The organism is Balneolales bacterium ANBcel1 (assembly GCA_029688905.1).
Taxonomy (GTDB): Bacteria; Bacteroidota; Rhodothermia; order Balneolales; family Natronogracilivirgulaceae; genus SLLW01.
This window is the reverse complement of record JARULB010000004.1, coordinates 346,029-394,383: the sequence shown is the minus strand read 5'-3', so window position 1 is coordinate 394,383 and position 48,355 is coordinate 346,029. Positions and strand designations below refer to the sequence as shown.

At 54.3% G+C, this 48,355-nt stretch carries 38 protein-coding genes (1 of these 38 running past the window's edge); 10 read left to right on the top strand and 28 right to left on the bottom strand.

The window, feature by feature from the left end; translation table 11 throughout:
* Window positions 1–363: 363 nt before the first annotated feature.
* Complete coding sequence (locus QA596_07820; GenBank protein ID MDG5767367.1) at window positions 364–1,725, top strand: acyl-CoA dehydrogenase; 1,362 nt, start codon at window positions 364–366, stop codon at window positions 1,723–1,725.
* 12 nt (window positions 1,726–1,737) lie between these two features.
* On the opposite strand, the gene QA596_07815 is transcribed toward QA596_07820, so the two are convergent.
* Window positions 1,738–2,184, bottom strand: a complete 447-nt coding sequence (locus tag QA596_07815) for an OsmC family protein (protein ID MDG5767366.1) — start codon at window positions 2,182–2,184, stop codon at window positions 1,738–1,740.
* Window positions 2,185–2,280: 96 nt separating this feature from the next.
* On the opposite strand from QA596_07815, the gene QA596_07810 reads away from it, so the two are divergent.
* On the top strand, window positions 2,281–2,973 hold the full coding sequence (locus tag QA596_07810) for a Sir2 family NAD-dependent protein deacetylase (GenBank protein MDG5767365.1): 693 nt from the start codon (window positions 2,281–2,283) through the stop codon (window positions 2,971–2,973).
* Between the two features lie 95 nt (window positions 2,974–3,068).
* A complete protein-coding gene (locus QA596_07805) occupies window positions 3,069–3,950 on the top strand; it encodes an SGNH/GDSL hydrolase family protein (GenBank protein MDG5767364.1) in 882 nt (293 codons plus the stop codon).
* A gap of 95 nt (window positions 3,951–4,045) precedes the next feature.
* On the opposite strand, the gene QA596_07800 is transcribed toward QA596_07805, so the two are convergent.
* The 5 genes from QA596_07800 to QA596_07780 form a co-directional block, all read right to left on the bottom strand.
* Window positions 4,046–4,753, bottom strand: a complete 708-nt coding sequence (locus QA596_07800) for a hypothetical protein (protein MDG5767363.1) — start codon at window positions 4,751–4,753, stop codon at window positions 4,046–4,048.
* Between the two features lie 65 nt (window positions 4,754–4,818).
* A complete protein-coding gene (locus QA596_07795) occupies window positions 4,819–5,514 on the bottom strand; it encodes an SDR family NAD(P)-dependent oxidoreductase (GenBank protein ID MDG5767362.1) in 696 nt (231 codons plus the stop codon).
* Between the two features lie 23 nt (window positions 5,515–5,537).
* Window positions 5,538–6,809 (bottom strand): peptidoglycan DD-metalloendopeptidase family protein, encoded by a 1,272-nt coding sequence (locus tag QA596_07790; protein ID MDG5767361.1) that lies wholly within the window; start codon window positions 6,807–6,809, stop codon window positions 5,538–5,540.
* Window positions 6,810–7,006: 197 nt separating this feature from the next.
* A complete protein-coding gene (locus QA596_07785; GenBank protein MDG5767360.1) occupies window positions 7,007–7,558 on the bottom strand; it encodes a cob(I)yrinic acid a,c-diamide adenosyltransferase in 552 nt (183 codons plus the stop codon).
* 111 nt (window positions 7,559–7,669) lie between these two features.
* Window positions 7,670–8,308, bottom strand: a complete 639-nt coding sequence (locus QA596_07780) for a YigZ family protein (protein MDG5767359.1) — start codon at window positions 8,306–8,308, stop codon at window positions 7,670–7,672.
* Window positions 8,309–8,384: 76 nt separating this feature from the next.
* Here QA596_07780 and QA596_07775 point away from each other — a divergent pair, with 76 nt between their 5' ends.
* The 5 genes from QA596_07775 (at window position 8,385) to QA596_07755 (ending at window position 16,203) form a co-directional block, all read left to right on the top strand.
* Complete coding sequence (locus QA596_07775; protein MDG5767358.1) at window positions 8,385–8,720, top strand: DUF971 domain-containing protein; 336 nt, start codon at window positions 8,385–8,387, stop codon at window positions 8,718–8,720.
* Between the two features lie 54 nt (window positions 8,721–8,774).
* Complete coding sequence (locus tag QA596_07770; protein ID MDG5767357.1) at window positions 8,775–9,395, top strand: TetR/AcrR family transcriptional regulator; 621 nt, start codon at window positions 8,775–8,777, stop codon at window positions 9,393–9,395.
* Window positions 9,396–9,589: 194 nt separating this feature from the next.
* The gene (locus tag QA596_07765) at window positions 9,590–11,200 is read left to right on the top strand and encodes a TolC family protein (protein ID MDG5767356.1); all 1,611 of its coding nucleotides are present in this window, start codon (window positions 9,590–9,592) and stop codon (window positions 11,198–11,200) included.
* A complete protein-coding gene (locus QA596_07760; GenBank protein MDG5767355.1) occupies window positions 11,197–12,312 on the top strand; it encodes an efflux RND transporter periplasmic adaptor subunit in 1,116 nt (371 codons plus the stop codon). Before QA596_07765 ends, QA596_07760 begins: the two co-directional genes overlap by 4 nt.
* A 78-nt stretch (window positions 12,313–12,390) precedes the next feature.
* Complete coding sequence (locus QA596_07755; protein ID MDG5767354.1) at window positions 12,391–16,203, top strand: efflux RND transporter permease subunit; 3,813 nt, start codon at window positions 12,391–12,393, stop codon at window positions 16,201–16,203.
* Between the two features lie 176 nt (window positions 16,204–16,379).
* Here the strand turns inward: QA596_07755 and QA596_07750 are convergent, their stop codons facing one another.
* The 5 genes from QA596_07750 to QA596_07730 form a co-directional block, all read right to left on the bottom strand.
* Window positions 16,380–16,805 carry a PaaI family thioesterase gene (locus tag QA596_07750; GenBank protein MDG5767353.1) on the bottom strand — a complete coding sequence of 142 codons (426 nt, stop codon included), beginning with the start codon at window positions 16,803–16,805 and terminating at the stop codon, window positions 16,380–16,382.
* Window positions 16,806–16,979: 174 nt separating this feature from the next.
* A complete protein-coding gene (locus tag QA596_07745; protein ID MDG5767352.1) occupies window positions 16,980–17,915 on the bottom strand; it encodes a PhzF family phenazine biosynthesis protein in 936 nt (311 codons plus the stop codon).
* 53 nt (window positions 17,916–17,968) lie between these two features.
* On the bottom strand, window positions 17,969–18,754 hold the full coding sequence (locus tag QA596_07740; protein ID MDG5767351.1) for an FKBP-type peptidyl-prolyl cis-trans isomerase: 786 nt from the start codon (window positions 18,752–18,754) through the stop codon (window positions 17,969–17,971).
* A 304-nt stretch (window positions 18,755–19,058) separates the two neighbouring features.
* Window positions 19,059–19,916 carry a hypothetical protein gene (locus QA596_07735; protein MDG5767350.1) on the bottom strand — a complete coding sequence of 286 codons (858 nt, stop codon included), beginning with the start codon at window positions 19,914–19,916 and terminating at the stop codon, window positions 19,059–19,061.
* Between the two features lie 93 nt (window positions 19,917–20,009).
* Window positions 20,010–20,201: a PspC domain-containing protein gene (locus tag QA596_07730; protein ID MDG5767349.1), complete on the bottom strand. Its 192-nt coding sequence runs from the start codon at window positions 20,199–20,201 to the stop codon at window positions 20,010–20,012.
* A gap of 202 nt (window positions 20,202–20,403) precedes the next feature.
* On the opposite strand from QA596_07730, the gene QA596_07725 reads away from it, so the two are divergent.
* On the top strand, window positions 20,404–21,888 hold the full coding sequence (locus QA596_07725; protein ID MDG5767348.1) for a hypothetical protein: 1,485 nt from the start codon (window positions 20,404–20,406) through the stop codon (window positions 21,886–21,888).
* Between the two features lie 104 nt (window positions 21,889–21,992).
* Here the strand turns inward: QA596_07725 and QA596_07720 are convergent, their stop codons facing one another.
* The 15 genes from QA596_07720 to QA596_07650 form a co-directional block, all read right to left on the bottom strand.
* The gene (locus tag QA596_07720; GenBank protein ID MDG5767347.1) at window positions 21,993–22,820 is read right to left on the bottom strand and encodes a purine-nucleoside phosphorylase; all 828 of its coding nucleotides are present in this window, start codon (window positions 22,818–22,820) and stop codon (window positions 21,993–21,995) included.
* Window positions 22,777–23,583: an MBL fold metallo-hydrolase gene (locus QA596_07715; GenBank protein MDG5767346.1), complete on the bottom strand. Its 807-nt coding sequence runs from the start codon at window positions 23,581–23,583 to the stop codon at window positions 22,777–22,779. The genes QA596_07720 and QA596_07715 overlap by 44 nt, the downstream gene beginning before the upstream one ends.
* On the bottom strand, window positions 23,580–24,575 hold the full coding sequence (locus QA596_07710) for a PhoH family protein (GenBank protein MDG5767345.1): 996 nt from the start codon (window positions 24,573–24,575) through the stop codon (window positions 23,580–23,582). The genes QA596_07715 and QA596_07710 overlap by 4 nt, the downstream gene beginning before the upstream one ends.
* Window positions 24,576–24,657: 82 nt before the next feature.
* The gene (gene rpe / locus QA596_07705; GenBank protein MDG5767344.1) at window positions 24,658–25,350 is read right to left on the bottom strand and encodes a ribulose-phosphate 3-epimerase; all 693 of its coding nucleotides are present in this window, start codon (window positions 25,348–25,350) and stop codon (window positions 24,658–24,660) included.
* A gap of 92 nt (window positions 25,351–25,442) precedes the next feature.
* Window positions 25,443–26,294, bottom strand: a complete 852-nt coding sequence (locus QA596_07700; GenBank protein ID MDG5767343.1) for a PASTA domain-containing protein — start codon at window positions 26,292–26,294, stop codon at window positions 25,443–25,445.
* Window positions 26,295–26,311: 17 nt separating this feature from the next.
* Window positions 26,312–27,316 (bottom strand): DUF5683 domain-containing protein, encoded by a 1,005-nt coding sequence (locus QA596_07695; GenBank protein ID MDG5767342.1) that lies wholly within the window; start codon window positions 27,314–27,316, stop codon window positions 26,312–26,314.
* Window positions 27,317–27,523: 207 nt separating this feature from the next.
* Entirely contained in the window at window positions 27,524–31,429 is a 3,906-nt protein-coding gene (locus QA596_07690) for a hypothetical protein (protein MDG5767341.1), read from the bottom strand.
* Complete coding sequence (locus QA596_07685; protein MDG5767340.1) at window positions 31,429–34,857, bottom strand: T9SS type A sorting domain-containing protein; 3,429 nt, start codon at window positions 34,855–34,857, stop codon at window positions 31,429–31,431. Before QA596_07685 ends, QA596_07690 begins: the two co-directional genes overlap by 1 nt.
* 35 nt (window positions 34,858–34,892) lie before the next feature.
* On the bottom strand, window positions 34,893–36,002 hold the full coding sequence (gene porV, locus QA596_07680) for a type IX secretion system outer membrane channel protein PorV (protein ID MDG5767339.1): 1,110 nt from the start codon (window positions 36,000–36,002) through the stop codon (window positions 34,893–34,895).
* A gap of 45 nt (window positions 36,003–36,047) precedes the next feature.
* Window positions 36,048–40,088, bottom strand: a complete 4,041-nt coding sequence (gene porU, locus QA596_07675) for a type IX secretion system sortase PorU (GenBank protein MDG5767338.1) — start codon at window positions 40,086–40,088, stop codon at window positions 36,048–36,050.
* Between the two features lie 302 nt (window positions 40,089–40,390).
* Entirely contained in the window at window positions 40,391–41,569 is a 1,179-nt protein-coding gene (locus tag QA596_07670) for a thiolase family protein (GenBank protein MDG5767337.1), read from the bottom strand.
* A 45-nt stretch (window positions 41,570–41,614) separates the two neighbouring features.
* Complete coding sequence (locus QA596_07665; protein ID MDG5767336.1) at window positions 41,615–42,133, bottom strand: hypothetical protein; 519 nt, start codon at window positions 42,131–42,133, stop codon at window positions 41,615–41,617.
* A 72-nt stretch (window positions 42,134–42,205) separates the two neighbouring features.
* Window positions 42,206–43,357, bottom strand: coding sequence for a cystathionine gamma-synthase (locus QA596_07660; GenBank protein ID MDG5767335.1), 1,152 nt, complete (start codon window positions 43,355–43,357; stop codon window positions 42,206–42,208).
* Between the two features lie 154 nt (window positions 43,358–43,511).
* A complete protein-coding gene (locus QA596_07655) occupies window positions 43,512–44,840 on the bottom strand; it encodes a tetratricopeptide repeat protein (protein MDG5767334.1) in 1,329 nt (442 codons plus the stop codon).
* Between the two features lie 4 nt (window positions 44,841–44,844).
* The gene (locus tag QA596_07650) at window positions 44,845–45,039 is read right to left on the bottom strand and encodes a hypothetical protein (GenBank protein ID MDG5767333.1); all 195 of its coding nucleotides are present in this window, start codon (window positions 45,037–45,039) and stop codon (window positions 44,845–44,847) included.
* A 202-nt stretch (window positions 45,040–45,241) separates the two neighbouring features.
* On the opposite strand from QA596_07650, the gene QA596_07645 reads away from it, so the two are divergent.
* On the top strand, window positions 45,242–45,622 hold the full coding sequence (locus QA596_07645) for a RidA family protein (protein MDG5767332.1): 381 nt from the start codon (window positions 45,242–45,244) through the stop codon (window positions 45,620–45,622).
* A 63-nt stretch (window positions 45,623–45,685) separates the two neighbouring features.
* Here QA596_07645 and QA596_07640 read toward each other — a convergent pair whose 3' ends face one another.
* Window positions 45,686–47,689: a M23 family metallopeptidase gene (locus QA596_07640; protein ID MDG5767331.1), complete on the bottom strand. Its 2,004-nt coding sequence runs from the start codon at window positions 47,687–47,689 to the stop codon at window positions 45,686–45,688.
* A 27-nt stretch (window positions 47,690–47,716) separates the two neighbouring features.
* Window positions 47,717–48,355: the 3' portion of a fumarylacetoacetate hydrolase family protein gene (locus QA596_07635; GenBank protein MDG5767330.1), read on the bottom strand. 36 nt of this gene lie beyond the right edge of the window; the window shows 639 of its 675 coding nt (coding positions 37–675); the start codon falls outside the window, past its right edge; it ends in the stop codon at window positions 47,717–47,719.

Below are 48,355 nucleotides of genomic sequence, written 5' to 3'. Positions count from 1 at the left end.
CACTCACACCCACGACCTGGCCCCTCACCCCCCGCAATCCAACTTCCTTATTTATCACTCGTTGCGTACTAACAAATGTTTGGTGAACCAATCGGTTGAATCTGCTGTTTACACCTAAGACTTGTGCCATAATTGCGCATCTGTAATGCTTGTAATACTATCAAAAGCGTATCGCTGAAAGAAGAACCAAAGAAACTGCCAAAATTGGAAATAACTGAGAGTCCCCGTTCTGTAGGCAACCATAACTTCAACGACTTCCTCAACAGGTACAGATTGTCCCTTAAGAATATATTCAGGGATCCTCATAACCACCAGGCAGTTAGCCTTAACCGGACGGTTTCCCCGAAAATTGTCAGTGAAGTTATGCGCCAGTTTCCACTTCAGGTATTTCTCTCTGAAGAGCATGGAGGTATGGGCGCAAATACCGGTGAGTGTCTGGCCATGCTCGAAGCATCATCCTATGAATCTCTGCCACTGTCCCTGATGATGGGAATCAATGGTGCGTTGTTTATTCAACCGGTGACTCGATATGCCGATAAATCGGAAGCTCGCAATATTTTCAAGAGATTTGCAGCTGAACAGGCCATGGGCGGACTGATGATTACCGAACCTGACTATGGCTCCGATGCCCTGCATATGCAAAGTCGATTCACCGGCACAGAATCCGGATATCATGTCAAGGGGCTTAAACACTGGGCGGGCCTTACCGGCTGGGCAGATTACTGGATCCTTACGGCACGCGAACAGAAAAAAGACGGATCGCTGGCAAGAGATATCGATTTCTTTATTCATGACTCCAGAAACAGCGGTGTTGAAGTGGAAGAGTATTTCAACAATCTCGGTCTCTACATGCTTCCCTATGGCCGCAACCGAATTGATGCATACATCCCGGAATCTCACCGTCTGATCAAACCCTCAACCGGGATCAAGCTTCTGCTCGACATGCTGCACCGCAGTCGGTTGCAGTTTCCCGGGATGGCTTCGGGTTTTTTGAAAAGGATTTTGGATGATGCAATGGTACACGTAACAAGCAGGCATGTGGGAGGACGAGCACTTTTTCAATATGATCAGGTGCGGGAGCGGATTCAGCGCATGCAGGCCTGGGTAACGTCGTGTTCGGCCATGTGCGCTTTTACTAGCGTTCAGGCTCCCATTGACAGGGATCTGTCTGCTATGGATGTGGCAGCCAATGCGATAAAATCTGTTGTTACCGACATGATGCAGGAGGCCTCCCAGTCTTTTCTGCAGTTGTCCGGTGCCGTCGGATACAGGTTGGACCATATGGCGGGAAGAGCTGTTGTTGACAGCCGACCTTTCCAGATTTTTGAAGGGTCCAATGATATTCTCTATCAACAGATAACCGAATCTATCGTAAAACGGATGAAAAAAGAAAAGGCAGCGTCCCTATATGCCTTTCTTGAGGAGTATGAGCTTACGGCCAAAGCTTCCGGATATCTTCGTTCGGTTACGGATTTTGCACTGTCACCGGCTCTGAGTCAGCGTAAACAGGTTGCACTCGGCAAAATGCTGGGCCTCACAGTTGTATTGAATTTGGTCATTGAACTGGGTGAAAAAGGGTTTCAATCACAACTGATTCAGAACACCATAGGTACCCTGACTTCCGATATTAACAAGATACTGAACTATGTGCATGAATCGGCAGATATTAACCCGGTCGATCTGAAGGATGATGCCACCGATTGGTTCGGCATTCTAACACGTTAATCCGGTTATCGGTCAGCCGGCATGAAGTGTTTCATGCGTTATCCAGGAGCTTTGCTTGAGCATCTTGTGAACGGGACATTTCCCGGCGATAGCATCCAGCTTTTCGATTTGCTCATCATTCAGCGGTCCGTGTACCCGGACTATCGCGTGGATAAAACGAACTTTCCCCTTGTCAATCATTTGCGGATGCTGTTCAAATCGCAGATCACCTTCTTTAACCGACTGCTTGGACGCTTCAATCTGAACATCAATGTCACCCAAAGGGATATTCTTTTTTTCAGCATACATTCGCAATGTCATCGAAATGCAACCAGCAAGTGCAGAATAAACGGCCTGGACGGGTGTGGGTCCCTGATTAGTTCCGCCCAGTGAGACCGGCTCGTCCAGTATTTGTATGTGATCATCTATTGTGATGCTGGCTAAATACTTTGGCTCTGACTTTAATTGAGATTTTATCATTGATTCAAATGTTTTTATAATTTAACGGAATGCCTTTGCAGGCGGAAACCGCTTCAAATATTATCATATATACATTTAAATATATCTATTTTCCCAATGAAAAAAAAGGTAGTTGTGCTGACAGGAGCGGGGATGAGTGCCGAAAGCGGAATCGCAACTTTTCGTGATTCCGGTGGATTGTGGGAGGGAGTGGATGTGATGGAGGTTGCTTCGGTGGAAGGCTGGTACCGGAATCCTGAGAAAGTGCTGCAGTTTTACAACGAACGCAGAAAACAGCTCAAAATGGCGGAACCAAACGCTGGTCATCGGGCACTCAGGGAGCTGGAAAAGAATTACGAAGTGGTCATTATCACACAGAATGTAGACGATCTGCACGAAAGGGCGGGTTCGAGTAACATTATCCATCTTCACGGGGAACTTACCAGGGCACGGCCGGTGGGTGCCGATCATCCTGTCAGGGACATAGGCTATTCCGAAATACACCTTGGTGATACCGATGAACAGGGGCGCCAGCTTCGCCCCAATATTGTTTGGTTCGGAGAGATGGTGCCCATGATGGATGTCGCCGCAGCCGAAGTGGTTGACTGTGATTTCTTCCTGGTAATTGGTACTTCTCTGGCGGTGTATCCGGCCGCCGGACTTGTAGACCTGGTGCCAGAAGGTCGGCCGGTATACGTTATTGACCGTAAAAAACCCGAATTCCGCTTTGCCGACGGAGTAACATACATAGCCAAAAGCGCGGTATCCGGTACACCAGAGTTGGTCAGTAAGCTACTGGATTTGGAATGAGAAATAAAATACAGGCCACGTCCCCTTGCGCAGCCCTGTGCAATGCGTTCGTGAGCTACTGGATTTGGAATGAGACTTTAACGAAAAGGTAAATAATGAAACAGGAAGAAAGAGAAGCATTACTGGAGTACCTGGTACAATTTTCAAACATCGAAAAAAGATTTCCCCTCTTTCAGGGAGTCCAGGATCCTGAAGCCGTGTCGGATTTCATTGGCCTTGAATTCGGACAGTTCAAACGGATTCGGGAAAATTTCGACAAAATGATCAGAGAGGCTGCCGGAGAGATTTTGAAAGATGAGGAGATGCTGGACCTGATTCCAAAACTTCCGTTCAAATCGGGAGAAACCATCGCGGTAATCGGTGACAGCATTACAGACGATCGGCAGGGATGGTTCCGGATACTATCAGAAGTGCTGGATTTGTCAACTCCCAAAGCGTCATTCCGATATATAGACGCCAGCCTGGCGGATGCAATTTCCGCGGATGCACTGCGCCGCATGGAACGGGATGTGCTCGGCCATGAACCAGACTGGGTTATCATTGCGCTTGGCAGTCAGGATGCCCAAAGGCTTCACCTCACCACCGGGCGCACCCTCGTGAGCATTGCCGAGTTCTGGGAAAATTTGAATGCGATTGAATCTGCGGTCCTTCAAAACTGTCCCAATCCCCCGGTTTGGATTACCCCGCCACCGGTTATCTCCGAGATGATGCAAACAATGCCTCTGCATGACGGTATTCTGAAAGAAGAGGACTTGCGGGAGTTCCGGGAAGTTATCGCAGGAAAAACAGGTTACATCGTCGACCCCGCAGGAAAGCGGATGGGTTCACCGCCTCAGGCCTGGAACTATCTGAGCGATGGTTTTCATCCCTCTCTGACCGGCCATATTGCAACCGTAAAGAGCATCATAAAAACCTGCACGCTTTCGGAAAGTGAACGAAACAATTCCGCAGACGGGGACAGCGATATGGATTCGTGAGCCACCCGGCCTTGGCTTGGGATCAGCTTAAGCCGATCGATCATCCTGCGTTTTTCCAACCAACCTCCCGAGGCCGCATCTGTATCCGCAAACAATTACAGCGAAACCCGGATGCGTGTCAGTTCGATTCCGAAGCCGGTCCGGTATGAGACCCCTCCATAACTGTCGAGGGAAAGCGTGTGCAGCAGCGTTGGCTGCAAAAAGCCGGCACGGTAGGTGCTGTTATCCGACTCCAAAGTTATGAGGCCGGTACTTCCGGCGCTTTGACCGGGCCGGAACTGGGTATATGAGTCGTAGAAACTGTCAAAACTGCCGGGTGTGCTGAGGACAAAGGCATCTACCAGTCCGAAGGCAAAGCCAAACCACGCTCCTGTACCTGCGCCGTACTGTACGCCTTTAATGATTTCGGAGTTGGTCATAAGAGTAATGGCGGTACCAACGATCACTCCGGTAGCGGCTCCGTAAAAAGTATCCATCAGAATGATGGTTCCGGAGGTGTTGCCGGCAGCCAGAAGCCCGTCCACGTAGTACTGCGAACCGGTGGATTGAGAAAGGTCGTAAAGCCCCACACCCAGTCCGAAAATGGTGCCCATACCCAGGCCGAATCGTAACGGATAATAGTCGATGTCGCTTTTATTTTGGAGAGCCATGGTGGCTCCGCCGAGAGCGGTACCGGTAAGGGATCCGGTCAGGGTGTTGATGGAGACGATCCGCAGGTTTTGTGCTTCAGCAACAGGGTGCGTGGCGACGTGGAATAAAAAAAACACCGCCATCAGAAGAGCACTCTTTTTAACTGTTTGCATGGCAATCAGAATAATCGTTCGGGAGGGTTTGGAGGAAGATAACAGAAATGTGCGAATTTGAGAAATCATGGATCACCCAGTGCCGCCGGTATGACTCTGCCATTTAAGAACCGGTGTCCTTTCAAGGCAAAGTCGCCAATATACTCGCCTATGTCATCCGGTTTGACAGGAGCTTTTACGCCCGGAAATGCCGTTTCGAACATGCCGGTCTGGACACCACCAAGACAGAGACAATTTACCGAGATGTTATGCTCCTTTAATTCTGTCGCCATACTTTCTGTCCATATGCTCAGCGCTCCTTTCGCAGTGCTGTAGGCGGCCAGGCCGGGAAATTTGGAACTTCCCTGAAATCCACCCATACTTCCGATGGTGACAATGTGAGCGTTTTTACCGAAAAAGGGCAGCAATGCGCGAAGTAACCGCACTGCCGACATGACATTCAGGTTCCACATGGTATTCCAGTCGCTGTCGGTCAATTCCAGAAATGGCTTTTTAATCAGCCCGCCGGCATTGTGCACCATTGCTGTTAATTCCATGTTTTGCCCCCTGACAAAATCTGTCAGCTTCTGAATGGATCCACTGTCAGTAAGATCTGTCGGGACAACATCGATACGGCGCGAATTGCTTTTTTTGAGTGCCGCCAACGGCTCTTCCGATCGGGCGGTGGCAAGGATGTGATATTTGAGCCCGGCCAGATAACGGACCGTCGCGTTTCCAATTCCCTTGCTGGCGCCAGTCACCAAAATCGTTTTTTTTGACATATTTCGATTCGTTTTGTGCGGGTTTACAACTCTGTTGTCTGCCGGGATGCCTTCTCGGGTTGCGACAACACTCCGCTGTACCCGATGTTGCCGGCCAGAGTGGCAGGCCTGGTGATGAGTGAGTCCGGATTCAAACCAAGTTCTTCAAGCAGCCCGATTTTCCGGTCGGTGAAAGCCATACGGTGCATGGTATGAATGGGATCGGCTGGTGGCAGGTCTATGCGCCGGGGATCGACAGGCTGACCGTGTTCCCAAAACCGGAAGCAGAGATGCGGACCCGTAGCCAGGCCCGTGGCACCTACGTAACCGATCACCTGACCCTGGTTGACCGTAACACCGGCTCTGATTCCATCAGCGAAACGGGACATGTGCAGATAGCCGGTTTCGTAAATACTGTTATGCCGGATGCGCACAAAATTTCCGTTATTGCGTCCGTAACCTGCAGTCGTAACCACACCATCACCCACAGCACGGATTGGAGTACCAACCGGAGCAGCATAGTCGGTTCCGTGGTGCGGCATATTTCTGTTCAGGACAGGGTGGTACCGGCTGTTGGTAAATCGTGAACTGATGCGGGTATAGTCCAGAGGCGCCGCCATAAACTGCCTCCGAAGTGAATTGCCCGCTTCATCAAAATACTCATCCATATCGTTTTGACGATAGTGGAACGCGTAGTAGTCCTGATTCCAGTGCGTAAAAATTGCGGCCTTTATTTTCCCGGTTTCAATGACCCTGCCGTCAACCAGATGCTCCTCGTAGAGTACTTTGAAGCGATCTCCGGGCTGAATTCGGTAAAAATCAATTTGCCATGCGAATACATCCGCCAGCCGGTAGGTCAGATCGGGATTCACGTCGAGCTGCCGCAGCGTTTGGTACAGGGATCCCCGGATTTCACCACTTACCAGACGAGTTTGAACCTCTTTGGGCTTGGATCCGCGCACAACGGTGATGCTGTCCGATATTTCAAAACGTACGTAATCGAGCTGGTTTTCTTCGTAAATAATGTAAGCAGGATTGCCGGCGGGTCCTTCGGTCTCATCCGTATGCGAGTAGAGATGCAAGGGGCGCCCTGCCCTGATCCTTCGCACATCGAACACACCCCGAGATGCGATGCTCAACTCGTGAATCTGCCGGTGACTATATCCGTGATTTCTGAGGATGGTTGAAAGGGACTGATTTCTGCGGATGGAGTGTACCGTAACATCAAAATCTTCATCAATTCCAAACGAATCCAGACGGGGTTCAACTTCATTTTCCTGTTGTTCCTGCTCGTGAATCTTTGCGGTTTCAGTCACGTCCTCATGGGCATCGCCTGAGGGAAAATGGCACCCCTGAAGGGATATGATGAGGAGAGCAAGGAAAAAGGGAAACCGGTACATGAGAATGGTAATCTGTGGGAGACTTCCGGCGAATGCCGGTGATTAAGTAGTATTCTGATAAAAGTAACCATTGTTGTTGATTTAAAACAACATTCATTCCGTAACTTGTGCTATCAGTCACGTCTGGTTTTGTCCCATGGAATATCTTTGCGGCCTTTACGGTGATTCTCGTACCTGGACATGACAAACAGCAAATCCGACAGTCGGTTCAGATATATTAACGATTCATCGGAGATATCGTGATCCTTCCGGCAGGTATAGACAATCCGCTCGGCTCTTCGGCAGATGGTTCGGGCCATGTGAAGGCCGGCGGCTCCACTTGACCCTCCGGGCAGAATGAACGTCTTCAAAGGGGAAAGTGACTGTTCCAGCCGGTCAATATCCTGTTCCAGCCGGTGATAGTCGGCCTCGGTAATTCGTTCAATCCTCGAGTTTTTCTCGGGAGGAGTGGCAAGGTCGGCCCCAAGCACAAACAGTTCATGTTGAAGCCGCTCCAGAATGCTCCTGATATCCGGATCCGGATCGGCAGCCAGGGTCAGTCCGAGCATACAGTTGAGCTCATCGACGGTACCGTAAGCATCGATCCGTATATGGTTTTTCGGGACCCGTTCCCCGCCGAAAAGAGAGGTGCTGCCCTGGTCACCTGTTCGGGTATAAATTTTCATGTGTTTAAAATTTTCAGATTAAGTGGACACATGCAAATTCATAACCGGTTTTAATCATGCGCCTGTGTGTCCTGACGCCAACCCGGTCATGATCAGATCATCAGTCCAAAATTAGTAGTTGAATTGCGAGGGGCGATAACACGCTTCGCCGGTTGAGAAGCGAATTCCCGCATGTTCGTAGCGGCCGAGTATGTCAACCAGTTCAGCTGAAGCCCTGAATTTGCAAAAGAACTCGATGGTTACCTGCTCATGGTACGACTCCCATCCGGTTTCAAGTTCAAACCGGTTCCGCAGTTCCCGGATCCGGTTTTCCTGTTCATACGGATAGTGAATTTCGACAGGAAGGTACTTGCGCAGGCCAGTCGTTTTTGCAGAAGCCACTGCCAACCGAGCCGATTCCCGGTATGCCTGAATCAACCCGGCTTTGCCAAGTTTGGTTCCGCCGTAATACCGGACAACGATAATAATGGTATTGACCAGATGCTCTGATTTCAGCACCCCCAGAATTGGTTGCCCGGCTGATCCGGACGGCTCACCGTCATCCTGTGTAAACTCCTGAATGGAAAAAGGATTGCAGCGCCATGCATAACAATAATGCGTGGCATCCGGATATTTTTTTGTAACTTTCTGCCGGGCGTTTTCGATCTGGGCCATATCTGCTGCCGGGTACGCACAGGCAAAAAATTTTGAACCTCGATCCGTGAATTTTTCGTACACCGGTTCCGTTATCGTTCTCACTGATTCTTCCATTTGCAAATATGTTGGTGCATTTGGAGTTTCCGACAGCGTGGCAAGATAGTCAATGCCGGGCAATAAGCGTATTTCAATGTATTCAAAGTATCAAATTTCCAGGATAACCGTTAATTCCGAGCTTCAGGAGTTGCAGATAGTATGGGGAGATAATCATCAAAGCCGATTTCCCATGGAGGGTCTGCGTCGGTCCTGCCCCTGTGTCTTTTGTCAGGGCGGACATGACCAAATGGGCAAACCTGTTAACCCCAAAATTTTTTTGGAGCCGGCAACCCGCGCATGGGCCATCACGAATATCTCCCAGGTGGGAAACTATGCATTGCAGCTGACCTGGAACGACGGGCATCAAAGTGGAATCTACCGGTTTGAACGCCTCCGGGATATGTGTCCCGTTGAGCATGGGATCATCTGATGAAGACACACCGATAACACCGCTTTTGGTGCAAATACAGACTACTATTATGTCATGTCCGACAAAAAAAAACACATACTGGACGTCGCCGAGCGTCTGATTGCGAAGAACGGGTACCGATCCACCACCACCCGAATGATCGCCGAGGAGGCGGAGGTCAATGTAGCCATGCTCTCCTACTATTTCGGCTCCAAAGAGCAGCTTCTGAAAGCGTTGCTGGATCGTCATACCGAAGAGGTGAAGCGCTTGCTGGAGCAGATCAACCTGCGCAATGAGGAACCGTTCGAGACGTTTCGGAAATTCATGTTTGCCTATGTGGACTATTCCTTCGAAAATCCGAGACCGGTCATTATTGCCATTCGCGAGATCGGACTGCTCAACCAGCGCCCGGATATTCTGATGAATTTGCAGGAAACCATGCTTCAGGTTCACAGAATGATTATTGAAGCACTTGAAAAGGCAAAAAAAACCAACGAATTGCGAAACATAGACGTGGAATTGTACGTATTGACGTTCAGCTCAACAATTGAGAGTTATCTTGTCAATGCCTTCATGTTTGATACCGGTTTTCCTTTTCTGGGTATTCGCAAGAAATCGCCCGATGCTATGAAAGAAAGGCTCAAAAAGCACCTTTCATCCCTGTTGAGCCAACTGAAAATAAATCCATTGAACTGAAACGCATTTTTCAGACAAGATGTTAATCAATCGTTTGACTTAATTGTGTGGGATTGTCTGATTCTGCCTGAAAGTCAAATATCATCAGCAACTTTTATTAACAGGTAATCACTATGTTGGACGGCGTTTCAACCGCTGAAAAAAACGCACCCTCAAGGGGAAGAACATCGAAAGACAGACCCGGAAATCATTTTTTGCGCAGGGCTCTCCGGTTTCAACCGATTCTGAAAACAGTGGCCATAGCCCTGCTCATCTGCTTGCTGTTTATCCCGGATCCGGCCGGCGCCTTTTCATCCAGACAAGTGGGTACGCAAGGGGATACCCTGAGACTGACTCTCGACCGGGCCGTCAGTATCGCCCTTGAGAACAACTTTGGATTGCAGAATGTGATTCTCGATCAGAAGGAGGCCGACCAGCAGGTAAGAGAGGCCTGGGGCAATGTCTATCCCAATGTTACCGCTTCCGCAAACTACACCCGAAACCTGGTTACCGCCAACCCTTTTGCGGGTAGTGGCGCAGGTGACCTTTTTGAGGGGATAGGCGCTATCGACTGGCTGCGATACAATGAGCAGCAGCGCCTGGATGGAAATCAGCCCATAACCTTCGACGAGTTTCTGGATCGTCAGATGCAGGGTTTTGAGGATTCCGGTATTACCCCGCCATCCATGGAAGATGATCCGTTCAGTGTCGATAACCAGTTCTCCGCATCGCTCAGCATCACTCAGACTCTGTTTAACGGCTCCGCATTTGCTGCCATCAGGGGGGCGGAGCAGTTCAGGAAGCTGAGCGAGGATGCCGTACACCGCGAGCGGCAGGAGGTTATCGATGCCGTACGACGGGCCTTTTTCTCCGCACTGCTCGCCCGGCAGCAGGTGGATGTAGTGCAAAGCAGTGTGGAACGCCTCAGATTAACAGTCGAGGATACCCGCCGGACTGCCGAGCAGGGCCTGGCCTCACGAAGTGACCGCCTGAGCGCCGAAGTAGAGCTTGTGAATCTCGAAACAGAGCTTATCGAAGCGGAAAATCAGGCAGAACTGGCTCTCAGGAACATTAACCTGCTGCTCAACAGGGATGCCAGTCAGCCGATCCGTCTCGAAGGAGACCTGACCATGAGCGCCATGCAGCCGGTCGGTGAACTGAGCCTGGATGAAGCCGTTTCCATCGCACTGGAACACAGGCCGGATCTCGAACAGGCCGAAGGCTTTATTGAGATTAACCGAATCAACGAAAGTATCAACCGCTCCTCCTATCGCCCTGTCGTAAATGCTTTTGCCAATCTTGATTACATCGGACGAGTGCCGGATAACCGCACCGTAATCGGTTCGGATCCTGCAGACCCCGACAACCCCTTCCGGTTTCAAAGTGAAAGCCGAAGCTTCTTTCACGACAGCTACTGGAATCCCAATGTGTCGGTTGGGATCAATGTCAGCTGGAGCATCTTTACGGGCTTTCAAAACCGCGCCCGTGTTGAACAGAGCCGGATCGCGACCCGAAAAAGCGAAATTCAGTATGAGTACCTTTCCAATGCGATCCGTGTGGAGGTAGACCAGGCGCTCCGAAACCTCAGAACTGCGGAAAGGCGCATCGATAGCCAGAAAAGGAATATTGAACAGGCCGAAGTCAACTACGAATTCGCGAGAACAAGACTCCGTGAGGGTGTCGGCACCAGCCTGGAAGAACGGCAGGCTTCCATGCTCCTTGACCAAAGCAGGCTTTCCTATCTTGCTGCCATTCACGATTACCTGGCAGCCGTCAGCCGTTTTGAGCTGGTGCTGGGCACTTCAATTAACCGGCTCCACCCATGACAGAGATTTCCATTTTATCCAACAGTAAATTTCCAAACACCATGAATGTATTTCGCAGCTTACTACCTCTGTTTCTTTTGGTCCTGGTACTGGCCGCATGTGACCAGGATAACAACGCCAATAATAATGAACGCTCCGGACGGGAAGTTGTCGTCGAAATTTTGAAAACGGAACCAATTACGTTCGAGGAACGGGTTAGGGTCACCGGAACGGTTGAGGCCCTTGAGGATGCCATTATTTCTGCCGAAGTATCCGGGCGGGTCCGGGAGATCGCGGATCGTGGCCATGTGGTCCGTGAAGGCGCACAAATCGTCCGGCTGGATGACCGTATGGTTCGCGCTTCGCTTGAAATGGCACGTGCCAACTATGAGCTGGCCCAGGATGCCTTCGAGCGCCAGCAACCGCTGCTGCAGGATTCCATCATCAGTACGCTGACTTTCAATCAGGCCCGTGCACAGCGCGACCAGGCCCGATCCCAGCTCGAGCAGGCGGAAAAACAGTTGAGCGACTCCCGCATTGAAGCCCCGTTCAGCGGACGCATCGAAGAACGCATGGTCTCCGCCGGTGAGCTGGTCAACGCGGGTGTTCCGGTGGTCCGGCTGGTCAATACCGCGAAGGTCAGGATCAATGCCGGTGTGCCGGAGCGGTATGTCAATGACATCGTCGAAGGCGCTCCCGCACTGGTTCACCTGAGATCCTACGGCGGGAAAGAGCTGATGAGTGAGATTCGCTATGTCGGCAGTGTGATTACTCCGGAATCCCGCACATTTCCGGTCGAGCTGGTCATGGATAATCGGGAGGAGCTTCTCAAACCCGAAATGGTTGTCAACCTTGCCATAACAAGGAAAGTATGGGAGGATGCGGTGGTTGTCCCCAGAACCGCACTGATTCGCGATGAGGAAGGAGTTCAGGTTTTCGTAATCGAGCGCGACGGCGATCGGGTTACGGCCAAAGCAAGGCGAGTTACTCCCGGCGTGGCATCCGGTTCGCTTGTTGTCATTGATGAAGGCCTTGATCACCATGAGGAAGTGGTGGTTATCGGCCAGACGAATGTGAGCGACGGCGACCGGGTTCGAATCCAGAATACGCGGACCTACGAGCGCTATCACTAAGGCGATTGCAATCACTTTTTCCTGGCGGCCGGAACGGACTACTGCCGCCACCGTATCAACTATTGAACCGAATATTCCATGCAAGTCATTGAACAAGCCATAAAAAACCGGATGCTGATTGTAGTACTGGCCGGAATTCTTGTCGTCGCCGGACTCTACTCCTATATCACCATTCCCAAGGAATCGGCACCATCCATCGATATTCCGTTGTTTATCATCAGTACGATCTATCCTGGAATCGGTCCCTCCGACATGGAATCGCTCGTAACACAGCCGCTGGAACGTGAACTCCAGGGCATTGAGGGCGTCAGCGAGATCCGTTCCACAACCTTTGAAGGCTTCAGCAGTATCGTGGTGGAGTTTGACCTCGACGTGGAGAATATTGTTGCCAGCCAGCGTGTGCGTGAACAGGTGGATATGGCCCGCTCGGAGTTGCCTTCCGATGCCGAAGACCCCATAATCACAGAGTTCAGCATCGACGATTTTCCCATCATGACCGTGAACCTTGCCGCGGATTACCCGCTGGCACAGCTGACCCAGATCGCCGAGCGCCTGGAAGAGGAGCTTGAGACTATCGCCGGTATCAGGGAGGTGGATGTGATCGGCGGACTGGAACGGGAAGTGCAGGTGAATGTTGACCTTGCCGCCCTGAAAGGTTACAACGTATCGTTCCAGCAGATTGTCGGTGCTATTCAGACACAGAACCTGACCATCCCCGGTGGGAATATCGATGTTGACAGATTGTCCTATCTGCTGCGGGTTACCGGAGAGTTCCAGCATCCCAACGAAATCGAAGATCTTGTGGTGTTCGCGCCTCCCGCCGGAGGCGGCAACAACGGACAGGTACAGCCCCCCGGCATGATTTACATGCGTGACCTCGCAGAAGTGATTTACGGTTTCAAAGACCGAACCAGCTACGCCCGGCTGACTGCCTTCATGATCGAAGATGACAACGGGGAAATGATCCCCATCCCCAGAGAGGATATCATCGAAAACCAGGTAATCAGCCTGGATATCAAACAGCGCACCGGTTCCAATATTCTGGATATCGCCGATGAAGTTGACCAGGTACTTGCAAATTTCGGCTTTCCCGCCGGTACGCAGATCATCATGACCAACGACGCGAGTGTCTATGTACGTGACATGATCAGCGACCTGGAAAACAGTATCATCAGCGGGATGCTGTTCGTGGTGCTGGTGCTGGTGTTCTTCCTGGGCGTCCGAAATGCACTGCTGGTTGGTACGGCCGTTCCGCTTGCCATCTTTGTCGGTTTCCTGGTGATGACCGTCATGGGCCTTACCGTCAACTTCGTTATTCTGTTCAGCCTCATCATCGCACTGGGTCTGCTGGTCGACAACTCGGTGGTGATCGTCGAAAATATCTACCGTTTCCGGGAACTCGGCCACAAACGGTTTGATGCCGCCCGATTGGGGGCAACCGAAGTAGGTTATGCTCTGCTCGCATCCACAGCTACACTCGTAGCGGCGTTTCTGCCCCTGCTCTTCTGGCCGGGCATTATCGGCAAATTCATGAGCTATCTGCCCATGACCCTGATCATCGTGCTGCTAAGTTCTCTGTTCATCGCGTTGGTCATCTATCCGGCCCTGACCGGGTATTTCGTGAAGCTTGATCACGAGAAGAAGCGAAAGAAAAGCCGTCTCGCTAAATATACGCTGTGGGCGGGGCTGGTCGTGATCGCCTCCGTTGTGGGAATCAGCAACTACATTACCCTGATTGTACTGGTTTTGGTGGTGGCCTTCTTTACCATTACCTACAAACTCGTTGTCAAACCGCTGAGTACCGTTTTTACAGGAAGATTTCTGCCTGCATTTATTGATGGGTACAAAGCTTTTCTTGGCTGGATGCTGCAGCGCAATTACAATGTGCGCGGAGCCTACTGGAGGAACATGTTCAGCCTCTCCGCTTTTACCCTTGGTTTTCTGCTTCTGGTTGCGGGAGGACTGTTCTCCATATTTCTGGGAGCGGCCGCGGCACCCATTGCCATTCTCGGCGTCGTCGCCCTGGTGGTCGGAGCGGTGGGTATTGTCGTTCATACGGTTGAATCCGTCTTTCTCGGAGGGAAGCGAAGTGTAATAGCCGGTGCCGTTGTCGCCGTTGTATTTGCGCTCACGCTGTTCGGATTCTCACTGCTTACTGCCGAAGTAACACTCCCCGTTTTTCTGAGGATTATGGTTCTGCCGCTGGTAGTGATGGTGATCGGTTCCCTGGGCATGTTCCGAACCCGTCGCGAACCGCTGATCCTCACGGACAACCGGGCTCGTCTGCTGAATACCGCGTTTGGAGCCATGTTCGGTATTTTTGTCATTTTCTCATTCACTCCAACCGGTGTTTCCTTCTTCCCGGACACCGATCCAAACCGGATCGATATCAATATTGAAGGGCCCTTGGGCATGAATATCGACGCCAGTGATGCAATGGTACGGGATATTCAGGAACGCCTTAACAGGATGCTTGATGAAAATCCCAACACCGAGGCAAGCATAGAGAACATCCAGATAAATGTGGGAATTGCGGCGACCGGGGGATTCGGCGCCGGTGTGCCGAGTCCGGAGAGGGCACGTATTTCATTGAATCTGGTTGATTTTTCGGACCGAAAGGAGTCAAGCAGTATGTCCATGGCCCGTATCCGGGAAGCGTTGCGGGGTGTGCCGGACGCCTTCATTCAGGTGGAAGGCCAGGAAATGGGTCCGCCTACCGGCTCTCCGGTGAATATTGAAATTTCGGGGGATGATTTCGAGCAGGTGGAACGGTTCACCCAGGAGGTTCGTCGGATGCTCCAGGATGCCGAGTTTTCCGGCCGTATCCCCGGACTAGTGGATGTGCGCGATAATGTGAGTGGCGGGATGCCGGAATACAACGTTCACATCGATCATGAAAAAGCGCGGCAGTTCGGCCTGACTCTCTCCGATATCGCGCAAACGGTTCGTATTGCCATCAACGGACTGGAAGCCAGTACGTTTCGTGACGGAGAGGATGAGTACGACATCACGGTCCGCCTGCGCAAAGAGGATCGCGACAACCTGGACAAACTCAACGACCTTACCATCAATCAGGCCGGAATGCAGATTCCGCTGATTTCCGTGGCCAGCTTTGATGAAGGCGTTGGCCCGGGCAGTATCACGCGCCTGAACCTGCAGAGAACGGCCATTGTGGAGGGAGATGCCGCTCCGGGCTTCAGCGGCCCCCAGGTTCTGGCGGAGGTTCAGAATTATCTGGCCGATTACCGCGAATCGCTCCCTGACGGCTATACAATGGAGTACACCGGGGAAAGTGAGGACCAGGACGAAAGCTTTTCATTCTTGACAACCGCGCTTGCCATCAGCTTTGCACTCATTTTTCTTGTGCTGCTGGCGAAATTCAACAGCCTCATCATCCCGTTCATTATCATGATTGCGGTCGGACTCAGCCTGATCGGTGTATTTCTCGGGCTTATCGTCACCCGTACCGAATTCAGTGTGATGGTGTTTGTTGGAATCATCAGCCTGGCGGGCATTGTGTGTATCAACAACATCGTGCTTGTCGAGTATATTCAGCAGATGATGCAGAAGGGGCGCTCCCGAATGGACGCCATAATTGAGGCCGGCTCAATCCGTTTGCGTCCGGTACTGCTTACGGCACTGACAACCATCCTCGGACTGGTTCCGCTCACATTCGGTATCGATATCGATTATATCGGATTTGTCACGGAACTGGATCCGGCGTTTCAATTCGGAACGGAAAGCACACAGTTCTGGGGACCGATGGGTATTACCATTATCAGCGGACTCATGTTCGCCACCTTCCTTACGCTGGTGATTGTGCCGGTTATGTACTCGGTATTTGATTCACTTTCCGGCAAACTTTCCTCCGCCTATCGCTCCAAAGAGTAAGACGAGAACGGCAGGCGATAGCGGTGAAAGCGTTGTTGCCTGCCAATTCTGCTATTCGCGTCATCAATATTCCGGGGGATGTGAGCGTAGATCCCCCGTTTTTTGAACAGAGCTAATATTCGCTTGTTTTTTGATTCCCGCGGGGTGTCTCTGTCGGAAAAAAAGGAAGAGGGAGGTCAGCGGTCGATGATGGCAACCGTGCACCGGCTGACGCATACGGGCCGCTGCCGATCGTCGTGGATCATTATCTGCCAGACATGCATCCGCTTCCCCTGATGCAGGATCGCAGCTTCGGCATGCACCTTGCCATCGGCTACCGCCCGAAGATGATTAGCGTTGATCTCCAACCCAACGGCTTTCTGCGATTCGGGCTCAATCAGCATCCAGCTTCCCAGAGAAGCGGTCGTCTCCGCCAGGGCCACCGATGCGCCGCCATGCAGAAAACCGAAAGGCTGCCTGGTAGCATCCCCGACAGGCATGGAGGCCTTCACCGATCCGGAACCGACTTCCGTCACTGATATGGACAGCGTCTCCATCAGTCCGTCTTGTTTTTCCGACTTGAATTGTTCCCAGCGGGCCAGGACTTCAGGAGCTATTTTCATCGCTACAGGAAATTGATCGGGTACGTTGTGATTGGCCGCGATCGGCAACAACCGGTAATGCCGGTCCGGGTTTCAAACCATCCGGAAAGCATGTAATCCAGGGGTATACCGAATCGGGAAGGGAACGTGCGATCCTTCACGGATTATGACACTAAAAAGAACACAGCACATGACCTAAAAGCGGCCGGCGGAATGTGGTGATAACCGGATCTCGCCGGAAATGACCGATACCGCTTCCCCGCAAATCTGGATAAAGTCCGCTTTGCCGTCTTTGATCGCCATGTTGACATGCACAACACCGGGACGCTGCACATAGTCGCCCTGGGAGCCGCGCAATGAAAAATGTTTTTTATTCGGATCCAGGAAACCGTTTTCCCAGAGGAATACCGCCATGGGTCCGTTGGCGGTTCCGGTAACCGGATCCTCGTTAATGCCCAATGACGGAGCAAAGAAGCGCATTACCCAATCCTCCTCCTTGTCGCCGGTATCGGTGGAAACCACGGCAAAGCCGCTCAGATCATGCCGCTCCTTCAGCTGTCGCAGCAGGTGCTGGTTGGGCTCGAGAGTTTCCAGGCTTTCAAGACTGCCTACAGGTACGTAGCACAGTCCCGATCCGGTAATCTGCGGTTTCACCTTGCGGCTGAGTTCAACATCCGACAGGCCCAGCGCCCCGCAAAGATAGCGGATGTCGCCCGGATAGGGAAACAGCACGGGGGTGGGCAGCGTGAGCTTGATAAAGGGACGCAAATCAAACCACTCCACATCCACGGTGAGAACGTCCGTGCGAGTCTCCATCAGAAACGATTGCGGCTCATTGACCTGGAGACCGAACCGGCCTTCTTCGGCCATAACATGAAACGCGGCAATCGTCGCATGGCCACACAGATCCACCTCCTGGGTGGGGGTAAACCAGCGAATTCGCAAATCGTTCTTTTCATCCTCGGCCGGCAGGATGAACGCGGTTTCGGAGATATTCAGTTCCCTGGCGATGTTCTGCATATCCTTGCCGCGAAGTCGCTCGGCATCCAGGACAACTCCGGCCGGGTTTCCGGAAAACGGTTTGCGTGTAAACGCGTCAACTTGTTGAAAACGGATGGAAGAGGCGGGCATGTGCGCAGAAAGGTAATGTTAAGCCGGAAATGGCGTCAGATGGCATCCGGCGGTTAGTTAATGGCTAATAACTCAACGTCAAAAATAAGGGTGGCATTGGGAGGGATCACCCCGCCGGCGCCATTCGGACCGTAACCCAGTTCCGGCGGTATTACCAGTGTTCGTTTTTCACCCACTGCCATGTCAAGCAGACCTTCATCCCATCCGGGAATGACCTGTCCCTGCCCGACGGCAAATTCGAACGGATCATCCCTTAATTTGGAGCTGTCAAACATGGTGCCGTCCTCCAGAAAACCGGAGTAGTGAACCCTGATCATGTCGCCGGCTTCCGGTTTTTCATCAGATCCGCTCTCGTGAATGAAATACTGCAAACCGTTTTCTGTGGATTCAAGAGCAGCTTCATCATACTCCCATGGCCTCGGAGGCTTGCTGATCGATACCAGCTCAATATCCATGTAGATATTTTCACCACCCGGAATGAATCCTTCCACCCCTTCATCACCGAAGGCAAGATTTGGAGGAATAACCAGAGAGCGTCTTCCGCCTTCCTTCATGCCTATCAGGCCCTGGTCCCACCCTTCGATGGGAAGCTGACCGGTACCGACCTGGACAATTATGGGTTGATCCCGTTCAAAAGTGGATTCGAATACTTCGCCGCTCTCCAGAGAGCCCTCGAAATGTATGGTTAAAAAATCCATGGGCTCCGCTTCTTCCCCCGTGCCCACTTTGGTGTCGGTGATTTCGAGTCCGTCTTCGGTTACGGTGGTTCCATCTCCGGAACAACCCCAGGCAAACACCATCAGGACAAACATGAGAACTGCAAATGTGTAGTATTTCATTGGAATATAAACTTCTTTTGATATGAGATTACTCTTCGGCTTCACCAATATCAGTGATGTGAAGAAATCAGAGGTTCTGGTTAAAAAGGGTGATCCGGCCGGTCATCCGGCTGGAGAAATAGTCTAATGCGGCTCAGATGAGGCAGAAGATATAATAAGTGGAGTTATAACGAATTACAATGGAATTGCTTGTTCTGACGGAAAAAAGAAGATGTCGCCCGTGTATGGCGGTATGGTCAATGTGTTTTGACCAGGCGCAATACCTGTCGGGCCGCCCCGCGCTTGTGCCGGTGCAGCGAACCGCTCAGGCTTTTGGATAACGGTGTATCAGGGAGGTGAGCTGGTGCAATTCGGCGATTCCAAAGGCGGGACGGGTACCGGACCGGATAGCGCGCATGAAATGAGATAACAGCATGCCGGCAGGTTCCATGGAGTTGAAGCGCATCAGCTCGGGAGTGTGGGCGTGTTCCCCGTGCAGAAACCACTTTTTAACCAGATGCTCGTTGATCTGGCAAACGGCGGCCATCTTGTCCCCGATCGCAAAACGGGAGTGACGGTTTTCCAGTCCGAAGGGTGTCAGTATTATGGAAGCGGTGGTTCCATTCCCGAACTTCACATGAAGCTGCCGGATGTTATGCGGCTCATCGCGGTGATGCGGGGCGATATTCAGATCCCCTTCGATGGATACCGGATTGCCGCCAACCCACTTCAGACACAGAGACAGCTCTTCAAGCAGAATCCGGTAAAGTGTGAATACATCCGGCGTGTGTTTGGGTCCCGCCCATTCGCGATGCACATGGATTTTGCGCGGGATGGGGATGTGGTTGAAAAGCCATTGCCAGGCAGGCGAATAGTGAGCCCACATGGAGAACATCAGAATGGCTCCCGACTCTTCGGAAGCCTCGTTCCAGGATTCGACCAGTTCCGGATCAGTTGGCAGCGGTCCGATACTCAGGGTATGGTAGCCGCGTTTCACCGCTTCCACCAGGTCACCCGGGCCGGTGGAAGCCGAACGCTCGTCACTGAGTATCAGGCAGGCATCCACATCATTTAGCAGGGAGATTTTTGGGGCGATGATGGCCTGATGCACCTCCGATATGGACCTCAGGTGCGCCTCCCAGGTCAGAGCCATGTGTTCCGGTCCGATGATGCCGATTTTCATCCGCGTATATTACCTGTTACAGTACCAGGCTGCCTGCTCCATGCACCGCCGGGATCGTGATGCATGAAGCATGAAATTGGTTAACGAACCAATTTACGCTCTTGGCATGATGATCGCCAATATCAGATAAAGCAGAACAAATGACCCCACACCCAGTATGGCCGCCACAACAAAGATGATGCGGACAAGCGTGGCGTCCCAGCCCAGATATTCGGCAATTCCGCCACAAACGCCGAGAAGAATGGAGTCATAGGTAGATTTGGTAAGTCGTTTCATGGTAGCCATAATTAAAAAGATTGATCAGATTCGAGTTGCATTTACCCCGGCTTACGCTCTGTTTTTTTATTTTGTTTCAAAATCCCGCACATCCGGGTTTGGAACGATTTTGCCCCGTTATCCTTTTTGACTCGCACAGGCTCTTTGCATTGCGCAACCGGGATAACGTGACAAGCCCGAATCAAACGTAATCTATTGAAAACTTCTGAATATGGAGAATATTAACTCACTCCGAAAACGCGTTCGGGTCGACTGTGAGCCGGGGAAGGGATACGTACTCTACTGGATGCAGATCCACCGCCGCCTGCATTACAATTATGCGCTGGAGTATGCTGTGGCATGGGCCAACAAGCTGAAACGCCCCCTGGTCATTCTGGAAGGCGTGGCCGCTGACTACCCCTGGGCAACCGCGCGGACCACCACGTTTCTCCTGCAGGGGATGGCCGAACATCTGCAGCGGCTGCACGATTCCGAATCAGTCACCTATATTCCCTGGCCTGAAAAAGAGAAAGGCAGCTATGACCGGTTGCTTCGCGACCTTTGCAGCGGGGCCGCCATCCTGATCTCGGATGAATACCCTGTGTTTATCATGCGGGAGCGGAACCGGCGGCTTCAGAAAGAACTGGACATCCCGTTTGTTACCGTCGACTCGAACGGCATCCTCCCGATGGCACTCTCCCGAAAAGCACCCTATTCGGCATTTGTATTCCGCAGACTGATGCAGGAGAAGTTTCTGGAGTGCTGGCGCCATCCTCCCGTGAAAAGTCCGCTTCAGAAACTGCACCATTTCGGGAAGGCGGATCTGCCGGATGACCTGCACGACAGGCGCGAAGCCGGGGCGATGCATCTGGAGACGGATGAAGCCATCTCCGCTTTTATCCGTCAGGTGCCGGATCTGAATCGGCAGGTTGCACCGGTCGACCTGAAAGGGACACGAAAAGCCGCCCTGGCCCGCCTCAACGACTTTGTCTCCAATGATCTTGAAAGCTATGATGATGACCGAAACCACCCCGACAAGGAACGGACAAGCCGCCTCAGCCCCTGGCTGCACACCGGCAAAATCTCTCCGTTTGAGGTTGTCGAGAAGGTGTTTTCAAAACAGCCGGACGGGTGGGATGTCAACCGGGTCAGACCCGCAGGAGGCAAACGCTCCGGGTTTTTCGGCGGTCACCCCGCCGTGGAGTCGTACCTGGATGAGGTCATCACCTGGCGGGAAACCGGATTTCATTTTGCAGATCAAACCCCCGGATACGACCGCTACGACTCACTGCCCGACTGGGCGCTGCAGACTCTCTCGGACCACGCCAAAGATCCCAGGGAACACAGCTACTCGTACGACGACCTGGCAAAATCCGCCACACACGACCCGCTCTGGAATGCCGCGCAAACCCAGCTGAGGGAGGAAGGCAGGATTCATAATTACCTGCGCATGCTCTGGGGCAAAAAGGTACTGGAATGGACCCCCGACCCGCAAACCGCACTGAAATACCTCATCGACCTGAATAACACCTACGCGCTGGACGGGCGGGATCCGAACAGCTATTCCGGAATCTTCTGGATTGTTGGCCGGTTCGACAGAGCCTGGGGACCGGAACGCCCTGTTTTCGGAAAAATCCGGTATATGAGCAGCGATAGTGCCCGAAAAAAAATCCGGCTTGATGAATACCTCAGACGCTATGCGACGAAAGCGAAGTGATGGTTTTTACTTCGAGGTTGATCCTGCGGCAGCCCGAAAAGCCGACTCCACGGCCGGATAATAATGATCCGGGTTTTGCCGATTGATTCTGCACGCGCAACGGCTCAGCAGTACAGCGGACTGTCCCTGTCGGTGATGATGCCGCTCACAAGGGCAACAAACTCCTTCTCGCGAAGGGTGGCGGCCTCCTTGATTTCGCCGTGATCCAGCTTGCCCTTGCTCACACCCGTCGCCTTGTTGGTAATCAGCGAAATTCCAAGGCACTGCATATCCAGTCGTATCGCCTCATACAGCTCCGCGGCGGTTGACATGCCCACCGCGTCGGCTCCCATGGCACGAAAAGCGCGCACTTCGGCTTTGGTCTCGTACGTGGGCCCTTTGGCAAACAGATAGCATCCGCGGGTGACCGGAATGCCGGCGCGTGCAGCCATCCGAATTACACTCTCTACCGTCCCATCATTGGAGTATCGCTTGTAAAGCTTATTACGCCAGGGGCTTACTGAAACCATGAGCGTGATAATGTCATCGATGAGCATCAGGTCGCCGACCTGAAACCGGTCATTGATACCGCCAGCCGCGTTGGTTACAATCAGTGACCGGCAGCCGAGGGCATGGGCCACCTGAACCGGCAGGATGGTCCGTTCAAAAGGATGTCCCTCATAAAAATGGAATCGGCCCGACCACACCAGTACGTTTCGGTCGCCGATCCGCCCGAAGTGAAGCGCTCCGTCATGCCCGGCAACACTCGTAGCTGGAAAGCCGGGAATCTGTTTGTAGGGCACAACTACGGCGTCGTCCAGCACCTGTGTGAAATTACCGAGCCCCGATCCGAGAATGACGGATGCATCCGGTATGCCGATACCCTTTTTCCGGAGTATCTGCGCGATTTCATCGGCGGCGGTTTCCGGTGGAATCTGATGGGATGTGCTCAATGTGATATCCTTTGGTTTGATCGAAATCCTTGAGAGCGATGACCGCTCCGTTGTAACTGTGATACGTAAGGATAAGGTACTCTTCCTCGAGTGCTTTTTGCAAATAGTGATCCCGGATTTGCTGGCTTTGTTTGCCGTCGAAATCGTATTTCGCGGCGAATTTTCGATTTACGGCCACGGGCCGCCCGAGCACGTCGCCAAGCATCATGGCCTTCTCGTCGCGGCCTTCGAACAGGATCGCCTGGTGGAACTCGGTATGGCCGCCGATGGTGGTCATGGTAATGGAATCCGGTTCGGGTGCCGTATCCTCCACAAAGCGAAGGTCTCCGTAAGTCTCCAGATAGAGAGCCCAGCGAACGGTATCGTCATGGCCCTTCTGTTCGGCACGTTCGGTGAACCGTTTCCACTCCCGGCCCGAGAGCCAGATGGCGGCATTGGGAAAGGTGAGTTCGTAGGTTCCGAATCGTTCGTGAAGCAAACCTCCGATATGATCGGTATGCAGATGGCTGCAATAGACATGCTGGATGTCTTCCGGCTCGACACCCTGGCGGCCGAGGCTATCAACCATCATTTCATACTGATTGCCCGGGCCGAACGATCCGATCCCGGCATCGATGAGCGCCGTGAGCGAATCGTCACGGATGAGGAACGGGTTGAGGGCTAGCTTGAGGTGTCCCCGTTTCGGTTTATCATCGGGACTGATGGGGATGAACTTGCCGTCCATGCCGACCGAATAGGTACCCTGGTAAAGTGGTGTAATCATGACGCATCCGGTTTCGGAAGGTCGGATGCGGCGGTGTGGTGGGATGACGGATCTGAAACCCCTGCTTCGCGGTCTTCATACCGTTCATAGGCCTTGATGATATCCCGAATCAGCTTGTGCCGCACAACATCGGTCTGATCCAGATACACAAACGAAATGCCCTTGATGGACTCCAGGATATGCTGAATGGTACGCAATCCGGAGTGCTGGCTTTTCGGCAAGTCGGTCTGCGTGAGGTCGCCGGTGATAATCGCCTTGCTGTTAATCCCGAGACGGGTGAGGAACATCTTCATCTGGGTCTGGGTGGCATTCTGCGCCTCATCAAGGATAACAAAGGCATTGTTGAGCGTGCGGCCGCGCATGTAGGCAAGCGGAGCGATCTCGATGATGTTTTTCGTGAGATTCATTTCCAGCTTGTCGTAGTCGAGCATCTCTTCCAGAGCATCATAAAGCGGACGCAGATACGGGTCGATTTTATCTTTCAGGTTTCCGGGCAGAAACCCGAGGCTCTCTCCCGCTTCGACCGCGGGACGCACCAGCACGATCTTCTTGACCTGCCGCTCTTTGAGGGCGCGTACCGCCAGCGCTACCGAAGTATAGGTTTTCCCGGTTCCCGCCGGACCGATCGCAAATACGATATCGTCTTTGTTGCAAGCCTTGACAATTTCTTTCTGATTGGCGGTACGGGCCGTTACCGGAGTTCCGGTTGTGGTATACAGCAGCGTTTCTTCCGGGGAGATGGTAGTTTTGCGCAGCATGCGGTCACTCTTCTGCAGCGCAAGCAAGGTGCTCAGATCATTTTCGGTGACCGCCCCGTTTCGGCGGGCCAGCCGGATAAGCTCCTTGATGACAGCCTCGATGGCTTCAAACTGTTCCGGCGGACCACTCACCTTTATTTCGTTGCCGCGCACTGTAAGGCGCGATTCCCCAAAGGCCTCGTCAATCTGATTCAGAAGGCGGTCCTGCAGGCCGAGAACAACTACGGGGTCCACATTATCAATGAAAATGGATTTCGTTTCGGCTTTTTTTTCGGTTGTTGCGATGGTGATTCGATTTTATGGTTCAGGGTGATACTTACACAATATCAGAACGATATCCGGAGGCCGCATCATTCCTGAGAGAGACAACACGTCCCGAAATATCGTCGCTGTTGAAGATGCTGCTTCCCGCCACCAGAACGTCGGCACCTGCAGCTGCAATGTCGCCGGCATTTTTACTATTAACGCCGCCATCCACCTGAATCAGGAACTTCGTCTTCAGCTCTTCACGAATCAGATGAAGGGATCGAAGCCGGTCGTAACTGATTTCAATAAATCGCTGGCCGCCGAAACCGGGATCGACGGTCATCAACAGAACAAGGTCGACATCCTCTATAACGGCCCGAAGCGTGGTTAACGCCGTGCCCGGATTGATGGCCACTCCGGCATAGCAGCCATGTTCCCGTATAAGCTCAAGCGTATGATGCAAATGGGTACAGGCTTCGATATGCACTGTGATGAGTCCGGCACCGGCCCTGGCAAACGCGGGAATATAACGTTCGGGATCCTCAATCATCAGATGGACATCCAGAAAAGCGTTGGTACAGGCTCTGGCAGCCTCCACGATCATCGGTCCGAAGCTGATGTTCGGCACAAAATGTCCATCCATAACATCACAATGAATCCAGTCGGCGCCACCGTTCTCGGCCTGTTTGATGTCATTCTCCAGATTTCGGAAATTGGCCGCAAGAAGCGATGGGGCTATGATCGGGGGCGAACTGCGCAGCATGTCGGTTAATTCTATGTGAGAGAATCAGTGAGCGGCTGTAAAATAGGCTATTTATTGGAAATTGTCCCGTCGGTTTGTAACCTCTGTGCGGGTTACTCCCGGCCGTCGGAGCTGTCGGGATCTCCGGTAGTGTCGGGTGCCGAATCTTCGATGATAATCGGACCGGTTTCCTCTTCTTCCTCTTCGCCGGGGCTCACCGAAACCACCAGGTCGATCGCGGTACCCTCGTAAACGGCCGGCTGGTCGTCGGGGTCGTATCGCAGCACGGTGTTGGGTTGTACGGCTGCCGTGGGTTCAAAATGGATGGAACCAACCCGCAAACCGGCTTCGCGCAGAACATTCTGGGCTTCGGTCAGGTGCATGTTGGAAATGTCCGGAATCGAGACCATGGCGGTGCCCAAGCCGTCGCCGACCACAATATCCACCGTGGTGTTCTGGTCAACTCTCCGGCCCGACGGAATCGACTGACGCAGTACACTGTTGCGAAAACGGGAGGATTCGTAGGTGATGTTGCCCACCTGAAGCCCGGAGTTTTCAAGCTGAATGGTGGCGTTTCTCAGGGAGAGGTTTTCAACTTCCGGGACCACTACGGTCGGTGTGGAGGTGGCATTGACCGTGATGTACACCTTGCGGTTCGGTTTGACGATCATCCCGGCGGCGGGAGTCTGGTCGATTACAAAATCGGGTGGGAAAGCCTCGTTGGAACGCTTGGCGGCCAGTTCGTGGCGGAGACCCCGTTCTTCCAGCATCAAGGCGGCCTGTTCCAGCGGCATCCGGCTGACGTCGGGAACCGTGATGCCGTCCTGATAATTGGTGTAGGCGGGCATGATGTAGCGATCCATGGCAATCAGGGAGATACCGCCAAACAGTATCAGGCCACCCAGCAGGTAATAGAGTTTGCGGTCGGTAAAAAAATGAAAAATGAACGAGAGGGCTTTTTTCATCGGCGGAGGTATTTTTCTTAAAAACGGTATTCAAAGCCAATTGTTGGGCGCACCCCGTAATCCATGGATGCGGTGGGCTGTACCCTGGCTCTGCGGAGCTGCTGGGTGAAATAGGCGTCGAAAGCGGCGATAAAATGGTTTGCCAGCAGTATGGTGAGCATGTTTCGGGCCACGTTCAGGTCATCGTTGAAATCGTATCCGATCTGGGCATGGTATAAAAAATCCTCAGGCATCCGCTGCTCGTCAATGTTATGCACACCGGTTTCCCACTGCCTCCATCCGGGCCCGAATTGATAGTATTTGCTCATCAATTCATAATATTGCTGGCCGCCGTACGGCTCTACCGTATGGGAAAAAGGGCGGCCGTTCGCGTAGAGGCTACGGCGTTCGGCTGCATTCAGTGCTTCACGGTCGATCACGGCCCAGTCGATATCGGTATCGAAGGCGGGTTCAATGCCGCCCCACGGCAGATCCGGATCATACTCGACCCCTTCGTTCAGCAGATCCTCGAAGTCGGTGCCATGCTCGTGCCGGTGGTTTTCGACGACATACTGTGCGTACTTCACCACACTCCAGTGCTCGTCACCGTAAGATTCATAATAACGCTCGCCGTCACGTCCGCGGTCGCGGCGGTGGAGGTACAAACCGATTGCAGTGGCCTCAACCGTGACAAACACGGCTGTTTTCCACCACTGGCGGTTGGCTGCCTGCCCCAGGCCGGGTAGTGCCGCAGAAGCCAGGAATGCGTAGCCGGGGGAATTGCTGATCGATGCCATGAACCCGGAATTCCAGCCGTTGTCGCTATCGCGCAGTGAAACGTGGCGGGGTCCCGGGAGGATGGGTCTCGAGCGAAGGTCCGCAATCGACAATGAGCCGGATTCAGCGCCTTGTTCGGGCTGTATGGCGGATGTGGGAGCGCCGGGCACCGTTCCGGTTGCGCCGGCCGCAGACAGGCCGATTATTGAAAGCGCCATCAGGGCGGCAGATACAAAAGCGGAGATATTAAAGCCGAAACGGATCATAACAGGCGTTCAGGTTAATTTGATGCGGTAATACCGGCTATCCTGCAGACCGGTAACGGGATGATGCGATGTTCAGGTGAAGCGGCAATGCGATTTTGTACTGATGCAGCGAACCGGCGAATCGGGCGGGCCGGCAACCGGTGGTTCAAAATGCTGTACCTGCCGTGCCGATCGGGCAAGATGCCGTTGATACCGTGTCGCCATGCTTCAGAACTCGAAATCAAACAGAATGCCGAAATTTATTAGTAATTGGTTCCCATAATCAACTCTCCCGTCGGGAACTTCCGTAAGGAATGCTTCGGGAAGCTGGATATCATACGAATTGAATCCGTAGGCGCCGCTGATAAAAAAACTGGTTGGGAAGAAGTAGTAGGAATTCATCCCGATTCGCAGCTCTGCACCGGCCCCGGTTTTGATTCTCCGGTCGATGTCAATGGGGCCGCCCCAGCCGTTTCCGGCTTCGGCAAACAGGCGCAGGAATACTTTGTCGAGGGTAAAACGCCCCATTTGCTGATAGATATCGGTTTTAAGCGGTACAAACCAGGAGAGCTGGGTAAACGCGGTTGTTGTTCCGCCCAGTGCAAAGTACGGATAACTGCGCATGCCGATCATGCCGCCGATATAATCCAGATAGAAAAATTCGTCAGGCCCTTCGAAATAGCTGAAGAACCGGGTGCGCAGACTCAGGCGCTGTTGCCGCAGCACCGTGCCGGCACGCAGGTCAATTTCAACAGAATGGTTGTTGAAGTTGTCGTAAACGGGGATGAGTGTCCCGTCCCGGATATCGTAGGAATCGAGCAGTTCGCTGGGCTCATACCGGTACCGGATCAAGCCGCGCCAGCCGAGCGGTGCGATATCGCCGTGCCGGTCGGGCAGGGAAAAATCAAACATCCAGGCAGCAGACCAGGTGGAGCCGATGTAGTAGCGCGATGTTGAACCGGCTACTTCCTGCCGGAACTCCCGGGAGTAGAAAGATTCGGTCGATACGCGGTAGGGGCTGTAATAGTACCCCAATTCGAGCAGGCTCCATCGATTCAGTTTGCTGATGGCGTTCACCTCGACCTGCCACATATTATAGGCAATGTCGGTGGATGTGGTGTCGGGCATGCACGAGGTGCAGGGAAACTCCTCGATTTGCAGTCCGTCGCTGACATTTCTCCGAATATTGAAGAAGGATACCGAGAGCGTAGGTGACCAGTGCCGCTTCAGGAAGGGCAGACCGACGTATTCCACTTCAAGGAACAGGTCACGGTCCAGATCAACAAGGCGTCCCGGATTGAAAAAATTACTGACGCCGTCGCTTGGCCTGGAACCTGCTCCGATGAGGCCGCCGCCGAATATGGTAAAGCGTTCGAGCATCTCCCTGGAAACGAAATAGGTGCCGATTTTGGCATCGCGCCACAGGTTGTTCCCGAGGTCGCCGAACTGCCCGCTGGTCAGCAGATCCGAATTGCTGCCCCTCATCCGGGAGTAGTTGTCGAAACGAATGACCGGGTAGAATTGAAATGTGGTGAACTGATCATCGTACCTGTAAAAACTCCGCTCCGAAGAGGATCCGCGGGTGGAGATCTGAAACGAGTAGGAGCCGGTATCGGCATGCGCGATCGCGGTCTCCGACAGCGGTTCAAGATCGGTGTCGTCAAAGATGTTCAGGCTGGTTATGGAAGTCGGTGTGTGGTCCGCTCCCTGCCACGTGGCGGATGCATGCGGATTGCGCAGCAGACGGTCGGCATTTGGAAACGCATCGCTGCCGGCATCGTCGGCGGAGGCCGAAATCGTGGCCGTGACTGTAGTTGTCGTTGTGGCACTAGCCGTGCCTGTGGTCGTGGTCGAGTTCGTGATCGTAGTCGTGCCTGTGGTTGTACCCGTGACCGGGAAAGCATGGAATCCGGGATCAGTAAAATCCGCAAACTGCGAGGCAGCGGGATGATGGACGGAGTCAGTTCGATCTTCGGCCCGGGCTTGCGTTTCGGCGACGGACTGCTGCCCGGCTGCAGGGCGTTCACCGGTGGTGCCGGCGGTGGAAACCGGGGCTCCGGGGGAGGAACCATTCACGAATTCCGTGGCCGAAAGGTCCAGTTCGGCGATTTTGTAGCCGGTGGAGACGTATTCGGAATAGAGCAGTGCTTTTTTGTGAGGATGCGGATGGGGCATGAAGGCCCCGCCGGCGACATTGGTGATTTTTTGTGATTTCCCGGTGTCAAGCGAGAGCCGGTAGATGTTGAAGATCCCGTTGTGATCGGCGCTGTAATAGAGCCATGTGCCGTCGTGACTTACGGCGGGGTCGCGGTAATCGACGGCCGGGCTGGTCAGAACCGGGCGCATGGATTCACGCCATGCGTTATCGGCAAAGCGGGGGAAGATGGACACGTGTCCGGTTTCATGGCCGGAAAGTTCGTAAGCCGGGTCCTGGGAGCCGGGGGCGCTCAGTTCATAAATGCCGCGATGGGCGGTATCAGCATAGGCAAAGAACAGGCGGTCGCCGTCGGGGTGCCAGGCCGCCCGGTACACCTGTTCGCCGTGCCGGAAATCGGTGACCCGGATGAGGCTGTCCCGTTCCAGATCATAAAGGAAGAGGTTGACGGAGCCGTCCTCGATTTTGCCGGCGGCAAGTGTGCGGCCATCCGGACTCCAGACCGGATCGTGGAGCCGCTGGCTGAAAGTCAGACGTTCGGAGTCACTGGTCGCGATGTCATGAATATAGAGGTCGCGGTACTGCTCTCCCTGGGGGTTAAGGCTCGACCGGCTGTAGGCGATGCGCTCACCGTCGGGGGAGAAGCTGAAGGAGGTCTCAAGGCGGCGCAGCTGCAGGGCTCCGAACTGGCAGCTGTGTCCGTTGTGGTTGATGGTGGATGATGAAGGGTGGCCCGGGGGAAGATTTCGGTTACGAAGACTTTGGTGAGCGTTACTGTGGCTGGTGTGTGACGCATGACTGAGGGAGGGTTCTTCGAGAAGGCGCGCTTCGTATGCGCTCTCCTCTTCGTCGGTTTCGACATCCCGCATATATAGAAAGGCCATCGCTCCGTCGCTGAACTTGTTGGAGAGATAGGCGATCTGACCGCCATCCGGCGTATAGGCCGGGTAAAAATTGAAAAAGCCGAACGGTTCTATCCAGCTCCGGTTCTCCGGATCCTTCTCCGTGCCCTCGACCATCTCTTCGTAGTGGGCCTTGAGCTCTTCAATCCAGTCGTTGAAAACCACTCTTCCGTCAATGCCGGTGGCCTCCCGGATGGCCTTGCGCACATCATAGACACCCCGCTGGCTGAACGCCCTGGTAATATCGGCCAGGGCCTCTTCCCCAAACCGGTCGACAAGGTAGTAAGTGAACGCGAATCCCTGGTTGTAGGTCAGCTCGCGCTCCAGTGAGGTTTTGGAGCTGAACGTGCCCATCTTTTCGAGGCCCAGGTAGTTGTCATCGAGTATCCTGGTTCGGAGAAGCATGTCGCGGTGCGAATCCCAGTAATCGTAATGAAGCTCGCTGTGCATGTATTGCGCGGTTCCTTCCGCAAGCCAGGCCGGCATGCTGATTCCCGCAAGGGGGTAGGAAATGATGCCGCTCGGAAAGCCGTACAGCACGTCCGGGCGCCGGACCTCCTCGTAGGAGAGCCATTGCAGATAAATGGCAGGTACCCGCCGGGTTCGCTTCATGGAAGCCTGCAGCTGCACGATATGGGTAAACTCGTGGGTGATGACGTTTCTCAGCCAATTGTGCGTACCGCGAAGCGGAGTGTCGAGCGACGGCAGCCAGATTTCAATCTTGTTGTCGTAGAAAAAAGCGGCACCGTTGGAGTAGTCCAGGCGATCGATGATCAGCAGGCTAACTTTGTGCTCCGGTTCGTGCCCGTACAGTTCGGTGATAGGGCCGTACACCTCTTCAGCAATGCGGGATGCGACCTGGGCCGGCCGGCTGCTGCCCTCCTGAAAATGGACCAGAAAGTGATCGCTTTCAATCGTGTACCAACCCAGGTGGTTCTGGGGATAGTTATACAGAGCAGGATCCCGCTGGGCATACGTGTCCGCGGGAATCAGTACGCCAACGGCCATAAACAGCAGCATCAACAACGCCGGAATGGCAGAGAGCGGGTTTTTGAAAAGGGAACAGAATAATTGCATCAGTGCGTAACCACGATTTTTAAAATTTTTGTTTCCGAACCCTGCCCGTTACGTGCGCGGACACGCCCGAAATAGACTCCGTTGCCCCAGGAGGAGGTGTTCAGCCTGATCTCTTCGGGAAATCGCCCTCGCGATTCCGCCTGCTTTTCGAAGATCACGGAACCGGAAGGACTTATGACAGTTATGTCGATGCGGGCGGGATCCGAAGTTTCAAATCGTATGTAGGTATGGTCGACGGCGGGATTTGGCCAATTGTAGGTTTCGCGCTCATTCAGGATGTTGAAAGCCGCGCGTTGCCGTTCCCGGTCTTCCACCGCAATTCCGACCTTGTTCCCCGGCTGGTGGCCGTAGACATGCCCCCAGGCCACCTCCCCAAGCTGTGTCAATTCCCAGGCGCGTACTTCACCGGCCGGTGAGACGGCAAACAGGTGTCCAGCCGCAATCATCAGAGGTAATGGCACATTTTGCGAGATCATCGGAGATGCTGAAGGCTGTGCGGCAATGCCTGCATTATGACCTGTGGCCCCGTGCGAAGAGGTCCCTGATGCAGCCGAACCGGCCGTCCTGTTGCCGGATGCGCCGGTCTGTGTCGCAGCAATGGACGGGGTACCGGTGGCGGATGTCTTCGCTACCCCGGATAATGACCCGGCCAGCAGTGGAAACCCGTCCACAGGCCTGTGATTACGGTCATAGGCGTGGATGATGAAGGAGAGGCTGTCCCGTGCGCCGGCGATCAGTTCGTTCTGACCGTCTCCGGTGATATCGGCCAGCAGAACGGACCCGGTAAATCGCTGGCCGCGCGGAGCCCGCAGGGGAAAACGGTCCAATACCCCGCCATCGCGGTTAAAACCCCGTATGGCGTTGCCGGCGGCATCGGTGATGAAAATTTCAAGGGCATGGTCGCCGGTCCAGTCGCCAAACGCGGGCCAGGAGAGGATGTCATCCCCATCGAGCAGGGTTTGCACTTGCCATTCGCCGCGATCGAGGTCATCGACCAGAATGAGCCGGTGGTCGGTGAGCACAAAAAACGAGGGCCCGGCATCGGCGCTGAACCGCAGGTTTCCGGTATATTGGCGCAAGGACTCCCGGTCGTCCCGATCGAGGTGAAAAAAGAAAGATCCGTCCGAAAGTTCGAACCGATCGTCCTCCAGCAAGGCGGAGAGTCCGTTCATCCGGCCGCTGCGCTGATAAGCCGGGTCGCGCTCGTCCGAAAGCACCGATCCGTCGCCGGCATCCAGAAGCAGGTGCGTCCGGTCGGCATGCAGGATGCCGGGATCCTCCAGGCTCAGGAAACCGGGGCCTGAGGGCTGTTCTTCCTTCAGCCAGCGCATGGTCCACTGGCCGTTTTCGTAGGCCCATGAAGCGATGCTCTGAAGTGCGTTGTCTCCGGCCGGGCGGATCTGTCCGGCGTAGAAGCGGTTATCCGCAATGAGCGGGGTGGAGGGATCGGGATGCTCCACAAACTGATACTCCTGCTCACTGCCATCAAGCGGCATCGAATAAAAACCGGATTCGGTGGGCAGCAACAACAGCCGGGAAGCGGAGAGGCCGGTGGTGCCCGGAGCGGGTGACCGGTCCCGGCGCATTTCGCCGAAGCGGTTGTTCGTTGAGCCGGTTTCAATCGAAATCACCGCCGGACTCACCGGGTATCGGGCAGCTTCGTACGAAAAGGAGGCGGATTCCGGAAGCCGGGGGTAGGAATGGGAGATGGCGTCGGCATAAACTCCGCCCAGGGAGCGGGCGCGGAAAGAGGCTATGGGCTCGTTGCCGGAGAAATAATAAAACTCGAAAAATGAGGGGCTGCCGGTATTGCTTTCATTGGAGGGGCGGGTATCACGTCCAAACCGGTTTTCATAGACAACAAGGCTGTCGCCGGTTGGGGTGATCACCGTGAAGTTGTTGCCGCTCCACCAGAAGTCAAAGGCATTCCCGTTGATAAAACGTTCGGGACTTGAAGAAAATCCGATATCCTGGGATCCGTCGGCTTCCTTGAGCTGTACCCCTCTTCGGTTGTTGTCGGCATTCACCCGGTTGTCGTCGATGGTGTTGCGGATGACGGCTTCATCGATATGCCAGATGAGTATCCCGCCGTTCAGCAGTCGTCCGGTATCATCGTCTTCATTGCCGTCCGGAGCGATATCCGGTCCGCCGGGAAGGCTCCAGTCGAAACTGCTGACATTCACGACCACTCCGGGTTCCAGTATCTCATCATAGTCCGAGTCGTTATTGGCATCGAAGCGTTCATCCATTGGATCGATGCTGCGTGTGACATACGTTCCGTCAGGGGTGCGAAACGTAATCTCGAGCGGTTCCCCCGAGGGGTTGCGGTGCCGGTTCTCCACGAGGAAGTACTCATCTGCCGAGATGGCATGCCGCGCAATGCTTCCGGGCTGATGCAGCGATGTGGCCGGCAGCTGAATGGGCTCTTCGGAATCAAGTGCGATATCGAAAGGATCGACCCATCCGAGATAGATTTTTTCCCATGCCGATGGTTCCGGCGGGAACATACCCCGGTAGGAGAAGATGGAGGCGGCGTCCATCAGCCCGAAGCGTCCGATAGCCGACGTTCCGGATTCGGTATTGAACAGGTCGGGAAGTCCGAGAAAGCTGCCGATGTTGGCGACAAGCAGGCCGTTGATGGAGAGTTCGAGCACATACTCATTCCCGGTTACGTCTTCGCCGGCACGCGACTGTGTCTGCGGCAGCAGGGCGGTATTGGTGACGCGCAAACCGGTGTCACCAAGCTCGAAACCTTGAAAACCGGGTTGCTCGAGAAGGCGTTCCAGAGAGCGGTTACCAAGATAGACCGAGGGGATGTCCTGCGGGGTCTTTTCCAGGCTGGTACCCATCAGTTCTATGTTTCTGCCCGAGCCGGCATGGAATACGATGAACATGGTCCGTTCCTGGTCCAGCTGCGACAGGTTCGGGAGGTCGATCCCGGATGCTTCGGCCCAGGCATCCCGGGCCAGATGGGCGAGCTTGTAGTTTTCATCACCAGATTCACCCAGCGGCGCATAACTGCTCATGGGGTTGTCGAGACGAAGGACTTCGGGGACAATGGTGTATTCGATATTGAGCTGCCCGCCGGAAACCGTTTGGAAATAGTTTTGCGCAAACTCCAGATGCGCCTGAAAGTAGCCGAGGTCATGGGGCAGTGGGCCGATGGTGATGTCGTCGCGCTGCAGATAGGGCAGGTCGAAGGTACCGTTACCGGAAGTGAACCGGTTATCTTCCTCCTCAAATTCCACCATCACCGCTACGATGTGAATGGTGCCGCGGGAACGCGACGATTCGAGTGACTCCTGGGAAATAAGTTTGGGGGCGGGAACCGTCTTGTCGGACGGAGGCAATGACCATGAGGGATATGCAAAAAGCAGAAGCACGATCACCAGGACCGGGCTTCTGCTTTCACGAAAGGAATGCAACATTCGATAAGGAATAATGGCGTTGGGAAGCCGGGGAATTAAAAGTGAAGGGACGCTGTAAAGCGCAGGGTATTGGCGAGCGGGTGATCTTCTTCAATAGTATAGATGTAGCTGAAATCAACGCCAAAGATGTTGTAGCGCAAGCCGGCACCGAATGTGAGGAACTCGCGGGCACCGTTATTGGGTGACTCGTAGAAGTACCCGGCACGGAGCGCGAACAGGTTGTCGTACCAGTACTCGATTCCGGTTCCGATCATGATCTGCTCACTCAGGGGTACCGTTACGTTGTTTCCTTCACTTTCCTGGTGGGTGAGGGAGCCCCAGGAGTTGTAGAGCGCTTCAAACGGACTCATGCCGCGCCTGGCCATCAGTTTGGAGTAGTCGTTGCTGATGGTGATGGTATTAAACCCGTTCTGATCAAGATTCATTTTATAGGCCCAGCCAACACGCAGAAGGGTGGGAAGCGGGTCTTTCTGGGCTTCATCCGTGTACTGGATACGCGGACCGAAATTCGAGAGGTTTGCTCCGGCGCTGAACTGGGCTTCCCTGTCGAGCACCGTAAATGGATTCGTACGGTAGAGTGCGGCGATATCCACACCGATACTGGTTCCGTTGCGGGCCTCCTGCTCGCTAACCATGGTGCCGGAAGGAACAAGATTACTGAAAATAAAACGGATACCGGTTCCGAGAGCCAGGTTATCGGTGAGCTTGAAACCGTAGGAGAAGCCCCCGGCCACTTCATAACTGGAAAAATCGCCGAGGTACTGGCCGTCCTCACCGCGACGCTCCTGTTCCCCGAGGTTCAGGTATGTGATGTGGGCACCGATGGTTCCGATGCCTTCGATGTAGTATTTCCCGGCCAGGTAGTCATAGAACATGTCCACGTTAAAATCGGGCAGCCAGTCGGCGTGCGTCAGACTCACTTCGTGACCCTCTTGAAATGCCAGGCCTGCGGGATTCCAGTATATGGCAGTCGCGTTGTCGGCAATAGCGACACCGGAGTTCCCCATACCGGCCGTTCTCGAATCCGGTTCAATCTGGAGGAAGGGCACAGCCGTTACCCCTACCTGTGCATGAGAAGCAGCGGCAGAGAATAACAGCAAAACGGATAATACGAGAGTGTAGAGATAATTCTTCAAATTAAACATGGTCTGAGTGCTCTTGGTTGGGTGTGTTGTTAAATAACGTGAATATCATCGTAATATGACAAGTCTTTCAATTTTGTCTTTGGTCTGTCGTCCGTTGGCGGTATCGGCCCGTACCTGCACATGGTAAAGATACGTGCCTGTGGCGAGCCGGTGCTGATCATCATCCCTTCCGTGCCAATCCAGGCGAACCATATTGCCGGCGGTAATCATCTGCTCCCTGCGAATGGTGGCCACAGGTTTTCCGCTTAAGGTATAAATTCGGATGGAAATATCCATCGGGATTCCCGGCTGATTGTGCTCAAAGATAAAATGGGTGAAGTTGTGCATCGGGTTGGGGTAGTTGAACACGTTGCGAATCTGCAAGTCCTTGCTGTCCAATACCTGGAAGGTGACATCGGATTCGCCCATGTTGTTGAAGACATCCCAGGCCCTGACCCGCAGGCGGTAGCTTCCTTCTTCCAGCCCGCTCAGCGGATATTCAATTCTTCCGCTGGTGAAATCGTCCAGCTCGCTTTGGTAAAACTCGTTGAGGGAGATGGTACGGCGGTTTGAAGGATCATCCCGGTTCTCGATAATCGCTACGATCTCGTGTCCAACTCCGGCTCCGGTAGTATTGATTCCGGCATCGTCCGAAAGCAGGATGATCAGCTGTGGAGCGTCGTTTACAATTCCGCCGTCCACAAACATTTCGTCATTCAGGAAAATGTCGATGTCCGGCCCGCGTCTGTTATCCAGCTCATCGGCATCGGGGTTGCGTCCGCTGATCCGGAATACGGAAGTGGCTCCCACGGCATCGTGGTCGCGCTCTCGGGCAAAGACGTGAATTCGACCGGGGTTTTGCGAATAGGAGACATCCTTGGGGATAATGAAACGGCTGGAGAAAACCCCGTCCGACACGGAGACCCTGCCGCTGAACAGGGCGTCGGTTTGAACAAGGTATCCGCAGTCGTCGAGATAGCAGTTGCCTTCCGCTACCCAATCGCGATCCGGGAAGCGCACCAGCCTTTCGGCATCGTATACGCGGACATTCGCCTCACCGTTGAAGGAAGTGTTGACAGAGCCGTCCGCCCGCGAAACATGGCCGCTGATGTTTACCTGGTCCAGCGCGCGCAGTTCTATCAGTGGTGAGGGCCCGCCGTTCACGGTATCCATTTCACCGACAGGATCTCCATTTCCGGCAAAACTGTTGCCGGCCTGAATCTGTGCATCATCCAGGTCATTTTCATGATTCAGGGAATCTCCCTGCGGGACCGCCTCTCCGTTGATGTGTGTTACTTCTGCCCGGAACTCGGGTAGCCCTATGCGCATTGCGGGGTCTCCGAGCAGGATAAACCTTCGGGAATTGTCGCTGGAACCGATGTGCGTAATTTTGGTATTCCGGAAGATGTCGCCGAGGCGCTGCGGCCGTCCGTTCTCGTCCCGGCGTGTCATCTCCTCGGTTAATACGCGATTGAGCCCGAAGTTGCTGTGTGTGGGGCTGGGTGAAGTGAACACGACACGCGAGGTTGTGAGCGCGGCAACGAGGCCACCGTCCGGATGGAGGAGCATCTTTTCCGCTCCCGAGTGCTCCTCGGTGTTGTCGTAACGGCCGAATGAGCAGGTGGCCGTTACCATTATACTGAGCCGGTTACGGTTATTCAGGCGGCTGATATCGTCTGAGGTGAACAGCCGCTGATCGGTCAGGAATTGTTCGGAACCGTGTCCCGAAAAGTTGAAAACCAGCGTACCGTTATTGATGCGGTCGATCATGGCCTGGGTTGCCTGCGGTACCCGTACGCCCGCGCTGGTGTTTTCAGAGGGATAGGAGATCTGATAGATCTTATCCAGGCGGATTCCCGTAAGATCCCTGTCAATGACATCGGCGGTCCCGTCGGCATTCAGAATATGCAAATCTCGCTCGTTGCCCCGACTGGCGATATCATCATCCGCAATAAACGTAAACAGGTTGTTCCAGTCACCGCGGTTTCTCGGGTCTTCATACACCTTGATCTTGTCGATGAGCAGGTCGGCCTGGTCCGGGGTCTGGACCGGGAGGCGTCCGATTCCGAGATCAACCAGTTCACGTCCCCTCCAGGTACCGCCATCATCCGACAAAAAGCCGAAGTAGTCGTCACTGGCGTACGAATAGGTTCTGTTGATGGATTCTTCGCTCTGGAAGGTGAATACATGGTTTTGAAGGGCCGGATTTCGTATGACCCCCTTGAAGTCGTATGTGGCATCGCCCAGCAGCAGCAGGTACTCCGGCCGTTGCTGCCCGGATTCAGCGCCCCGGTCGTACAGGTGTTTCAGATAGTCACGTATCGCGGTAACATCGGGCACTCCACCGTTGAACTCGTTAAAAATCTGTTCCTGTGTGACGATGACCGGAGTCAGGCCGTCTCGGGATTGCCGGTAGTCCGCCAGCCGTTGTGCCTGTTGCAGGAAGATCGGCGCGGTTACGATTACATAGTCGGGAAACACTCCGGGATCTCTCAGGTTCTGGTTGGAGAGCGCCTCGCCCGCCGGGGGTGTTTTGAATCTGCTGGCGGCAAAAAACTGCCGGTGGCGGTCGGAGTAATAGACGGCGGTATATTCGTTGCCATCGGTAAGAGGTTCAATCATCACGGGGTTGGATACCGGGTCGGTCACATCCAGGATGATGGGTGTGCTGTCAAAACCGCTGATGCGATAGCGCACCGGGCTCCCGTCGCTGTCATCGGGAGGATGAAACCGGAGTTTTCCGTCATGTGCCTGAAGGTGCCGGTCGGCACGGATCCGGATCCAGTTCACCCAGCCCCTGGCATCGCTTTGATTGCTTTCGTAGGTGGCCCGAATCTGCAGAATATCGTTATTAATGGTTACGCTGGACAACGTGTTGCGTCTCTCGGTCACCCTGGCGGATTCCCCGGTGGCCGAGGTGAAGCTCGAGATTCCCGGCAGAGTGATCCGCGGCAGGGAGGTATTGTTGACAATTACCTGGAATCCGGAGGTAGAAAGGGCCCTGGCAGCCATCGAAAGCTCAACTTCGAGATCGGACCCGTCAACAAACCCGGCAAGCGTGTCGGTGAAAATGGTTGAGGTTCTTGCCGGTTCCAGGCGTTGGCCGAACCAGTAACGGCCCGATTTAATGCGTGACTCCGATTTTTCCAGGTCCTCTTCCAGCCAGCGGAAATCCCGAAACTGCCGGACCTCCCGGGTTGGGGAGCCGATCTCTTCAGCTGTCCGCAAAACCATCTGCTTGCCCGGTTCGTCACCGACCGTCAAAAAGACGTAGTTGGTAGCGGCATACGGGTGCAGCTCATGCTGGAACCGGTTGGCGGTTTGATCCAGAAAATGCCGGTTCGGGCCATTGGCGTAAAAGATGACCCGGTCATTTTCCCCAAAACTGTTGCCGGACTCGGCTTCCACAATGCGCCTGACCTGGGTCAGTTCCGACCGGGGTTCATTGTTGGCACTTGGAATAATGTAGCCATTGGTGGACCAGATCTGGATCCGGTTCGGGTCGATCGATGCAATATCCACACCAAGCGCATCAAGATAGTCCGCGTCAAGTACGTAAAGATCATCTTCCGGGATGGGGATTTTAAACCACTCACCACTTGAAAGCGGGCTGCTCTGCACCTGTGCCGTTTCGTGAACGGACCGCCTCGCCCGGGACTCTTCCTGTTCATGATAGATGCGAATTCGCATGTGCCGGAGAACCTGAAACGCTCCGGCGTCTCTGTCGGCAAGGCGGGAGACATTGACAGTAAGCTGGGCCAGATATGCTCCTCGCGTATGGCCGGGCTCGCCGATCTCGATAACCGGACTGCGCCGGTCGGCGATCAGGAAAAATTCCGCGTTCTTCGCATAATGCATCTGGCTTGAGTCTGCTGTGACGGGCACAATTTCCTGCGCCATCACACGGTAGCGGGCACTACCGTCACGCCAGGGAGCCATCAGGTATTTCGGCGAGCCGATGGCCAGGTTGTCGTTGCGATACTCGTATTCGGTGAACTCGGCCGTTTTGCTTACGGCACGGAAACTCTGCCCGCTTGCGGAAGCAACGACCACCAGGAGCATAAACCATCCTGAAAGCAGAACCAGTGACGAATTACGAATTGCCATTGTCGGAGATCAACCGGGTTACAGAATTTTCTTGGGGCAAAAGGAATGAACCGATTCTGTTGCAGATGCTCACCTTATGTTATCATTGGTGAAACGAACAGATATCAGACATTGATATTCCGCTTTTAAGCGGCTTCAGTAACCATTAACACAATAGGCAATAGTATTTGAAATGATAGATTAACAGCTAAGTTACATCCATGTAAACATAATGTCAATCAATCGGACATGTTTTTGCTCAGTCGCTCGCAGTGGAATGGTAACATATCGGCGGACGGCGGCACCCGTCTGCCTGCGCTGTGTCAAAAACGCTCCAGTACCATGGCTGCAGCATCCCCTCCTGCAGCGGAAACAGCTCCGCAGCCCCGTTTTTTCTCATGACGGATCATGGAATGCAGCAAACTCACCAGAACCCGGGCCCCGGAGCACCCAACGGGATTTCCCAAACTGACAGCCCCGCCATGGAGGTTTACAACAGAGGGTTCGATGTCAAGCAGACGGATATTGGCCGGTAACGAAACGGCAAAGGGCTCATGCAGCTCATAGATATCGATTTCGCGCGGTGTGGTCCCGACCCGTTGTGCCGCCAGTTCGATGGCTTTTGAGGGAGCTGTAAGGTATTCCGCCGCCGGACCGGCGCAGGCAGCCTGGCCGGCAATTCGCGCCAATGGCGCAAGTCCGTGTTCCGAGGCCGCTTCTTCGCTCATCAGAAGCAGCGCGGCCGCGCCATCGCCCATGGCAGCCGAGTTGGCGGAAGTTACCGTACCGTTTTTCTGCCAGGCCGGACCTTTACGCGCGATATCGGCGACATCCAGGCGACCGGGTTCCTCATCCTGGATGATCACCTCCGCATCTCCCCTGCGGTTGCGGATTTTTACCGACGTGATTTCGGCAGCGAAAGCCCCCTGATCCTGTGCCGCCTGCGCTTTACGGTACGACGCTTCGGCGTATTCATCCTGTTCCTGACGGCTGATTTCATGGGTTTGCGCACACAGCTCCGCCGCATTTCCCGTCTGCCATTTTTTGAAGGGATCCTGGAGCGCATCCCGAATAATTCCGTCCTGCAATTCCGAATGGCCAAGAGTGGTACCGAACCGTGCTCCCGGCTGGTAATAGGGCACGTTGCTCATACTCTCCATGCCCCCGGCGACCATCACATTGGCATCGCCGCATGCGATCTGGCGCGCGGCTGTCATCACCGCCTTCATCCCGGAAGCGCATACCTGATTGACCGTTGAGCAGGGGATGGTGTCCCTCAGCCCTGCAAGGAGAGCCGCCTGTCTGGCCGGACCCTGACCCACACCTGCCGGTAACGCGTTCCCCATAATCACCTCGTCTATGACATCGGGATTGAGGCTGTTGTTTTTATACAGCGCGCCGATGGTGACCGAAGCCAGCTGCGGCGCAGTCATGGATTTGAACCGGCCTCCGAAAGAGCCGATGGGGGTACGCAGAGCGTCAATGATTACTACATGCTTCATAAGGTGTTCCTTTCTTCAGAAAAGTAGCATTTAGTTTCGGGCGTTCTATATGTCGGATTCATCCCTCCACCTGATGAGCCGCCAGTTCTCGGTACTGTCTGATCGGGTCAGTTCAAAACTGGCGATGCCGTTGGCCCGGAAGGTTTGTGAGCCGCTGTCCACAAGCCGTAAATTGAAAACCCGTTCAATGCGGACCCGCGTCCTGTCGTCGAAGATGGTTTCCCGCAGGATATTGTTCCACTGCAGGGTGATGTCATGGGTATTCATGAACATGCTGTGTGTTCTTCTCATCTCTTCGGGCCGGTCCCAGGTACGGTCTTCGTTGATCTCAAAATCCCGGAAGGTGAAGGTGAAGTCGGAGTGGATCAGCGGGCCATACAGAGAGGTATCGCGCAGTTCATAGGCTTTTTGGAAGCGGGTATAAAACCCTTCTATGGTGGATGGGTCCCCCAGCAGGTCGGCCACCGGATCCCCCTCCACCTCACCGGGCGCAAAAGGGTTTATGCATCCGGCCATCAGGGGGATGAGTACAAGCAGGAGGCCTGGGAATAAACGGGTGCGCATGATGTGAAAGATACGAAAAACAGGGCGGATATCATCCACAGTGTCGATGGCGGAGGAATCCGAAAAACGGCGTCAAACGGAAATGTTCCGGAAAGCGGATTGGAGGTCTTCGACCAGGTCTTCGGCATCCTCTATGCCGACGGAGAGCCGGATGAGCGAGTCATTCAGGCCGGCCGCTTCCCGCTCTTCTTTGGGGATGGACGCGTGGGTCATGCTGGCCGGATGGCTGATCAGCGACTCCACGCCTCCAAGGCTTTCGGCAAGTGTAAAGATCCGGGTACTGCTCATAAAGGCGTGCGCGTGCCCGGTGTCGTCCTTTTTCAGGCTGAAAGAGACCATTCCGCCGAAATCACTCATTTGTGCGCGCGCGATTTCGTGACCGGGGTGACCCGTATGGCCGGGGTACCGGACTTCGGCAACGTCGGGGTGATCGGCCAGGAAATCGGCCAGAACGCGGGCGTTATGGCACGAACGCTCCATGCGAAGGCCGAGGGTTTTGACTCCGCGCAATGCCAGGTAGCAATCCATCGGACCCGGAACGGCGCCGGTGGTCTTGGTCTGGAAGAGCAGGTTATCGAGAATCTCACTGTTGCTGGTGCAGACGGCACCGCCGATGAGGTCGGAGTGGCCGCCGATGTATTTTGTTGTCGAGTGGACTACCGCGTCGGCGCCAAGCAGCAACGGTTTTTGCAGAGCGGGCGAGGCAAATGTATTGTCGACCACCGTGAGGATATTGCGTTTACCTGCTTCCCGGGAGAGTGTCGCAATATCAACCAGGTTCAGCAGCGGATTGGTAGGGGTTTCGATCCAAAGCATCCGGGTTTGCGGTGTGATGGCCTCTCTTACCGAAGCCACCGAGCCCATATCGATAAAGCTGAAACGGATGCCGTACGGTTCAAACACCTGGGTGAAGAGCCGGTAGGAGCCGCCGTAAATATCATTGGTAGCAATGACATGGTCACCGGGACGCAACCTCTTGAGCAATGCATCCATGGCGGCGCAGCCGGAAGCAAAAGCGCATGCATGGTCCGCCTCTTCCAGTCCGGCCAGAAGTTTTTCAAATGCGGTGCGCGTGGGGTTGGTCACCCGTGCATATTCATGCCCTTTGTGTCTGTTTGGTGCTTCCTGGGCGTATGTTGACGTAAAAAAGACCGGAGGCATTACAGCGCCCGAAGTCTCTTCGGGATGTTGTCCGGCGTGGATCGTTTTGGTGTTGAAGCGCATGAAAAGGGGAGTTATGGAGTTTCGTGATTAGGGAGGCTTTGGGATATGTTCCCGGAATTCGTCAGGGGTTCAGGCGTGATGCAAAAAAAAAGCTCCGCAGAAACGTTGCGGAGCTTTCAATAGGAAACCATGCTGCCGGTGTTCGGCAGGGTAGTTAGAAGCCGGCCCTTTCGCGGGCATGCTCGGCTTTCTCATTCATTCCGAGGTTGGTATACACGCGGAACAGCGACATCCAGTGTTCCTGGTCATCCGGCTCCAGTTCGGCCGCTTTCTCATAATGGGGGAGCGCACGCTCCAGATATTTCCGGGCCATCGCGTCAAACTCCTCGGCTTCGTCAACATCTTCACTCATGTTGCGCTTGTCCTGGTATATGGCGGCTCTGTTCTGGTAGACAATACCCAACGTGGAGTGAATGTCGGGGTTTTCCGGCTCGCTTTCCAGGGCGATCAGCAACTGTTCTTCCGCTTCATCGGAAAACCGGAAAGACTCCTCGATAAGCTCATCCGCTTGGGCAAGTTTGTCTTCAATTTCCTGGGACATGGCATTCATCTCGGCTTCATCAATTTCCTGGGAACGTGCTCGCTCACGAATTTCCGCACTTATGTCATACACATCGTCATGCAGGCTTCGGATCTGATCGTCCAGCTCCTGAACCATCTGATATATCTGGGTGGCATATACCAGCCGGTACTGCGGATTTTCGGGATCTTGCTCCATCAGCTCACGTACCACTTCCAAGGCTTCATCGGTCCTTCCCAGCCGCAGGTAGGCGTTGGCAATCTCCTGGGTAATTTCTATTTCGTCCGGATAGATTTCCCGCGCTTCATAAAGGATGTCCACGGCCTCGGCGTCACGATCATCCTCCATCAGATAGAGGGCAAGGCGGTAGTAGTTGAAGAGGTCGGCATCGTCCAGGTCATAAATAATTGTCCTGGTCAGGCGCTCAGCCTCCTGCATATCACCCTTGGCGAAGTAGACCTCGGCTAGCAGACTGTAGGACTGGGAACTGTCCGGGTTGATGGCGATGGCATTCTGGAAGTGGTGACGGGCCAGGATCAGAGAGTCTTCATGAGAACTGATAATGTCGTCGGTCAGCGGCTGAATCCCTGAGTTATGCTCGAAAGCCCACAGTTCAAAAATTACTTCAGGCAGGTTCTCGGCCTCGTCGTTACTGATACCCTGTTCGGCATACATTTGCCGGGCCTGTTCCAGATATTCGCGGGCCCGTTCGTAGTCTTCAAGCCGCTCTTCCGGAGGATTGTTGCTGGCAATGGAGGCGTAGGCGACACCCATGTAGTAATAGGCATTGGCATTCTCGGGATCTGCGTCAATTGCTTCCTGCGCGGCGGCAATCACCTCCTCAAAATCACCCTGGGCAAGTGCCAGTCTCGCCGACTCAATATGCGGGTCAGGAGCACACGACCAAACCAGAAATGCTGTAAAAGCGACGATCAGTAGTTGTGGGTAAAGGTTTTTTTTCATCTGTTTAAAATTTCAGATTTATAATGTTAGATAGAATGACATGACCGGTTTTAATCATGCGCTTGTGTGTCCCGCCGCCAGCCCGGTCATGTTCATAGCGCTTCGCGACCTTCGGTTCATCTGGTTGTTTTTCTGATTGAAAGTAGAAGATGACAGGCCCGAGACCTTTCAGAAGTGGCCTGGCCGGTAGTTTCTCCATGGGCAAATCATCTGTTTTTTTTAAAAAATGGAATCTATATCGTATCGGGATACTGCGACAGTGCATTCGGAATACAAATCAGGACATGTGATGGTTATAGCAGACATGACCTGGTATCTCTGAAGGCACCCGGAAAACATGCACCTAAAGTAAGGATAGCTTGACGCTTCCGCAACTTCAACGCATAAAGAGGATCTACATTATGTCCATAAAACTCATCTCAACGAGGAATGCACCTGCGGCCATCGGGCCCTACAGCCAGGCCTCCGTATTTGACCGGCTGGTGTTCTGCTCGGGCCAGATTGGCCTGAATCCGGAAACCGGAGAACTTTCAGAATCCGACACTGCCGGGCAGATGGAGCAGGTGATGGTCAATCTTGGAGAGGTGCTGAAAGCAGCCGGATCGGACTGGGACCGCGTGTTGAAATGTACTATCTACCTGATTGACATGAAAGAGTTTGCGGCAGTTAATGAGGTGTATGGCCGCTATTTCTCCGAAGAGGCTCCGGCTCGGGAGGCCGTTGCCGTGGCGGCGCTTCCAAAGGGGGCGCGGGTGGAAGTGAGTTGCATCGCGCACGTATAGAGTGTGCCGCTGCCACCAGGCGGAGGCAATATCGGGGAACACGCTTGACTCACCTGGCCAGTGTCACTGCCCGGCGACACCGGAAAACGTTTTTTCGGCCAAATTCCCGGCCCGGTCGCGGATGCGCACTGTTATGTCGTTTTCTTCACGAGGGGTGAAGTCCGGGTGGTGATACCGCAGAAGATCCTTTTCGGGGTCGTATTCCGCGATTCCGCGTTCCCCGTTTACATAAAACTCGGCCGACCGATGGTCAATGCCCGACAGTTCGTCCGTCACGGTGACCGTCACAAACGCCTTGCCAGTGTGGCGCCACCGCCCGATTTTCGGATCGGATATTTCGGGAGCCAGTGAATCTGCGGCAAGGTAGTAGTCTCCGGGGGCATTGAGTTCACCCACCAGGGCATGGTTGCGGATATCGATGAAGGAGCTGATGTGTACCGGTTTTCCGGTTCGCGGATGTGTCCGGTACAGGCCGATTCCCGTCGTGGCCGCCTGCTTCCGGTCCAGCAGGATGCGTACGGTGGCCGGCTGATTGAGCGGTTCGGATGCGGGATACAGGCTGAAGGCGGTGTGCGTACCCGCCAGGCCGACCGTCACCGGCGCGAAGAACGCCCGGGAGGGAAACGTTACCTTTAGCCGCATTGCATCATGCAGAACTGATACCGGGTAGCCGGGCATGATGCGGTGCATGGTCCATGCCGCTCCGCCACCGGACAGCTCCATGCGCTCAGAGACATCAAGCGGCAGACCGTAGCGGCCGGATGTAAATCCGTCGCGTTCCGCTTCAAATGAGCCCACAGGCCGAATGCGCCATTGTGACAGGGTGTCGTCGGGTGATGATGACTCTGGCGGCATCATCCAGTTTTTGTGCCAGTAAACAGCTTCCGGGGCCATCAACGGTGGAACCGGTATTCCGGAAGGGGTGTCGAAGGGCACCCTGGCTGTGATGTGCTCCGTAAGGGTTTCTGTCGGCTCTTCCACGTGCAGGATCAGACGGGCTGTGGAGCGGTTCCCAAAATAATCGGAGGCGGCAATGCGCACATTGTGGGTCCCGGCCGGAAGGCGCAGGCGTCCGTCGTGCCCGGCGATCTCTGAATAGAAAGGAAGGGTGTTGCCACGGTGTATGTACAGCCGCTGGAGTCCCTTGCGCTCCGTATGCAGGATGGGGAAAACCCGGTCAATAAACATCTGGCGCGCCTGCCCGTAGGAAAAGCTGTCCGCTCTGGAATGAAACAGGCGTTCTCCGTTGACCCGCATTTCAAGTTCGTATACGGCATGGACGTTATTTGAGGCGTTGGCCCGGTCAAAGACATCCGCAGCTAGACCAACCTCGCCTTCCACCGTTACCGTACCAAAATGATAGATTCCGTCTCGTCGGACCGGCGTTTTGCGGTGGATGTGCGTTTGTCCGTTGATGCTGCTGCCGGGCGAAAGCGGCTCAATAGCCAGTTCTGAAAACTGCGGGGGGATGGTATCTTCGATCCGGATACCGGCAAGCAGCGGATTGAACGGCTTGCCGCCGGGCGTACGGAGTTCAAAATGGAGATGGGGCGGACCAACCCCGGTGGAGCCGGTCCAGCCGATGTGCTGCCCGCGCCGGAACGCTATACCGAACTCCTCCATATTCCGGTCGAATTTAAACTGGTACTGTTTCATTCGGAGGGAATCGACCACCGCGCGTATCTCCGGATGAAAGTCCTTCAGATGAGCGTAGAGGGAAATCGTGTTGTCATCGTGCCGCAGATAGATCACGTTGCCGTATCCGACCGGACCCACCGCCACGCGGTGCAGTACACCGTCCCGTGTAGCGTAAACCGGATGCCCCTCATGGCCCCAGGTTCCGATATCCATGGCGGCATGAAAATGGGCCGCCCTGGTTTCACCGAATGAAGATGACATGTAGCGGCTGGCGTTGGTAGGCCAGAGATAGGTGACCCCTTCCTCCAGAAATGCAGGCCGTGATTGGGCATGGGCCGGGGCCGTTGTCACAGCAAGCAATAAAACGGGGAAAAATAGTGCAAGGGCAAGAGCCGGGATAGGCAGGGGAGGAGCCTTGTGACGAATCATGTTCAGGAAAAGGTGGTGGTGATTGGGTCAGGATTCGAACCGGACGGTGGCATCAAGACGAGCCGTGGCGCCGGAATTTCCCGCCTGTAGCTCGGCATGAAGCCTGTCGCCGTTCTCAAGTCGGCCGACACCCTCAGGCGTTCCGGTGAAGATGAGGTCGCCCGGCTGCAGGGTCACGTAACGCGACAGGGTGCAGATCAGCTCATCCACAGAAAACAGCATTTGGGAGGTGTCTCCGTTTTGCCGCCGCTTACCGTTGATGTCGAGTGTGAAGTGCAGCTTTTGCGGATCCGTGATCTGATCGGACGCAATAAATGATCCGACTGGCGCAAACGTGTCCAGGCCCTTTGCCAGCAACCAGGGGTGAGATTTTTCTTTAAGTTCCTGCTGGATGTCACGTGCCGTCACATCAATTCCCATGGCATAGCCGGCAATCAGCGGCAGGGCGCAGCCGGCCGGGATGTTTTTCCCGCGCTCTCCGATGGCCACCACCAGTTCGGCCTCATAGTGGGGATCAGCGACAAAAGGAGGGATGCGGATAATCCCGTCAAATGTGAGGCTTGCAGACGGTTTGCCGAAAATGACGGGCCGGGTGGGAAGCGGGTTATTCAGCTCCCGGGCATGCGCGGCATAATTTCTGCCGATGCAGTAGATATTGCCGGCGGG

Coding starts and splice junctions, on each gene's coding strand:
- porU (MDG5767338.1), bottom strand. CDS start 40,088: ATGGCAATTCGTAATTCGTCACTGGTTCTGCTTTCAGGATGGTTTATG.
- QA596_07760 (MDG5767355.1), top strand. CDS start 11,197: ATGACAGAGATTTCCATTTTATCCAACAGTAAATTTCCAAACACCATG.
- QA596_07810 (MDG5767365.1), top strand. CDS start 2,281: ATGAAAAAAAAGGTAGTTGTGCTGACAGGAGCGGGGATGAGTGCCGAA.
- QA596_07670 (MDG5767337.1), bottom strand. CDS start 41,569: ATGAAGCATGTAGTAATCATTGACGCTCTGCGTACCCCCATCGGCTCT.
- QA596_07715 (MDG5767346.1), bottom strand. CDS start 23,583: ATGATTACACCACTTTACCAGGGTACCTATTCGGTCGGCATGGACGGC.
- QA596_07655 (MDG5767334.1), bottom strand. CDS start 44,840: ATGAAAAAAAACCTTTACCCACAACTACTGATCGTCGCTTTTACAGCA.
- QA596_07745 (MDG5767352.1), bottom strand. CDS start 17,915: ATGCCCGCCTCTTCCATCCGTTTTCAACAAGTTGACGCGTTTACACGC.
- QA596_07700 (MDG5767343.1), bottom strand. CDS start 26,294: ATGAAAAAAGCCCTCTCGTTCATTTTTCATTTTTTTACCGACCGCAAA.
- QA596_07645 (MDG5767332.1), top strand. CDS start 45,242: ATGTCCATAAAACTCATCTCAACGAGGAATGCACCTGCGGCCATCGGG.
- QA596_07740 (MDG5767351.1), bottom strand. CDS start 18,754: ATGAAATACTACACATTTGCAGTTCTCATGTTTGTCCTGATGGTGTTT.
- QA596_07805 (MDG5767364.1), top strand. CDS start 3,069: ATGAAACAGGAAGAAAGAGAAGCATTACTGGAGTACCTGGTACAATTT.
- QA596_07695 (MDG5767342.1), bottom strand. CDS start 27,316: ATGATCCGTTTCGGCTTTAATATCTCCGCTTTTGTATCTGCCGCCCTG.
- QA596_07650 (MDG5767333.1), bottom strand. CDS start 45,039: ATGGAGAAACTACCGGCCAGGCCACTTCTGAAAGGTCTCGGGCCTGTC.
- rpe (MDG5767344.1), bottom strand. CDS start 25,350: ATGCTGCGCAGTTCGCCCCCGATCATAGCCCCATCGCTTCTTGCGGCC.
- QA596_07750 (MDG5767353.1), bottom strand. CDS start 16,805: ATGAAAATAGCTCCTGAAGTCCTGGCCCGCTGGGAACAATTCAAGTCG.
- QA596_07685 (MDG5767340.1), bottom strand. CDS start 34,857: ATGTTGCATTCCTTTCGTGAAAGCAGAAGCCCGGTCCTGGTGATCGTG.
- QA596_07665 (MDG5767336.1), bottom strand. CDS start 42,133: ATGCGCACCCGTTTATTCCCAGGCCTCCTGCTTGTACTCATCCCCCTG.
- QA596_07800 (MDG5767363.1), bottom strand. CDS start 4,753: ATGCAAACAGTTAAAAAGAGTGCTCTTCTGATGGCGGTGTTTTTTTTA.
- QA596_07730 (MDG5767349.1), bottom strand. CDS start 20,201: ATGGCTACCATGAAACGACTTACCAAATCTACCTATGACTCCATTCTT.
- QA596_07815 (MDG5767366.1), bottom strand. CDS start 2,184: ATGATAAAATCTCAATTAAAGTCAGAGCCAAAGTATTTAGCCAGCATC.
- QA596_07775 (MDG5767358.1), top strand. CDS start 8,385: ATGTATTCAAAGTATCAAATTTCCAGGATAACCGTTAATTCCGAGCTT.
- QA596_07725 (MDG5767348.1), top strand. CDS start 20,404: ATGGAGAATATTAACTCACTCCGAAAACGCGTTCGGGTCGACTGTGAG.
- QA596_07755 (MDG5767354.1), top strand. CDS start 12,391: ATGCAAGTCATTGAACAAGCCATAAAAAACCGGATGCTGATTGTAGTA.
- QA596_07640 (MDG5767331.1), bottom strand. CDS start 47,689: ATGATTCGTCACAAGGCTCCTCCCCTGCCTATCCCGGCTCTTGCCCTT.
- QA596_07660 (MDG5767335.1), bottom strand. CDS start 43,357: ATGCGCTTCAACACCAAAACGATCCACGCCGGACAACATCCCGAAGAG.
- QA596_07795 (MDG5767362.1), bottom strand. CDS start 5,514: ATGTCAAAAAAAACGATTTTGGTGACTGGCGCCAGCAAGGGAATTGGA.
- porV (MDG5767339.1), bottom strand. CDS start 36,002: ATGTTTAATTTGAAGAATTATCTCTACACTCTCGTATTATCCGTTTTG.
- QA596_07770 (MDG5767357.1), top strand. CDS start 8,775: ATGTCCGACAAAAAAAAACACATACTGGACGTCGCCGAGCGTCTGATT.
- QA596_07735 (MDG5767350.1), bottom strand. CDS start 19,916: ATGAAAATCGGCATCATCGGACCGGAACACATGGCTCTGACCTGGGAG.
- QA596_07820 (MDG5767367.1), top strand. CDS start 364: ATGCGCCAGTTTCCACTTCAGGTATTTCTCTCTGAAGAGCATGGAGGT.
- QA596_07690 (MDG5767341.1), bottom strand. CDS start 31,429: ATGCAATTATTCTGTTCCCTTTTCAAAAACCCGCTCTCTGCCATTCCG.
- QA596_07785 (MDG5767360.1), bottom strand. CDS start 7,558: ATGAAAATTTATACCCGAACAGGTGACCAGGGCAGCACCTCTCTTTTC.
- QA596_07780 (MDG5767359.1), bottom strand. CDS start 8,308: ATGGAAGAATCAGTGAGAACGATAACGGAACCGGTGTACGAAAAATTC.